This window comes from Brevibacillus panacihumi W25 (genome assembly GCF_000503775.1).
GTDB lineage: Bacteria > Bacillota > Bacilli > Brevibacillales > Brevibacillaceae > Brevibacillus > Brevibacillus panacihumi_A.
On record NZ_KI629786.1, the window covers coordinates 474,591 to 532,261 of the forward strand.

At 45.4% G+C, this 57,671-nt stretch carries 50 protein-coding genes and 6 pseudogenes (2 of these 56 cut by a window edge); 47 read left to right on the forward strand and 9 right to left on the reverse strand.

The features are described from left to right. From T458_RS52070 to T458_RS52155, 20 genes and pseudogenes are all read left to right on the forward strand, one after another. Positions 1-120 carry the 3' portion of a DUF1657 domain-containing protein gene (locus tag T458_RS52070; RefSeq protein ID WP_023556419.1) on the forward strand. It extends 87 nt beyond the left edge of the window, so the window shows 120 of its 207 coding nt (coding positions 88-207); its start codon lies beyond the left edge, outside the window; its stop codon occupies positions 118-120. 86 nt (positions 121-206) lie between these two features. Then, positions 207-1,721, forward strand: coding sequence for a phospholipase D-like domain-containing protein (locus T458_RS52075; protein WP_023559068.1), 1,515 nt, complete (start codon positions 207-209; stop codon positions 1,719-1,721). Positions 1,722-1,880: 159 nt separating this feature from the next. After that, a complete protein-coding gene (locus T458_RS52080; protein ID WP_023559069.1) occupies positions 1,881-2,195 on the forward strand; it encodes a YunC family protein in 315 nt (104 codons plus the stop codon). 37 nt (positions 2,196-2,232) lie between these two features. Continuing rightward, complete coding sequence (gene dpsA / locus T458_RS52085) at positions 2,233-3,159, forward strand: dipicolinate synthase subunit DpsA (RefSeq protein ID WP_023559070.1); 927 nt, start codon at positions 2,233-2,235, stop codon at positions 3,157-3,159. Between the two features lie 325 nt (positions 3,160-3,484). Next, positions 3,485-5,659, forward strand: a complete 2,175-nt coding sequence (locus tag T458_RS52090) for a PAS domain-containing protein (RefSeq protein WP_023559071.1) — start codon at positions 3,485-3,487, stop codon at positions 5,657-5,659. A 137-nt stretch (positions 5,660-5,796) separates the two neighbouring features. Further along, complete coding sequence (locus T458_RS52095; RefSeq protein WP_023559072.1) at positions 5,797-6,840, forward strand: ATP-binding protein; 1,044 nt, start codon at positions 5,797-5,799, stop codon at positions 6,838-6,840. Between the two features lie 196 nt (positions 6,841-7,036). Continuing rightward, a pseudogene (locus T458_RS52100) lies at positions 7,037-7,473 on the forward strand (Hsp20/alpha crystallin family protein). A 105-nt stretch (positions 7,474-7,578) separates the two neighbouring features. Further along, complete coding sequence (locus T458_RS52105) at positions 7,579-7,926, forward strand: hypothetical protein (RefSeq protein WP_023559073.1); 348 nt, start codon at positions 7,579-7,581, stop codon at positions 7,924-7,926. 134 nt (positions 7,927-8,060) lie between these two features. Beyond that, entirely contained in the window at positions 8,061-8,375 is a 315-nt protein-coding gene (locus T458_RS52110; RefSeq protein WP_023559074.1) for a hypothetical protein, read from the forward strand. Between the two features lie 175 nt (positions 8,376-8,550). After that, positions 8,551-8,739 (forward strand): annotated as a pseudogene (locus T458_RS52115) (SpoVA/SpoVAEb family sporulation membrane protein); the annotation flags it as partial. Between the two features lie 26 nt (positions 8,740-8,765). Further along, positions 8,766-8,961, forward strand: a pseudogene (locus T458_RS57695) (phospholipase D-like domain-containing protein); the annotation flags it as partial. A gap of 257 nt (positions 8,962-9,218) precedes the next feature. After that, positions 9,219-9,476 (forward strand): hypothetical protein, encoded by a 258-nt coding sequence (locus T458_RS0129400; protein ID WP_023559076.1) that lies wholly within the window; start codon positions 9,219-9,221, stop codon positions 9,474-9,476. 545 nt (positions 9,477-10,021) lie between these two features. Further along, complete coding sequence (rpsR, locus tag T458_RS52120; protein WP_023559077.1) at positions 10,022-10,252, forward strand: 30S ribosomal protein S18; 231 nt, start codon at positions 10,022-10,024, stop codon at positions 10,250-10,252. A gap of 112 nt (positions 10,253-10,364) precedes the next feature. Next, on the forward strand, positions 10,365-11,273 hold the full coding sequence (locus T458_RS52125; RefSeq protein WP_023559078.1) for a DUF2232 domain-containing protein: 909 nt from the start codon (positions 10,365-10,367) through the stop codon (positions 11,271-11,273). 4 nt (positions 11,274-11,277) lie between these two features. Then, complete coding sequence (locus T458_RS52130; protein WP_023559079.1) at positions 11,278-13,215, forward strand: DHH family phosphoesterase; 1,938 nt, start codon at positions 11,278-11,280, stop codon at positions 13,213-13,215. Between the two features lie 27 nt (positions 13,216-13,242). Further along, positions 13,243-13,686 carry a 50S ribosomal protein L9 gene (rplI, locus tag T458_RS52135; RefSeq protein WP_023559080.1) on the forward strand — a complete coding sequence of 148 codons (444 nt, stop codon included), beginning with the start codon at positions 13,243-13,245 and terminating at the stop codon, positions 13,684-13,686. Between the two features lie 27 nt (positions 13,687-13,713). Then, positions 13,714-15,066, forward strand: a complete 1,353-nt coding sequence (dnaB, locus tag T458_RS52140) for a replicative DNA helicase (protein WP_023559081.1) — start codon at positions 13,714-13,716, stop codon at positions 15,064-15,066. Positions 15,067-15,238: 172 nt separating this feature from the next. After that, positions 15,239-16,525, forward strand: coding sequence for an adenylosuccinate synthase (locus tag T458_RS52145; RefSeq protein WP_023559082.1), 1,287 nt, complete (start codon positions 15,239-15,241; stop codon positions 16,523-16,525). A 253-nt stretch (positions 16,526-16,778) separates the two neighbouring features. Then, positions 16,779-17,717 (forward strand): macrolide 2'-phosphotransferase, encoded by a 939-nt coding sequence (locus T458_RS52150; protein WP_023559083.1) that lies wholly within the window; start codon positions 16,779-16,781, stop codon positions 17,715-17,717. 187 nt (positions 17,718-17,904) lie between these two features. Next, positions 17,905-18,117: a hypothetical protein gene (locus T458_RS52155; RefSeq protein WP_023559085.1), complete on the forward strand. Its 213-nt coding sequence runs from the start codon at positions 17,905-17,907 to the stop codon at positions 18,115-18,117. Between the two features lie 62 nt (positions 18,118-18,179). Here T458_RS52155 and T458_RS52160 read toward each other — a convergent pair whose 3' ends face one another. Continuing rightward, entirely contained in the window at positions 18,180-18,545 is a 366-nt protein-coding gene (locus tag T458_RS52160) for a hypothetical protein (protein ID WP_031306216.1), read from the reverse strand. Positions 18,546-18,808: 263 nt separating this feature from the next. Here T458_RS52160 and T458_RS52165 point away from each other — a divergent pair, with 263 nt between their 5' ends. From T458_RS52165 to T458_RS52190, 6 genes are all read left to right on the forward strand, one after another. Further along, on the forward strand, positions 18,809-20,329 hold the full coding sequence (locus T458_RS52165; protein ID WP_023559087.1) for a M23 family metallopeptidase: 1,521 nt from the start codon (positions 18,809-18,811) through the stop codon (positions 20,327-20,329). Positions 20,330-20,467: 138 nt separating this feature from the next. Then, entirely contained in the window at positions 20,468-21,181 is a 714-nt protein-coding gene (gene yycF, locus T458_RS52170) for a response regulator YycF (RefSeq protein WP_023559088.1), read from the forward strand. Further along, positions 21,178-23,001: a cell wall metabolism sensor histidine kinase WalK gene (walK, locus tag T458_RS52175; protein ID WP_023559089.1), complete on the forward strand. Its 1,824-nt coding sequence runs from the start codon at positions 21,178-21,180 to the stop codon at positions 22,999-23,001. Before yycF ends, walK begins: the two co-directional genes overlap by 4 nt. Then, positions 22,998-24,383: a YycH family regulatory protein gene (locus T458_RS52180; RefSeq protein WP_023559090.1), complete on the forward strand. Its 1,386-nt coding sequence runs from the start codon at positions 22,998-23,000 to the stop codon at positions 24,381-24,383. Before walK ends, T458_RS52180 begins: the two co-directional genes overlap by 4 nt. Beyond that, on the forward strand, positions 24,370-25,140 hold the full coding sequence (locus tag T458_RS52185) for a two-component system regulatory protein YycI (RefSeq protein WP_023559091.1): 771 nt from the start codon (positions 24,370-24,372) through the stop codon (positions 25,138-25,140). Before T458_RS52180 ends, T458_RS52185 begins: the two co-directional genes overlap by 14 nt. A gap of 54 nt (positions 25,141-25,194) precedes the next feature. Continuing rightward, the gene (locus T458_RS52190) at positions 25,195-25,983 is read left to right on the forward strand and encodes an MBL fold metallo-hydrolase (protein WP_023559092.1); all 789 of its coding nucleotides are present in this window, start codon (positions 25,195-25,197) and stop codon (positions 25,981-25,983) included. 6 nt (positions 25,984-25,989) lie between these two features. Here T458_RS52190 and T458_RS52195 read toward each other — a convergent pair whose 3' ends face one another. Next, positions 25,990-26,232, reverse strand: coding sequence for a hypothetical protein (locus tag T458_RS52195; RefSeq protein WP_023559093.1), 243 nt, complete (start codon positions 26,230-26,232; stop codon positions 25,990-25,992). A 255-nt stretch (positions 26,233-26,487) separates the two neighbouring features. Here T458_RS52195 and T458_RS52200 point away from each other — a divergent pair, with 255 nt between their 5' ends. From T458_RS52200 to rlmH, 3 genes are all read left to right on the forward strand, one after another. Continuing rightward, positions 26,488-27,714 carry a S1C family serine protease gene (locus T458_RS52200; protein WP_023559094.1) on the forward strand — a complete coding sequence of 409 codons (1,227 nt, stop codon included), beginning with the start codon at positions 26,488-26,490 and terminating at the stop codon, positions 27,712-27,714. Between the two features lie 302 nt (positions 27,715-28,016). Next, positions 28,017-28,202, forward strand: a complete 186-nt coding sequence (locus tag T458_RS0129405) for a CxxH/CxxC protein (RefSeq protein ID WP_252989879.1) — start codon at positions 28,017-28,019, stop codon at positions 28,200-28,202. 5 nt (positions 28,203-28,207) lie between these two features. Continuing rightward, on the forward strand, positions 28,208-28,687 hold the full coding sequence (gene rlmH, locus T458_RS52205) for a 23S rRNA (pseudouridine(1915)-N(3))-methyltransferase RlmH (protein WP_023559095.1): 480 nt from the start codon (positions 28,208-28,210) through the stop codon (positions 28,685-28,687). A 567-nt stretch (positions 28,688-29,254) separates the two neighbouring features. Here the strand turns inward: rlmH and T458_RS57700 are convergent. Together T458_RS57700 and T458_RS52220 are read right to left on the reverse strand one after the other, a co-directional pair. Continuing rightward, a pseudogene (locus tag T458_RS57700) lies at positions 29,255-30,307 on the reverse strand (recombinase family protein); the annotation flags it as partial. Continuing rightward, entirely contained in the window at positions 30,308-30,766 is a 459-nt protein-coding gene (locus T458_RS52220) for a recombinase family protein (RefSeq protein WP_023559098.1), read from the reverse strand. It lies immediately after the preceding pseudogene. A gap of 495 nt (positions 30,767-31,261) precedes the next feature. Between T458_RS52220 and T458_RS52225 the strand changes: the two genes are divergently transcribed. The 4 genes from T458_RS52225 (at position 31,262) to T458_RS52240 (ending at position 38,639) form a co-directional block, all read left to right on the forward strand. Continuing rightward, positions 31,262-32,257, forward strand: coding sequence for a phage/plasmid replication domain-containing protein (locus T458_RS52225; RefSeq protein ID WP_023559100.1), 996 nt, complete (start codon positions 31,262-31,264; stop codon positions 32,255-32,257). Between the two features lie 87 nt (positions 32,258-32,344). Further along, positions 32,345-34,354 (forward strand): type I restriction-modification system subunit M, encoded by a 2,010-nt coding sequence (locus T458_RS52230; RefSeq protein ID WP_023559101.1) that lies wholly within the window; start codon positions 32,345-32,347, stop codon positions 34,352-34,354. Continuing rightward, positions 34,354-35,622 carry a restriction endonuclease subunit S gene (locus T458_RS56170; protein WP_023559102.1) on the forward strand — a complete coding sequence of 423 codons (1,269 nt, stop codon included), beginning with the start codon at positions 34,354-34,356 and terminating at the stop codon, positions 35,620-35,622. The genes T458_RS52230 and T458_RS56170 overlap by 1 nt, the downstream gene beginning before the upstream one ends. Positions 35,623-35,645: 23 nt before the next feature. After that, positions 35,646-38,639 (forward strand): type I restriction endonuclease subunit R, encoded by a 2,994-nt coding sequence (locus tag T458_RS52240; RefSeq protein ID WP_023559103.1) that lies wholly within the window; start codon positions 35,646-35,648, stop codon positions 38,637-38,639. A 61-nt stretch (positions 38,640-38,700) separates the two neighbouring features. Here the strand turns inward: T458_RS52240 and T458_RS52245 are convergent, their stop codons facing one another. The 4 genes and pseudogenes from T458_RS52245 to istA (T458_RS52260) all read right to left on the reverse strand — a co-directional run bounded on the left by T458_RS52245 (position 38,701) and on the right by istA (T458_RS52260) (position 42,077). Next, positions 38,701-39,318 carry a hypothetical protein gene (locus T458_RS52245; protein ID WP_023555735.1) on the reverse strand — a complete coding sequence of 206 codons (618 nt, stop codon included), beginning with the start codon at positions 39,316-39,318 and terminating at the stop codon, positions 38,701-38,703. Positions 39,319-39,558: 240 nt separating this feature from the next. Next, a complete protein-coding gene (locus T458_RS57955) occupies positions 39,559-39,816 on the reverse strand; it encodes a helix-turn-helix domain-containing protein (protein WP_035316347.1) in 258 nt (85 codons plus the stop codon). Between the two features lie 30 nt (positions 39,817-39,846). Next, positions 39,847-40,569, reverse strand: a complete 723-nt coding sequence (istB, locus tag T458_RS52255) for an IS21-like element helper ATPase IstB (protein ID WP_023555614.1) — start codon at positions 40,567-40,569, stop codon at positions 39,847-39,849. Continuing rightward, a pseudogene (gene istA, locus T458_RS52260) lies at positions 40,569-42,077 on the reverse strand (IS21 family transposase). The gene istB (T458_RS52255) and the pseudogene istA (T458_RS52260) overlap by 1 nt, the downstream one beginning before the upstream one ends. Positions 42,078-42,441: 364 nt before the next feature. Here istA (T458_RS52260) and T458_RS52265 point away from each other — a divergent pair. From T458_RS52265 to T458_RS52315, 10 genes are all read left to right on the forward strand, one after another. Next, positions 42,442-42,687 carry a hypothetical protein gene (locus T458_RS52265; protein ID WP_023559104.1) on the forward strand — a complete coding sequence of 82 codons (246 nt, stop codon included), beginning with the start codon at positions 42,442-42,444 and terminating at the stop codon, positions 42,685-42,687. A 124-nt stretch (positions 42,688-42,811) separates the two neighbouring features. Next, the gene (istA, locus tag T458_RS52270) at positions 42,812-44,362 is read left to right on the forward strand and encodes an IS21 family transposase (RefSeq protein ID WP_144083896.1); all 1,551 of its coding nucleotides are present in this window, start codon (positions 42,812-42,814) and stop codon (positions 44,360-44,362) included. Positions 44,363-44,364: 2 nt separating this feature from the next. Then, complete coding sequence (gene istB / locus T458_RS52275; RefSeq protein WP_023554153.1) at positions 44,365-45,132, forward strand: IS21-like element helper ATPase IstB; 768 nt, start codon at positions 44,365-44,367, stop codon at positions 45,130-45,132. Between the two features lie 445 nt (positions 45,133-45,577). Next, the gene (locus T458_RS52285; protein ID WP_023559106.1) at positions 45,578-46,582 is read left to right on the forward strand and encodes a virulence RhuM family protein; all 1,005 of its coding nucleotides are present in this window, start codon (positions 45,578-45,580) and stop codon (positions 46,580-46,582) included. 246 nt (positions 46,583-46,828) lie between these two features. After that, positions 46,829-48,052 (forward strand): IS21 family transposase, encoded by a 1,224-nt coding sequence (istA, locus tag T458_RS52290; protein ID WP_031306220.1) that lies wholly within the window; start codon positions 46,829-46,831, stop codon positions 48,050-48,052. Then, on the forward strand, positions 48,049-48,816 hold the full coding sequence (gene istB / locus T458_RS52295) for an IS21-like element helper ATPase IstB (protein ID WP_023559108.1): 768 nt from the start codon (positions 48,049-48,051) through the stop codon (positions 48,814-48,816). The genes istA (T458_RS52290) and istB (T458_RS52295) overlap by 4 nt, the downstream gene beginning before the upstream one ends. Positions 48,817-48,998: 182 nt before the next feature. Further along, a complete protein-coding gene (locus T458_RS52300) occupies positions 48,999-49,424 on the forward strand; it encodes a multicopper oxidase domain-containing protein (protein WP_429848286.1) in 426 nt (141 codons plus the stop codon). 73 nt (positions 49,425-49,497) lie between these two features. Then, positions 49,498-50,796, forward strand: a complete 1,299-nt coding sequence (locus tag T458_RS52305) for a phytoene desaturase family protein (protein WP_023559110.1) — start codon at positions 49,498-49,500, stop codon at positions 50,794-50,796. Further along, positions 50,774-51,637, forward strand: coding sequence for an RNA polymerase sigma-70 factor (locus T458_RS52310; RefSeq protein ID WP_023559111.1), 864 nt, complete (start codon positions 50,774-50,776; stop codon positions 51,635-51,637). The genes T458_RS52305 and T458_RS52310 overlap by 23 nt, the downstream gene beginning before the upstream one ends. 171 nt (positions 51,638-51,808) lie before the next feature. After that, complete coding sequence (locus T458_RS52315) at positions 51,809-52,540, forward strand: hypothetical protein (RefSeq protein WP_023559112.1); 732 nt, start codon at positions 51,809-51,811, stop codon at positions 52,538-52,540. A 680-nt stretch (positions 52,541-53,220) separates the two neighbouring features. Here the strand turns inward: T458_RS52315 and T458_RS52325 are convergent. Beyond that, positions 53,221-54,444 (reverse strand): glycoside hydrolase family 3 protein, encoded by a 1,224-nt coding sequence (locus T458_RS52325; RefSeq protein ID WP_023559115.1) that lies wholly within the window; start codon positions 54,442-54,444, stop codon positions 53,221-53,223. Between the two features lie 275 nt (positions 54,445-54,719). On the opposite strand from T458_RS52325, the gene T458_RS52330 reads away from it, so the two are divergent. From T458_RS52330 to T458_RS52345, 4 genes and pseudogenes are all read left to right on the forward strand, one after another. Next, a complete protein-coding gene (locus T458_RS52330; RefSeq protein ID WP_023559116.1) occupies positions 54,720-55,061 on the forward strand; it encodes a LytR/AlgR family response regulator transcription factor in 342 nt (113 codons plus the stop codon). Next, entirely contained in the window at positions 55,016-55,468 is a 453-nt protein-coding gene (locus T458_RS52335) for an adenine deaminase C-terminal domain-containing protein (RefSeq protein WP_023559117.1), read from the forward strand. Before T458_RS52330 ends, T458_RS52335 begins: the two co-directional genes overlap by 46 nt. Positions 55,469-55,632: 164 nt before the next feature. Next, positions 55,633-56,313 (forward strand): annotated as a pseudogene (locus T458_RS57960) (YczE/YyaS/YitT family protein). A gap of 327 nt (positions 56,314-56,640) precedes the next feature. After that, positions 56,641-57,671 carry the 5' portion of a malate:quinone oxidoreductase gene (locus T458_RS52345; protein ID WP_023559118.1) on the forward strand. The gene runs 472 nt beyond the window's last position, so the window shows 1,031 of its 1,503 coding nt (coding positions 1-1,031); the start codon lies at positions 56,641-56,643; its stop codon lies off the right edge, out of view.

Genomic DNA, 57,671 nt, shown 5'->3' on the forward strand with positions numbered 1-57,671 from the left:
AACCAGCAGGCCAAAACCACGTTCACAAATGCAGCGCAACAGACACAAAACATCATTGACCAGGTCACTCCACGGATACAACAAATTGAACAGGAAGAACCGCAGTATAAAGGGTTCTAAAAAAGGCCATGCCGATCTTTTCTCGGCATGGCTGCCACCTTTATCTTTATTCCCTCGTAGACGACAGGATTGGGAGGCTGATTTTCTTGGCATGGATAGCAGGATTATGGCTAGTAAATACGGCACTATTGATCATTATTGCGGTTCGGGAGGTGCGCCGCCCCGCCAAAGCGTTGACTTGGATATCAGTCGGACTTGTATTACCGATTATCGGATTCGTTTGTTACCTGTTCGTAACGAATCCTGTGCAAATGCGGCGGGACAAGCTCGTTTCTTCGCACAATAACCCGATAGCGTTGCCTTCAGCATGTGGTGACTCCGCTTTTGTTATCGCTCGGGCTTTGCAACCTTTGTCTGTCAGTGGCCTTCGAACCGGTTACGTCCAAATCCTCACGAACGGGATGGAAACCTACGGAAAACTCCTTCAATCAATTCAGGCCGCACAAAAGACAATCGATCTGGAATATTACATATACCGGAATGACCATATCGGTAAACGTATCACAGATGTGCTGATTGACCGCGCTTTATCCGGTGTGAACATTCGTTTTATAAGGGATGGCTGGGGAAGCCGGTCGTTTCCCAAACATGCGGTTCGCCGGATGATGGAAGCAGGCATTGAATGCAGGACCATCTTTCCCTTGCGATTCCCCTGGGTACTATCCAACTTGACATACCGGGATCATTGCAAGATCGTCATCGTCGACGGAAAGGAAGCCTTCATGGGAGGAATCAACGTTGGGGACGAGTATACCGGAATGAAGCCGGATGTCGATTTTTGGCGCGACACTCATATGCGGTTAACCGGCGAAACAGCGGATGATGTGAAAGCCGTTTTTGAGGCTCACTGGAAAATGGCGTCACCGGACATGCTCCATTTAACGAGAAAGGCAAAATTTCTCCCTGAATCCGCTCAACTTTCTGACGATAAAGCCATTCATCCATTTCCATCCGGCAAAACAGAACGAGGATACGGATGGGAATGGGGATCGGAGCTGGGAACGATGGAAGGCACCCACATGGGAAAAGCTTCCCCATCCAAGGATTCGCATAACGTCTATATACAGATATTCGAAGGCAATCCCGGGCTGCCTACTCCGGTCATTCGGGAAATGCATTTCATCTGCCTGACGCAGGCGACCCGAACCATCGACGTGACCAACCCTTATTTTATACCCGATGCGGATATCATGATGGCCATCAAAACAGCCGCGGCGCGTGGCGTTCGAGTGCGATTACTGGTGCCGCGCCAAGTGATTCCTAAAGTTGCAGGAGCTGCAAGCCGTACGTATTATGGCGAACTCGTGGAAGCAGGGATCGATGTGTTTCAGTACAACAAAGGGGTATTGCACGCGAAAGTCATGATTATCGATGGCGAGATTGCCGAAGTGGGTTCGTCCAACTACGATCTCCGTAGTTACCGTTTAAACTACGAAGTGTGTGCAGTGATGTATCATTCCGATGTGGCCCGGGAGCTTACGGAACAATTCGAACGGGATCTCGCCGAGGCTACTCCATATCGTTTGGAAGATCATATGCATCGTACTTCTTCCGAGCGCATGCTTGATCAAGCGGCGCGTTTGTTGTCTCCTTTGTTATAAATCTCGAAAGTTACATGGAATTGAATCGAAGTCCAGTTTCCACTGGCGAAAGGGGAGAAGGCTTCCAACGAAGACAAGTAATATCGGATTTGGGCTACCGTCTATGGTGCAAATATCACGCCCGGCATATAGTGTAGAAAAAAAGGAGCTGCATCATAGATGATCATGATGAAACCGATTGAAGTGGAAGGTCATCAGGTTATAAGTATCGAGGTCGCCCTGCCCAAAACAACACTTCTTGCCATCACAACCGATCACGGATATATCATGTGCGGCGCGCTGGATATCCGTTTGTTAAATGAGAAATTAAACGATCGCCGCATTGTCGCAGGACGCGCAACCGGGGTGCGAACCATAGAGCAATTGCTGGATGCCCCACTCGATATGGTTACTACAGAGGCGGAATTACGCGGAATTCGCCCTGGAATGAAAGGAGCAGATGCGCTTTTAAAGATGGTAAGCGGGGGCAGGTAATTGTTGAGTCCATTCTTAAGGAAAGTAGGGGGATTTTTTGTTAACGGGTCTGCATATTGTCTTCCTTGGAGGCGATGCCCGGCATCTTGAAATCATTCGGTCATTCACTGACCTGGATGCAAATGTTGCGGTAATCGGTTTTGAAGATTTGCACGAACAACTTCATGAAGTCCATTATTCCAAGCTTACGAAGGAGGTTCTTCGCAAAGCGGACATATTGATATTACCGGTTGTCGGTACAGACGACCATGGCAGAGTAGAATCTTCATTTTCAGCTGAAACGCTATTGCTGAACAAGGAATATATGTCTTCCTTGCCGAAACACGCAAAAGTCTATACTGGCATAGCCAAGTCCTACTTGAAGAACCTTTGCGCGGAACTGGGGATCGATCTGATTGAATTATTCAGCAGGGACGATGTTGCCATCTTCAATTCCATTCCCACTGCGGAAGGCGCCTTAATGATGGCCATTCAACATACGGACATTACCATACATGGTTCGCGTTGTATGGTGCTGGGCTTGGGGAGAATCGGTCTTACGTTAGCCGGTATGCTTCACCGCCTGGGGGCACGCGTCAAAGCGGGTGTGCAGAAACCGGAGGAGTTTGCACGTGCCTGGGAGATGGGGATTGAGCCGTTTAATACGAAAGATTTGTACGATGAAGGCGTAAATGTGGATATTATTTTTAACACAGTTCCGGCGCATATTCTTAGTTCTCGTGTTTTAACCCGTATTCCGCATCACGCTATCATTATTGATTTGGCTTCCAAACCTGGTGGGACTGATTTTCGTTTTGCCGAAAAACGTGGAATCAAGGCCTTGTTGGCACCAAGTTTACCGGGATTGGTCACTCCAAGAACGGCTGGACGTATATTGGCGAGAACGTTATGTCAATTGATCCAGGACGAACGGAGTCAAAATCGAGAGAAAATGGACATACTTTCCTGTCCTTCCGGGATATGAGATCGTGAACACTGAATAACGAATCAATTGAAGGTGTGATTACTTGTGTATACTTGATCATAGAGGCTGGCAACTTTGCCGGCCTCCGTCTTATTTTCGTAAGAATTCGGATGATGAAGTGCGTGGTGAAGCGGCTCTTTCGCAGATCACAAGTCGGTTCCGTTTCCATGGCTAGCGTTCGGGGACTCCAAGTTAAGTTGGTCTCGGAATCTTGTTCCAACTGTTACAAATGACCTATATAATAGAGTACATACATAGGTTCTTAACAGAAGAACGTTACGTATGCAACTATACGCTTATTGCACAGTCGGAGGTTACTTGCACAATGGATATTTCAGATTTGCTTTCGCATCCTGTCGCCCACCACGCATTTCATTATACACTTGTCGGAAAAGCTATGGTTCGGCTCGGCGGGGAAGTGGAAATGGTCAATCGCTCGCTATGCAACATGCTGGGCTATACAGAACAAGAACTGCTGCGAATGAGAATACATGATATCATTTATACGGAAGACGTTCCATTATATAACGGATCCATCAATGACTTGTTAGGCGGTAATTCCGATTATGTCGAAATGGAAAATCGTTATATTTGTCTTGACGGCAGACACAAATGGGGAACGACAACCCTATCGATCATCGAAGTGGAGGAATATCCGGAAAGGATATTCTTGATCCAGATTCAGGAGATCACGTATCGCAAAAGGCTTGTTGAATTGAACGAGGAATACGCGGATAAATTCAGAATGCTTGCTGACAATCATTCCGATCTTGTTTACGACGTCATGTTGGATGGAAGTATCAGCTATGTGAACCGCGCCTGCACGAAATTATTGGGCTATGACTTATACGAATTGGAAAGAACACTTGGAGACATCATTTGGAAAAGTCTGGAGCACGTGACGGAAACGTATACCAATGCCCCGTTTGAAATGGAAACTTCAATTGAAGCGAAAGACGGCCAAATATTAAAATTCAGCGTATTGCATATCCCGAATTTCATTCAGAATGAACTCGTAGGGCTGCATTGCATCGCAAGGGATATTACCCTGCAATCCAGTATGGAAAAGGCCCTGAAGCACAGCGAGAAAAAGTATCGTTTGTTAGCGGACCACACGGGGGAAATGATTGCTACACTGAATATCAATGGCATTATCTACTACATATCGCCGGCGTGCAAACCATTGCTGGGTTATGATGCGACGGAATTGATAGGAAGACCTGTCTGGGAACTGTTCTATCCTCCCGATATAGAAAAATTGGACAACTCGCAAGAGTGGATGAATGAAGACGGTTATGTCAACATTTTGCGATTACGTCGAAGAGACGGCTCCTTTGTTTGGGTGGAGGTCGTAAGCAACACGCTACGGTACGATTCGGGCAATGTTCGTGAAATAGTTAAGGTTTTTCGAGATATCACGAGCCGAAAGACGCTGGAAGACGTCCTGGCTACTCAAGAACGTGTCATGAGTGGTATTGTCGAAATGATGGATGTCGGCGTTGTGATTTGTGATGAAAATGGGATATTGACAAGCATGAATAGAGCCGCAAGACAATTGCACGAATTCGTACAGATACCTCTTTCGCCCGAACACTGGAGTTCTGTATACGGATTGTATCAAACAGATGGAAAAACGCTGTTGAGCAAGGAACGCGTCCCGCTTTATCGGGCGTATCGAGGCGAAAGTTTCCGGGATTTAGAAATGGTGGTTAAAAAGTCGAATGGCGAGCATCGCCTCATTCTCTGTCATGGGAAGCCGATCATTGTTCAAAATAAAATTGTGGGCGGCATTTGTGTCATGCATGATATTACCGAATTTGATGCAGCCAAGCAATCTGCTCATCAGGCAGACAAATTATCCATAGCGGGTCAAATGGCCGCGGGAATTGCGCATGAAATTCGAAACCCGCTTACCGCGCTGAAAGGATTTCTGCAATTGTTAAGCGCCGGCAAAGAAAAAGGAAGTAAGTATTACGATATTATGAAGGAAGAATTAACTCGTATCGAACTTATTCTAAATGAACTACTGGCTTTAGCCAAACCGCAAGAGATGAACATGACACAGCATGATCTTTCTGAACTGATTCAGGATATCGTCGTGCTACTTCAGACGCAGGCCACATTACATAATGTAGAAATTCACTCTCATCCAACCAAGGAACCCGTGCAGATCCGGTGCGATGGAAATAAAATCAAACAGTTATTTATTAATTTGATTAAGAATGCCATTGAAGCGATGCCTGAAGGGGGAACCGTCTGGATCGAACAAGTGCAATGCGATGAATGGGTTAAAGTAAGCATAAGGGATAATGGTGTTGGAATTCCGCAAGAATTGTTGCAAAAGATCGGACAACCTTTTTTTACACAGAAAGAGACAGGGACAGGTCTCGGGCTATCCATTTGTTATCAGATTGCAGAGTATCACAATGCGAATATTGAGGTTGCAAGCGAGGTTGGCGAAGGTACAACTTTTACCGTATCCTTTCCCATCGCTCTGTAACGGCTTATAGGTATAATCTTAGAAATCGGGTTCCACTTCGTGACGAGAAATTAGCTGGCTTGTTTACTGCAGTTTGCACATGATAAGTGGCCGGGAAGGGAGTTAATGGAGGAAGCAAATGGAGGACGTTAATAGAGATGAAGCAAATCGTAGAGTTCCTTATGAATTCCGATCAAATGGATATTGGACTGGCTGTCGTTGATTCAGAAGCCAGAATTTTATGGTTAAATACAACCATGAACACATGGTACTCAGTAACCCCCGAAGAAGAATTCCCTGCACACTCGGCAATACAAGCGATCGTGGGGCAAGTATTGCAGGATAAAAAGAATTACCCGGGAGTACTCGTACAAGAGAAGTTAGATGGCAAAGTGCGATCCATGATCGCCTATGTATACCCTCAGTTAAAAGGGGAATGTTTTGTTCTAATGGCCGATATCCAAGATTTTCAACAGTACGTGCAAATTCAATGTGAGAAAGAAAGAAGGGAAACGATTGGGCATATGGCGGCGGGCACAGCCAATATCATTTTAAATCCTTTAGCGGTAATCAAAGGGACGCTTCAACTTCTGGAAAAAAGTTCGAAGGATCATGTTTCCGTTTTGCAATTTGCGGCATCTCCGCCTCATCAGAAAATGACAGGATACTTTAAGCTGCTCGATGAGCAAATTCAGACGATCGACAAAGCGTTGCAGCGGTTTTTGCTCTTTGGGAAACCTTTTGAATGGAAATTTGCTCCTGTTTCTGTCCTTTCGTTTATGCAAGAATGGGTCCCCGATATACAGGTTCAAGCGTTGGAGAAAACAGTACGTTTCGCTCTGGAATATCCGGAGCGAAACGGTTTTGTGTTTGGACACCCCAAGTTGCTGCGAGCGGCGCTGCAAGAAATCATTGACAACGCATTAGATGCAAGTCCCCCAGGTTCTGTCTTAACGCTCCGAATAAACATTACGGATAATCATATCCACATCATTGTTCGCGATCAAGGAGCAGGAATTCCAAAAGATCTGCAGTCCCGAATCATCCTACCGTTTATTACAAGTAAACCGGACGCTATCGGATTTGGGCTTAGTTTCAGTCATGCTATGATCGCAAAAATGGGGGGCTCTTTGAATTTCGAAAGCTCGGAGGTCGGCACAAATGTTATCGTTCAATTACCGACATTTACGGGAACAACTTAAAATTGTCGGTAACATTGCTGTAAATGCCAATGGCTACACAACAAACCCTCAAAAAATTTTTTCGGGGGCTATTGCCGGGAGTTTCTGACCAAAGGCATATTCCAATTCAACTATGCAGGGTAGCAAAGAATAATATTTTCCGAAGAGTACAAAATAAAGCTGAAAAAAAAGATAATGTGACAATGGAGGAACTTACATGCCGCTCATTCCTTGGGATTCGTTTCGCAATACCGATCTATGGAGAAGGGATTTGGAAAAAATTTTTAACGAAGGTTTTCCTGAAATAGGCGCGCGTCTGGGATTTGCTACCCCTCGTATTGATGTATTTGAGACTGAACATGAAGTGATTGCTTCTTGTGAAATCCCTGGTTTGGATAAAAAAGAAGACCTTCATATCGATGTGGATGAAAACATGCTTACAATTAGTGGGACCATAAAGCAAGCGAATGAAGTGAAGCAGGAACAAATACATCGCAAAGAACGGTTTGTCGGACGGTTCCAACGGTCGTGTCTTTGCCATCACGCGTTCAAACGGAAGGAACGACAGCCACGTACCGCAACGGTGTCCTTGAAGTTCGCATGCCGAAATTAAAAGCCGATACCCAACGGCAAATTGATGTGCAGTTTCATTAAAATGAATTGTGAGATCACAATATAGGCGTTACATGAAAAATGGGCGCTTGCACATAATAAGCTTTGGGGGATGAAGTCCTACCATATTGAAGGAGGTCAAAAATCGTGTATCAACAAAACCTTTCACAGCAAGCAAGCCAATGCGCGCAGATTATTCAACAGTTGATCCAGCAAACCCAGCAATCGAGCAACATGTATCAACAAATGTTGCAACAGGAGCAGCAAAACGCCGCCCAACTGGATCAGCTGGCCCAGAAAGAACGTCAAGCGGTTCAAACCATTCAATCTGTTCTGCAAGGACATCAAACTGCCATACAGCAGATGCAGCAGGCGATGCAAATTTGTTCTCAGCTTCAACAAACAGCGCAACAACAAGCCGGCGTGCAGAATGCGGGCTGGCCAATGGCTCAGAGCTGGCAGAATCAGAATTTGCAGCCACGGCAGTATCAATAGAACAGCAAGTGAAAAAACGATCGCTTTAAAAAGAAGGCGGTCGTTTTTTCACTTGACGATGCGTATACCCCAAAACCATTCAGCCGATTTTCTTTGCAAATAAGTCCCAAATGCCGCGCAAAAGGTTCAGCAACATGCCGAACGAGACTTGTACCCCTGCCTTGCCTAGCGCCTTCAGCCTCCCGAGCCAACCAGCGCGCCTTGGCTTGGGAGGCGACCTGACAAGCAAGCTGCGCAAGATTTGGGAGGGATACAGGCATGGCAACTGCAAAATTTCGCGAGGAGCAGTAATCGTGATCAGCGTATGCAAGGTTTGCGGGGCTGAAGAGCGGGAGGATACGAAGGCGGCAGCGGAAGGCAGTGTATCCGACACCATTCTTCATTTAGTCTGCCTTGCGGATCGGCAGCAGTACATCGGCGGTACAGCTGCGGATCATTTGCTGCCCTAGCCGGGATCTGCTTCCGGTTTTGTTCATGGATGGACTAGAAGCCCTTGAATTGCGGTTCTTCCCTGGGTGCTTTTCAGCGAAGCCAGGCAAGTTTTGACCTGAGTAGCTACAGTCATTGCCCCAATCCCTCCTTTCCTGATTATCTCTCATATAAGATAAGATGTCTTTTTCAGCTGCGGGCGCCGTCGCGACCGTCCCGATCACCAGTTTTGGAAACTCTCTGGTTCATGGTGCGCTTCAGGAGCTGCAGCAGGATGGATGGATCGGCATCATCATCGGGATTTTTGAGTTAACGAGCGCCGGCGTTTCAGCAGCGATCATTTTCTCTTTTCTTGCGTCGCTCGTAGCAAAGCCTCGTGGATAAAGCATGTGCCCGGCTTCTAAGATAGGAGCCGTACCTACTACGGAAGCCGGGTACAGATTTACATGTACGAAAAAGGGATGCTGCACGCAAAGGTGATGGTCGTCGATGAGGAAACGGCTGTGGTATGTTCGGCGAATTATGATTTTAAGAAGCAATCGCCTCAATTACAAGGTGTGCGAAGTTTTGTACAGCGCCGGCGTAGCGCGGGAACTCACGGAGCAATCTGCTTGCCTCGCTGTTATAGCTCGCGGGTTAACGCACCAGGTATGGTATGAATTTCTTACAAGACATTTCATAGAGGAGCATCCTACAGAACAGATTTATGACGATTTGTGTAAAGAACTAGGAGTAACGCTCACCTGTAATGCCTGGAGACGTTTCGAGAGCTGCATACCGCATTCGAGCTCGCTTACCGTGCGCAGGGCTTGAAGCCGCAGCGCCACGGCCTGCCGCTGCATACAGCTAAGGAGTGGAACGCAATGCTGGCCGCAGCCGGGTTTATGAACCCGCGGCGCCGCCAAAACGTCCGCATCGAACGGTACCCGACGGTGCGCGATTTTCTCCATGCGATAAAAGCGATCGGCGCCAGCGCCTCGGTAGCCTCCCCTTCCGGCCGAATCGGCCTACGCCGCCTTTTTCACGACATGTTCCAGCACTACGAGACGCGATACGGCGACTCTAATGGCATCCTTGCGACATATGAGCTGCTGTTGCTGCATGGTTTCGCTCCGAAATAAAGTATCACCGAGGGAGAGGATGAAGAACAGGAAACCGTCTACGGAACGTTAGCGTATATTATGTTGAAATTGGCAGTAATGACGAAGCGAATAATCATAAACAGCTAAATCCTTAGAGTAAGAAAAATAACAGGGACAACGAGGGCTTAGTACAAAAATTTACATATGCATCTCTCGTCTGGAAAAGTTTAAATTCTGCATGTTTAGTTCTGGAGAGACAAATAGACTACCAGAACAACCAATCGTGGCAGCCTATTTGCTCTAAGTGCAAGGAGGGGACTGTACCCCACCATTAGTATATATACCGAGGAGGTTGTTTAAGTACAATTATCGAGTCGGAACGAGGTCCGATTTAAACATTTGATTTCTAGACGTATTTGTGGTAATTTTAGAAAAGTGAATTCACGGTTTACACAGGGACGGTGTGTAACCAATAAAAACTCAATTAGAACAAGGAGTATTGGGGAATTACACAGTATGCGTTCTTCAATATTGCCATTCTAAGATCGTATAAACTTCACTTTTCCTAAGAAGGAGGAACTCAAATGGCACGCAAAGGACGTCCTAATAAACGTCGTAAAGTTTGCTTTTTCAAAGTGAACAAAATCAAGCACATCGATTATAAAGATGTAGACTTGCTCAAAAAATTCATCAGCGAGCGCGGAAAAATCCTGCCTCGCCGTGTAACTGGTACTTCCGCGAAGTATCAACGTGCTCTGACTGTCGCGATCAAACGCGCTCGTCAAGTAGCTCTTCTGCCTTACACGACTGAATAGTTCACAGGCTATTAAAAGGGGGACACAATTGCGTGGCCCTCTTTTTTCCATATCGTTTTATGCAGGCAAGTACGTGTCGTGAACAATCGAGTTTCATCAAAGAGGTGCTGATATGCCTTCGAAAACCAAGCAATTGGCAGAAAACGCCCTGATGCTGGGGGTTGCACTGGTATTCTTGTTTCTCAGTACATATACCGTACTCGGTGTAGTTACTGTTTTTCTGATTCCGCTGCCATTTTTGCTCCTGGGCCAGCGCAGCAGTATATCCAATATGGTCTGGGTCTCTCTTGCCTTTACAGTAATGGGTATGTTGATTGCGGATATTACTTCTGCAGTCATTGCTTTGATCTCCGCTGCACTGGGCGCTGTCATGGGGATCATGTATTCCAAAAAAGGAAAGGCCCTTCCTGCCATCGTAGCAGGGGCTGCCGTTGTTTTTTTGGGGTACGTGCTAATGCTTGTGATCTTGACATTTGTCATGAAAATTAACTTCCAAGATATCTTAAAACAAGCCGAACAATTTCGTCCTGAAATCATGCCTGTGGAGCAATACAAATCGTACACAGAGCTATTCATGATGATTTTGCCCGGGGTATTTGTGACCTCCAGCTTTGTGCAAAGCATGATTACGCATGGATTGGGACGGTTGATCGGGAAGCGTCTGAAAAGACCGGTTCCGGCCTTGAAGCCCATTCGGCAATGGAGTTTTCCGAGATCCTTGCTGTATTATTATTTTATCGCGATGATCGGCATCCTGGTTTTTAGCGTGAACTTGAAAGGAACATTCTGGGAGAGTGCGTTGTACAACGTCAAAATGATCCTGGATATCGTCTTCTTTTTGCAGGGACTAAGCTTTTGTCTCTTTGCAGCAGACTTGTACGGATGGAAAAGAATGACTCCAGTGCTTATTGTCTCTCTATTTATTTTTCCGTTCTTAAGCACTATACTGAGTCTAATAGGCATCTTTGATTTGGGAATACGTTTGCGAGACAAGCTGGAAACAAGAGTGAAGAGGGGCTGAGGAAATGCCCAAATTCCTGTTAAAGCGTTGGTACGGGATGCATATGGTCCTGGCACTTAGCTTTAGCTTTCTGTTGTTGGGAATCTTGTCCCTGCATCACTGGATGTACGGGGCGATTGGCGTTGTTTGCTTGATTGGCCTGGTGATCTATGCCCTTCAAGCCGAAAAAGGATTTCAAAGAGACCTGCGTCTCTACCTGGCCACGGTCACACATCGGGTCAAAAAGGCGGGAGAAGGGGTCATATCCGAATTGCCGATCGGGATTCTTCTATACAACGAGGAAAAGGCAATCGAGTGGGTAAATCCGTATATGACTGAAATGTCCGGTGATGAATTGCTGATCGGAAAAAGTCTTACGGAGGTATTCCCCCAACTAAACTGGAAACCAGAGCAAAAAAGGATCGAATTCACCTATAACGAGCGGGTCTATGAAGTATTAGTTCGTTCCGAGGAACATCTTCTTTATTTCAAAGAAATTACCGAGCACAAGGAGCTGACCAACCGTTACCATCGGGAGCGGGCAGCTCTTGCCATCATCCATTTGGACAATTTGGATGAGATTGGGCAAGTGATGGATGAACAAAGCCGTACGCTGCTGTCCACTAGCGTGGCTGGTGTGATTACAGATTGGGCCAACAAGCATCGCATCTACTTGCGCCGCATCTCATCAGACAAATTCCTGGCGTTGATGGAACGAGAAACGCTGGATAAGCTGGAAGAGACACGATTTGATATTTTGGACGTTGTACGGGAAATGACAGCCGACAACAAAATTCCGATCACGCTCAGCATCGGGGTCGGGGCAGTTGCCACTACGTATACGGAGCTGGGACAGATGGCCCAGTCCAGTTTGGACATTGCACTTGGACGTGGCGGAGACCAGGCTGCTGTGAAGATCGGCAACAAGCTGACTTTCTACGGCGGCAAGTCAAATGCCGTGGAAAAACGGACGCGTGTTCGCGCGCGCGTCATCGCGCATGCCCTGCGTGATCTGATCCATGAGGCAGAGCATGTGATCGTGATGGGGCATAAGCAGCCGGATATGGACTCTGTGGGGGCTTCTCTGGGGGTCCTCAAGGCCGTACAGGTGCATAACAAGCAAGCCTATATCGTCATGGATGAAGGCAATCACTCAGTCGAGCGATTGATGCGGGAGATCTACGCCAACGAGGAATTGGCGGAATCGTTCATTACGCCGGAGCAGGCGATTCGACTGGTAACGGGACGCACGCTGCTCGTCGTCGTCGATACCCATCGTCCGTCACTGGTGATTGAGCCAAGGCTGTTGGGCGAGACCAGCCGCGTGGTGGTAATCGACCACCATCGCCGTTCCGAAGAATTTATCGAGCCCGTGCTGCTGTATCTGGAGCCGTACGCGTCTTCTACGGCTGAGCTGGTCACTGAGCTGTTGCAGTATCAAAGCGAGCGGCTCAATATCGACAGCCTGATTGCAACTGCCCTGCTGGCCGGGATCGTGGTGGATACGAAAAGCTTTGCTTTCCGCACAGGATCGCGTACATTTGAAGCTGCTTCGTTCTTGCGCCGCAATGGTGCAGACACGGCTGCCGTACAGCGTTTGTTGAAGGAAGATTTGAATCAATACGTGAAGCGGGCGCGAATCATCATGAATACCGAAACCTATCGGGACAGCATGGCGATCGCAATCGGCGATCCATCTGAAGAGTATACACAGGTACAAGTGGCCCAGGCAGCCGAGCAATTGCTGACCTTGTCGGGCATTCAAGCATCTTTTGTCGTAGCTAAACGGGCAGACGGTACGGTCCTGATCAGTGGACGCTCACTGGGAGACATCAATGTCCAATCCATCATGGAGCATCTCGGCGGAGGCGGTCATTTGACAGGAGCCGCTACACAGATCGAAGGGATTTCCCTAAAGGATGCTGTCGTTCGGCTGAAGGAAGCCATTGATACGGTGGTATAGGGCCAAATTGAAAAGGGGGAAACGATGATGAAAGTCATTTTTCTTCAAGATGTAAAAGGCCAAGGAAAAAAAGGAGAGGTCAAGGATCTCTCTGAAGGATATGTACGCAACTTCCTGCTCCCAAAAGGCTTGGTGAAGGAAGCGACAGAAAGCAACGTAAAAACGCTCGATGCCCAAAAGCGCAGCGAGGAGAAACGCAAAGAGCAGGAAAAACTGGATGCCCAGGCACTGGGTGAGAAACTGAATGAACTGACTGTGAAGGTTAAAGGGAAAGCCGGAGAAGGCGGACGCCTGTTCGGAGCTATTTCGAGCAAACAGGTAGCCCAAGCGCTGGAAGAACAGTTCAAAATCAAAGTCGATAAACGCAAGCTGGAAATGGAAGCAATTCGCTCATTGGGCGTAACGCAAATCAAAGTGAAGCTGCACAATGAAGTGACAGCAACGTTGAAAGTACATGTAGTTGAAGAATAATTTGGTGAAAGATGTGGGAGGTATGACGTGAGCGACCTGTTTTTAGATCGTGTGCCGCCGCAGAACAAGGAAGCCGAACAGTCTGTACTGGGTGCCGTCTTCTTATCCAAGGAAGCTCTCATCACCGCCATAGAAATCCTCCGACCGGAGGATTTTTACAAGACTGCGCATCAGCGCATCTTTCAAACGATGGTGGATCTGTATGAAAAGGGAGAGCCGGTCGACCTGGTGACGGTGACCGCTGAGCTGCAGGACCACAAGCTGCTGGAGGAGGTAGGTGGTGTCACCTATCTGACGGAGATCGCCAGCTCGGTTCCGACAGCAGCCAACATCGAGTACTACGCCAAAATCGTAGAAGAAAAATCGCTGCTCAGGCGATTGATTCATACAGCGACAAAGATCGCCAATGATGGCTATTCGCGTGAGGACGAGGTAAGCGAAATCATCGCCGATGCCGAGAAGTACATCATGGAGATCGGCCGCAACCGCAACAGCGGCGGCTTTACACCCATTCGCGACGTGCTTCTGGAAACCTATGAACGCATTGAATTTTTGAGTCAGAGACGCGGTGATGTGACCGGGATCCCTTCCGGTTACACGGACTTGGACAAGATGACATCAGGGTTTCAACGAAGCGACCTGATTATTCTCGCCGCCCGTCCATCTGTCGGGAAGACGGCCTTTGCGTTGAATGTAGCGCAAAACGTCGCCGCCCGCGCCGGAGAGACGGTAGCGATTTTCTCTCTGGAGATGGGTGCTTCCCAGCTCGTACAGCGGATGATATGCGCCGAAGGAAATCTGGACGCCTCGAGAATGCGCTCAGGTTGGCTGGAGGAGGACGACTGGCAAAAGCTGACGATGGCGATCGGTACGTTGGCAAAGGCGCCGATTTACATCGACGATACGCCAGGTGTTACCGTGATGGATATTCGCGCCAAATGCCGCCGATTGCAAGCGGAGAAGGGGCTGGGCATGATCCTGATCGATTACCTGCAGTTGATCCATGGTCGGGGCAAGGGCGACAACCGTCAGCAGGAGGTATCGGAAATCTCCCGTACCTTGAAGGGGATCGCCCGGGAATTGAATGTCCCTGTGATCGCACTCTCCCAGTTGAGCCGTGGTGTAGAACAACGGCAGGACAAGCGTCCCATGATGTCCGATATTCGTGAATCGGGTTCCATCGAGCAGGACGCGGATATTGTCGCCTTCCTCTACAGGGATGACTACTACGATAAAGAGACGGAGAACAAGAATGTCATCGAGGTCATTATCGCCAAACAGCGTAACGGCCCAACGGGTACAGTAGAATTGGCATTTTTGAAGGAGTACAATAAATTCGTCAGCTTAGATAATCGATTCCGCGATGCAGCGGGTCAGTAAAAAGTCGGAGAATATCCGACTTTTTTCTTTTTTTCATTTTACAAAATAGACGAACATATACTGTATTTTCCATCCGAATGTTCGTATTTTAATTGACATACAGGAATTGGTTTAGTACACTTAGATTGTTTCAGGCCCAAAAGGAAATGATGATATCAGGAGGTGTTTTTCGATGTCAACTGTCGTTGTCGTCGGAACCCAGTGGGGCGATGAAGGTAAAGGCAAGATCACGGATTATTTGGCGGAGAGCGCAGAGGTAGTGGCTCGTTACCAGGGTGGTAACAATGCGGGTCACACCATTATTTTTGATGGGAACAAATACAAACTGCACTTGATTCCATCTGGAATTTTTTATACAGACAAAACATGCGTTATCGGCAATGGCATGGTGATTGACCCGAAAGCACTGGTAAAAGAGCTGGAGTACATCCACAGCTTCGGTTTTTCCACGAAAAACTTGCGCATTAGTGACCGCGCTCACCTGATTCTGCCATACCACATCAAACTGGATGGCGTGGAAGAAGACAGCCGCGGAGCCAACAAAATCGGCACGACGCGCAAGGGGATTGGTCCTGCGTACATGGACAAAGCGGCACGGATTGGTATTCGTATCGCCGACCTGATGGATCCCGAAGAATTTGCACGTAAATTGGAGCGCAACCTGGCAGAGAAAAATCTCTTGTTGGAGAAGCTTTATAATACAACCGGCTTTGATTTGAAAGAAGTAATGGACGAGTATCTGGGCTATGCGGAGATCATCCGTCCTTATGTTACCGATACGTCTGTAGTCCTGAACGATTCGATCGATAATGGCAACCGCGTCCTGTTTGAAGGCGCGCAAGGCGTGCTGCTGGATATCGACCAAGGCACCTATCCTTACGTAACCTCCTCCAATCCGATTGCGGGCGGCGTAACGATTGGTTCCGGTGTTGGACCGACGAAAATCAACCAGGTAATTGGCGTAGCGAAAGCGTACACCACACGTGTAGGGGACGGACCGTTCCTCACCGAACTGAGCGATACGACAGGCGATCACATCCGTGAAGTCGGGGCTGAGTACGGTACAACTACAGGTCGTCCGCGCCGTGTGGGCTGGTTCGACAGCGTGGTTGTTCGCCATGCGCGTCGCGTCAGCGGGATCACGGGTCTGGCGATTACCAAGCTGGATACTTTGACTGGCATCGACACACTGCGTATTTGCACCGCGTACAAGTACAATGGCGAGATCATCGAGTCTTTCCCAGCCAACCTGAACCTGCTGGCAAAATGCGAGCCGGTTTACGAAGAACTGCCAGGCTGGTCCGAGGATATTACGGGAATCCGCAATCTGAATGATTTGCCGGAAAATGCGCGTCACTACATCGAGCGCATCACCCAATTGACCGGTATTCCGATGTCGATTTTCTCCGTTGGTCCGGATCGTGAACAAACCGTCGTTGTTCGCGGCATCTGGGGCTAACGAATGTGATATAACTGAGGTAGCGACCCCGTCATGCAAGTGGCGGGGTCGCTCTATGTTGAGGCATGTGATATACTGAATGGGATTTTCAGCATTGGAGGTTTTTGTGATGAGAGGCATCGCATTCATGCGGCTTCGTTAATTTCGATTTTACCCCGCGAAAGCTCAGCCATTTTTAAATCAAGTAATGGCTTGGGTTTCTTTGTGTTGTGGTTGAATCATGAACGAAACGAATGAATGAGGTGTATTTTTTATGTCCAAAAACATGAACACGAAAATAAAAGAGATTGTTTCGCTTGCAAAAAAACACGGAATTGAAGTGGAACCGCTTAGCGTGAAGAGCAACGAATCAGGCTTGGATTTCCTTGCCGTATTTGCACGCTCGACTGATGGCGCATCCTGGGTCATGAGGGCTCCTCGTCGACCCGATGTCGTGGAATCGGCTGCTTATGAGAAAAAGGTGTTAGATCTGGTAATCAACCGATTGCCTGTGGAGGTACCGAATTGGCAGGTGCACACGCCTGAATTGATCGCCTACCGTCTCTTGGATGGAGTTCCGATCGGGACCATCAATCATGAAGCCACAGGCTATGATTGGTACTTGGAGCCGCAATCGATTCCTGAGCGATTCATTCAATCTCTGGCAGAGGCAATGGTAGCACTCCACGCAATTGATCATGAAGCAGCACGCAATGCAGGTATTCGCGTCCACCAACCAGCGGAAGTCCGCAGAGCACTAGCGGTGAAAATGGACGAGATCAAACGGATTTTTGGCGTGTCACAAGCGCTTTGGGAACGCTGGCAATCCTGGCTAGCAGATGATACATGCTGGCCCCATCACTCTGTTCTCGTACATGGCGATCTTCACCCCGGTCATATTCTGGTTCATCCTGATGGGAGGGTAACCGGACTTTTGGATTGGACGGAAGCAGAGGTAGCCGATCCTGCTACTGATTTTACTGCTTATTGCCTGATATTTGGGGAATCGGGCCTGGCAGAACTGCTCAAACGATATGAGAATGCAGGGGGCCGTGTATGGCCGCGGATGCAAGACCATATCATCGAGCGGATGTCCGCCTCTCCCGTACTGCTCGCGGACTTTGCATTGAAGTCCGGTTTGGAGGAGTATATGACGATGGCTCGCAACGCCTTAGGTGTCGATGAAAAAGGGGAAGAGATCTCTACGGAATGATCACAAAACAAGCTTAACAAATGACAACATTCTAACGGGCAGGGAGACGAAAGCGGCTCCTGCCCGTTTTTTATATTTTTGCGGGAAAACAGGCTTCTTCACAATTTTTTTAGGCAGGACAGACACGATTCCGTACCTTCTGGGCATATGGTAAAAACAAAGGCAGGAAATGGAGAGGTGATCACAGATGATGAAGATGGGATTCGACCAGAAGGCCATGAAGCTGTTGGGCAAAAATGTGCAGGTAAAAATGGTGAATGGCTGCGTTATCAAAGGGACCATGACTCATTATAACAACGGATACCTCTGCTTCATTACCACATACAAGCAACGGGATGATGAAAAGACCACGATCCGCCGGCTGGCGCTAAAAGACGTGACGTCTATGTCTGAGGTGTGACAGCTCCATGGCCAAGAAAAGTTCAGCCACCTCTCCCTTTAGTGGAGCAGGTGGCTGTCATTTTACACCATTCCACCAAAGGAACGAATAATCTGGGTCGCTTCCGCATTGCGATCAGCGGGTACGACAGCAGTCAGCAAAAACGGCGTGTTGAAGTCATCGCCGCGATCCGACATGCCGCTCGCATCCGGGTCTGCAGCAGCCAATACACTGGCGTCACGGCTTGTGAAATCACCAGCCAAAGTCAAATTTCCCAAGGAGGGGATCTGCCCCGTGATGGGATTGATGACATGATCGACGCCACTACCTGGGAATTGCCCGATATGATCGATCTGGACGATTGTAAACCCTGCCGTATTCAGTGCTTTTTTGGCCTGAGCTGCCGCATATTCGCTGGAGAAACCAGCCAAAATATTTTGTTCTTTCACAAAAGTCAACTCCATTTCACACATAAAATTTCCCAATTTCATGAACATATCATGACTCATTCTTGTCTTTTTTATTCGACGGCATTTTACACTTGCTGATCGCAATATTTTTGTGGTAAAGTCGACATAGTTGGTTTCATTAGGCATTTTGGCAGATAAATGGAAACCAACATTTGGTATGGTAGACCTATTTGGTCAATTTCAAATTTTCAGGAAATAGACGGTGAGAATGCTGCTGTATCTGTTTTCAGGAGGGACAAGTTATGCAATGGGCCAATTGGAAGGCCGAACTGCAGGAACGGTCGAAGCAGGTCGTTCGCAAATGTAGTGAAATGGCGAAACGCACGATGAAACATACAAGCACTTACATGACCACGCATAAGAAGCAAGTGATTACCGTAGCATCCGTATTTGTACTGACAGTAGCCACGGGTGCATCTGCACAATATTATTACAAAAGCAATATCAACTCGATTTACCATGTGATTGTGAACGGCAAAGAGATTGGCGTCGTCAGCAGCCCTGATGTCATCAACAAATGGACAGCTAGCAAGCTGGAAGAGGAGAAGGCCAAGAGCGGCTACACATTCATGCTCTCCGACTCGATCAGCTTCCGGGAAGAACGTTTGTTCAAGGGCGAATACGACGATGAGTCTGCATTGAAAGAATTATCTGCCATCGCAGATTTCAAGGTAGATGCAGTCAAACTCGTGATCGACGGAAAAGTGGTCGGTTATGCACCCGATCTGGATGCGGCCAATGAAGTGCTGGATAAAGTCAAAGAAAAGTACTCTGGCATTCCGGCACAAAAAATCTCTACTCTGACAGCCGCAGCAGATAAAAAGAGCACGGTAGCAGCTGCCTCGCTAGCCGCGCCGGATGCGAGTCCAGTCAAGGAAGTAGCATTCAAGGAAAAGGTGGAGCTGCAGTCGGAAGCAGTGCCGTCCGCTCAGGTTTTGACGGAGGACAAGCTGGAGGATCTGCTTGTAAAGGGCACATACAAAGAATTGATACATACTGTCGTTGAAGGTGATTGCGTCGGTTGTATCGCAAAGCAGTATGACATTACCTCAAAGGATATTTACGATAACAACCCTGGCCTGACGGAAAATACGGTACTCAAGCTGGGTCAGCAAATCAATGTGACGGCGATCCGTCCATTGGTGACCGTACAGGTGAAGGAAAATGTGACGCAAAAGGAAGAAATTCCTTTCAATACGCAATATAACAACAATGAAACGTTGCCGAAGGGCGAGACTAAGGTCGTCCAGGAAGGCAAAAACGGTACAAAACAAGTCGAATACGAAATCATCAAGGAAAATGGACAAGTCGTCGAGCGCAAGATCTTGAAGCAGGAAGTACTGGATGAACCTGTGATCAAGGTAGTCGAGCGTGGCACGAAGGTAATTCCTTCGCGTGGGACAGGCCGTCTGGCTTGGCCAGCACAAGGGTATATCAGCAGCGGCTTCGGCACGCGCTGGGGAAAACTGCATAAAGGGATCGACATCGCTGGTGCGGGCTCCGTAATGGCAGCCGACAATGGCCGCGTCAAGTTTGCTGGTTGGGATGGCGGTTATGGTAAAGCGATCATCATTGACCACGGAAACGGCATGCAGACCCTGTACGGCCACCTCAGCACGATTAATGTAAAGGTTGGAGATGTCGTACAGAAAGGCAAGAAAATTGGTGTGAAGGGCTCCACTGGGAACTCCACCGGGGTTCACCTGCATTTTGAGGTTATACAAAATGGACGAGTCCAGAACCCAATGCGTTTCCTCAATTAAGATAAATTCAAACTGGAAAATCAAGGAGTGCTCCAAGGAGTGCTCCTTTTTGCGTTCGGGGAAAGGATTGGCATAGTATAATGGAGAGGAATACAGGGACGAAAAATAGAATTTGTTTGGAGAGAGGAGGCAGCAGTCATGGCAAAACTCCTGGTAGTAGACGATGAAAAACCGATTGCAGACATTTTGAAATTTACGTTTGAACGGGAAGGGTATCAGGTGGTCTGCGCATACGACGGGGAAGAAGCGTTGACCGCCGTCCAGCAGGAACGACCTGATTTGATTTTGCTCGATGTCATGCTTCCTGGCCGTGATGGAATGGAAGTGTGCAGGGCTGTCCGCAAAGCGCACGATGTCCCCATCATCATGCTGACGGCAAGAGACTCCGAGTTGGACAAGGTGCTGGGTCTGGAGCTGGGTGCGGATGATTATGTCACGAAGCCGTTTAGCTCGCGCGAATTGGTAGCACGGGTAAAAGCGCATTTGCGCCGCAACAAACCAAAAACGGAGGCGCAGGAAAGTCATCTTCTGCGTATTCATGATCTCGATATTGATTTGCATTCCTATACGGTCGAAAAGACGGGGGAGCCGCTTGAACAGGAGCTGACTCATCGTGAGTTCGAGCTGTTGGTCTATTTGGCCCGTCATCAGGGACAGGTTCTGACGCGTGAGCATTTGCTCCAGTCGGTCTGGGGGTTTGACTATTTTGGCGATGTGCGCACGGTGGACGTGACCATCCGCCGACTGCGAGAGAAAATAGAGGACGACCCAAGCCAGCCGAAATATATCATTACACGACGTGGTTTGGGCTATAGCATGCGCAATCCGGGCACAGGAGGAACGCCTGGATGAGGCGGCTCTTCAAGACGATCCAGTGGAAAATCGTCGTGATCTACATGTTGTTGATCCTTTTGGCCATGCAATTTATTGGCGCTTACTTTGCCAGGGAAGTAGAGAGCTACTACATCAACAACTTTTCCGAGGCATTGAATGCGCAGGCAAGTCTTTTGGCAAGCCTTCTGGAAGGGGATCTGCGCACGCGGGAGTCCAAGGAAGAAAGCGTGGAGCAGATGAGGGTGGATATCGACAACCTGATCAACAATCTGGTCAAGATCAACGGAGCCAATGTACAAGTGATCGACCAGACAGGCACCGTGCTCAGCACCACAGAAGATCGCAGCATTATCGGGCAGCGGACCTCACAGCCGGAGGTGACTGTGGCCTTGCTCGGGACGCGGAGTGAGTCCATGCGGATCGACCCGCGAACAGGAGCCCGCGTGAAGGTTCTGGTTCTCCCGATCAAAGGGGACCAGATCGTCTACGGAGCCGTGTATATGGTCGCTTCGATGGAAGGCACATACAATACGATCCGCAAAATGAACGGGATCCTCGCATCTGGGACGATGATCGCTTTGCTGATCACGGCCGGGCTGGGATTTGTGCTGGCAAAAACGATTACCAAACCGGTCAAGGAAATGACCCGCCAGGCTAGATCGGTAGCAGACGGTGACTTCAACAGCCATGTGCGCATCTACGGTACGGACGAGATCGGGCAGTTGGGGATGGCGTTCAATCATATGACAAGGCGCCTGCAGGAAGCCATCTCGCTGCAGGAAGAGGAGCGGGAGAAGCTGGCGGGCATCCTGAGCAACATGTCCGACGGCGTGATCGCGACCAGCCGGGATGGGCAGATTATTCTCATGAATCGAGCAGCCGAAGAGATGCTGCAAGTCAAGATGGAGAACCTGATCAGCAAAAGACGGACGTTGCCCGAGCTGCTTGGTTTGCCTCCCGAGGACGAGATGCCTCTGCATCGGCAAACGGAGCCGCTCTTCATCGAAATGCTGCTGCCCAACCGTGAAGAAGTGATTTTGCGTGTCACCTTTACTCCGCTGCAGCATGATAGCGGCAAGCGGGGCGGCATCATTGCGGTCGTCGCAGACGTGACGGAGCAGCAGCAAATGGAGCATCAGCGCAGGGAGTTCGTCGCCAATGTCTCGCATGAGCTGCGCACACCCCTGACCACGATCAAAAGCTACGTGGAAGCGTTGCTGGATGGAGCCGTAGAGGAAAAGGAGCTGTCCAACCGCTTTTTGCGCGTCACGATGTCAGAGACGGAGCGGATGATACGCCTGGTCAACGACTTGCTGCAGCTGTCCCGCTTTGATTCGCAAGGAGTGCGCCTCCACTGCAAGGAAGTGGACATGAATCAGATGCTGCGCTACGCGGTCGATCGGTTCTCCATGTTCGGCGAGCAGCAGGAGGTCGCGCTCGATCTGGAGATTCCGGAGGCTTTGCCATCCGTCTATATCGATCCTGACGCGATCAATCAGGTTTTGGACAACCTGCTGTCCAATGCTATCAAGTATACGCCTCAAAGCGGCCGTGTCGTCGTGCATGCGCAGCATCTGCGACAGCAGGAGCGGGTCCAAATCTCGATCACGGATACCGGAATCGGGATTCCGAGCCGCGATCTCAAGCGAATTTTTGAAAGATTTTACCGTGTAGACAAAGCGCGCTCGCGCGGTCAGGGTGGGACAGGCCTGGGGCTTGCCATCGCCCGGGAACTGGTGCAGGCGCATGGCGCTGACATCGAGATCGCCAGCGAGTGGAATGTAGGAACGACCGTTACGTTCTGGGTTCCGTCATTTCGAGGGGGGAGTGCAGGATGAAGCGGTGGTTGGAACCAGCAAAAACCGTCATTCTCTGCCTGCTTGTGGTCGCCAGCTTTTGTCTGACGGCGGCAATTTGGATCAATCAACCCAATTTCCAGATGATCGAGCCGGCGAAGTATACAGAATCCAAGCCTGTATTTGAAAAACAACTGGAGAAAATCATCACACCGTTTGCTGTTGTTTTTCACTACGGGCAGGATCGGCACACCAAGGCAGTGGCAACAGACGGGCAATTCAGCATGATCATGCGCGAAATGCCAAGATGGATTTTCCTCGATTTTTCTCCATTTACCATGACAGAGGATAAATGGCGGGAAATTGCCCGGGAAAAGTTGGGGCTTGAGGTTCGTTTCAGAAGCAGCATTCCGCTCGCCGCAGTCGGGCGGCTGGTGACATTTCGGGAGGACTACAACATTCCTTTGAAGGGAATCGATCGCATCTGGCTTTACCATGAACCGGAAGAGGACTTGGTCTATGCCCTTTTTTTCTCGGGTGAAGAGGAGAAGATCGTACGCTCCCGCACATCGATCAGCCCGAAGGATCTGCGTGATTCATATCTGGCGAACGGCAATCAGATGCCGGAACAGATCATGAAGGTCGTCATCCCGAAAAGGTATACCTATGCGTCGCCTGCGGAGAAAGGGCAGACTTACTGGCACATGTACTACTTGCCGAAGCATCAGATTCGGATGCATCAATTCAGCTACAGCTATGAGCCTGTCTCCGTGGAGAGGGTCATCGAGGCTTACTTTCTCGACCCTTCCTTGGTCAGGCAGATCATGGAACGGGACAAGACCATGATCTACACAGACGGAAGCCGTTCGATTCAGGTGAGGTCTGAGCAAATGGCAATGACCTTTACCGATCCAGCCTATCAGCAGCGGGCCGTGCAGCTCTCCGATACGGAAAAGCTGCAGGGGGCGGTCAACTTCGTAAACAAGCATCTCGGCTGGCTGGACGACTACTATTTCGAGAGGTTCAGGAAGAGCTACAACGACAAGGACGTCATGACGTTTCGCCAGTATATCGGCGCCTACCCGCTGGTAAGCAAGGGAGACAAGCCTGTCGATACGATTGAGATTACTTCAGAAGCGGGGCAGGTCGTCACGATGAACCGTTCCCTGCTGGACTTGGATTCGTATGTCGCTCACAAGGATTGGAAGGTCATGTCGGGACCGGAGCTGTACAATCTCATTCGGGAGCGAAATCTGGCCAATACGGACGAAATCACCAACGCGTATCTGGCCTATCAGACGCTCGTAGCAGAGGACACCATCGATCTGATTCCGACATGGGTAGTGGAAGTGCCGAATCAGCCTACCCTGTACATCCCTGCGCGATCCACAGAAGGAGGAGGCGGGTCTATTGGATTGGAGTAAAACCAAAACAATCCTGATCTGGGCATTTTTGCTATTGGACCTCTTTCTCGGCTATCAAGTCTATGTGACGCGGATCAGCGGATGGAGCGACCAGGAGCTGACCCGTACGGACAAGGGTGAGATGGAGATGTACCTGAACCAGCAGAACATCACCTTGGCGACGGAGGTCCCGCAGGAAACGCCGGAAATGAGCAAATTGCAGGCCGAGTATCTGGGAATCAATCCGTTTCATATGAAGGAGCTGCCAGGGGTCAAGGCGACGATGGAAAAGATGGCATTGTCCGCAGAGCTGATCCCGCCGATCCAAATTCACGGACAAATTGTCCCGAATGAGCTTTTGCGCCAGCTCGGACCGCTGTTGATGTACGCTGAGCAGTATACGGCGGATCTGTACCAGTCGAATCAAAGCAGGCTGTTGTACTGGCAGACGTATGAGAAAATGCCTGTCTTCGTCGCTCCGCTGGAAGTCAGCCTCGATACGGGTGGGATCAGCGGGTACAGACAGACGTATTTCCAGCTTCGCGAAGAGGACGGAGCCAGACAGGTGATTTCGGGGTACAAGGCGATTCGTTCGCTGGTGGAAAAGCAGATCATCGGTCCGGGAGAACGGATCGAGAGTGTGAGCTTGGGCTATTACGGCTCTTATGATGCGGATATTCAGTCGCTCGCACCGGTATGGCGTGTGATTCACGACGGAAGGCTGCATTTCGTCAATGCTTTTACAGGTGCTGTAGAGCGGCAGTTGGTGACAGAATGAGGGTTTTTCGATCTTACAGACAGCGAGGGAATGCTTCGGGAAGAGGGATGATGGGTGAAATTTAGTGTGTTAGCCAGTGGAAGTACTGGCAACGCGATCTACGTAGCGACGGATCGCGTCTCCGTATTGATTGATGTAGGGATAACAGGAAAGCAGGCAGAAGCTGCTTTGCAGACGATCGGGGTCAAGCCGGAAGAGCTGACTGCGATCCTGGTCACGCATGAGCATGTGGATCATATCAAGGGTGTCGGGGTGATGGCTCGCCGCTACGGTCTGCCGATCTACGCCAACGCCAAGACGTGGAATGAACTGGATGGACAAATCGGCACGATCAAGGAGGAGCAGCGAAAGCTTTTTGCCGTTGGTGAAAAGCGGGAGCTGGAGGATCTGGGGATCGAGTCGTTCGGCATCTCCCACGATGCGGCGGAGCCGATGGGATTTTGTTTTTACCAGGGAAACAAAAAGCTGAGCGTTGCCACGGATCTAGGGTATGTGAGCGAGAAGATCAAGGAGACGATTCGCGGTGCGGACGCCTATATTTTTGAGTCCAACCACGATGTGGAACTGCTGCGGATGTCGCAGTACCCATGGAGCATCAAACGGCGGATTTTAAGCGATGTCGGCCATCTGTCCAACGAATCGGCAGGCGAAGCGCTGACCGAGTGTCTACGTGGCGGAGCGGAGCGGGTCTACCTCGCCCATTTGAGCAAAGAGAACAATATGATCGACCTGGCGCGTCTGACAGTCAAAAACATTCTGGAAGAACAAGGCCTAACTGTAGGCGACGACGTACATCTGCGCGATACCTACCCGGATCGCCCGACCAAGCTGGAAGTGTTGTAATGGCGGCTAGTCCAGCGAAAGAGACTTCTCCTGATTGACGCCGTTGAGCAGTCTGTCGGAGATGCGGGTATACGTCTCGATTTGAAAGGTCAACTGGGAGTCTAGCTCCACCATTTTGCGGGACAGCTCGTCCTTCGTGAAAAAGCCTTTTTCGATCAGCACTTCCGTCAAGGCGTGCAGCACCAGTGTATTGTGGTAATCGACTTCTTGCAGGTCGGCAAGTTTTGCGTGCAGGTGAACTTCTTTCACGTCTATCAACCCTTTCTATTAGCCGTTTGGCAGGCGGCGAACAAGCCTTTTAATCTATCATATCCGGGCTCTCGGCGATTTATGCCGGGAGCTTTTGATATTCCACAACCTTTCCATATTTCTCACGCGATTTTGCCAAAAAATCGGCGTATACTTTGGGTATCAAAGGGAGGCAAGGAGGTTGAAGGCACCCCTGACAAGTATAGAGCACATCAAAACCAGTTACCCTAATCATAGAGGAAGGAGAATGGATTCATGGGCTTTTACGATGATCTGAGACATGTAGAAAAACGAAAGCAGCGTGTTCCAGGTGTTGGACGCTTGATCATGACGTCCATCACATCGGCAGTGATTGGGGGAATGGTTGTCCTGCTGATGCTGCCAACACTGTCAAACTCGGGATACATCAAGATGGTCGAGCCCAGTTCGACCAATGTGATGAGTAATCCGGCCGCCAATTTATTTGCCCAGCCTGTATCGGTATCGGTAGAGACGGGTACAGTCAAAGCAGTAGAGAAAGCTGAAAATGCAGTCGTCGGTATTATCAATATCGGTCGCGCCCGTACGAATTGGTTCAATTCGACAGAAGATGTCGAGCAAGGGCAAGGCTCGGGTGTTATTTTTCAGAAGAAAGACGGCAAAGCTAGAATTATTACCAACTACCACGTGATCGACCAGGCGCAAAAACTGGAAGTGGCACTGCCAAGCGGTGACAAAGTGGAGGCCAAGGTGCTGGGTTACGATATATTCAATGACCTGGCTGTGTTGGAAATCGACGGCTCCAAAGTACTTACGGTAGCAGAGCTGGGCGACTCGTCCACCTTGCGGGTAGGAGAGCCAGCTATCGCGATTGGGAATCCGCTCGGGATGAAATTCTCCCGTACGGTAACGCAAGGAATCATCAGTTCACTGGAACGCTCCATGCCGATGGACCTGGATGGAGATGGACAGGATGACTGGGAGCTGGACGTTCTGCAGACAGACGCAGCGATCAACCCTGGCAACAGCGGTGGAGCCCTGATCAATATCCAAGGTCAAGTCATCGGAATCAATACATTGAAAATCTCCAAATCCGGTATTGAGGGTCTTGGTTTTGCCCTGCCGATCAACGACGTGAAAAAAATCGTCAACGAGCTGGTGGAGAAAGGCAAGCTGGAGCGTGCTTATCTGGGCGTCACACCATACGACCTGACCAATGTACCTCGTTATAATTGGAAGGAAACCTTGAATCTGCCTGATGATGTCGCGGCTGGTGTCGTGATCCGCAATGAGGTCGGCAAATTCTCGCCGGCTGGTGAAGCGGGACTGAGACAATACGACGTCATCGTCAAAATGGACAACAAGGATATTGCCAACGGCGCTCAATTGCGCAAGTTCCTGACCTTGAACAAAAAGCCGGGCGATACGGTCGAGATTACGTACTACCGCGATGGCTTCAAGAAGACAGCCACCGTCAAGCTGACCAAAAATCCGCAGCAGTAAGTACGTTGCATTCCGGGACATCTGTCCCGTTTGCATATACCGCAGTTCCCCTTTATCTATGAACCATAGATGCATCCTTGGAGCACCGTCATTTTTCGGTGCTCATTTTTTTTGCTGTGAAAGACTTCGCGCGGAGCGGGCATTTGTTTTCTCGCTGTTCTGGGGTAGAATATAGAGCGATGCTGGAGAGAACGGATGATCTAGGAAAGGGAGTTAAGGAGATGGCAGAAAACATGCAAACACTCAAGATCGATGGGAAAGAAGTGGAGCTTCTTGCGGAGTTTCCTGTACGCTTCGCATGCATGGAGCATGTGGAAGATGAATTGGACGACTATGTGAATGAGTTCGAAGCGGCACCAAATACATATCGTGCGGAATCGGTAGAAACGGCGGCAGGCACGGATGCGGCTGGGAAGGAACTGGACAAGCGTTGCCGGGTATGCGGCAAGCCGGGGCAGATTGCGCTATTGCGAGAGAAGGGAATGTAGGCGACGTGCAGATTACGATCATCACCGTGGGGAAGTTGAAGGAGAAATACTTGCGCGAAGGCATCGACGAATACAGCAAGCGGTTGTCCGCGTATTGCAAGCTGCAGATCGTGGAGGTTCATGATGAAAAAGCGCCGGAAGAGATGAGCCAGGCAGAGATGGAGCAGGTGAAGCGCAAGGAGGGAGAGCGGATCCTGGCGCAGATCAAGCAGGATCAGTATGTGATTGCGTTGGCGATCGAGGGGCAGATGTGGTCGTCGGAGAAGCTGTCTGCGGAGTTGGATAAATTGGCGCTGCATGGGCGCAGCCAGGTGGCGTTTGTGATCGGCGGGTCGCTTGGGTTGTCGGATCAGGTGTTGAAGCGGGCGGATGTGCAGCTGTCGTTTTCGAAGATGACGTTTCCGCATCAGTTGATGAGGCTGGTGTTGGTGGAGCAGGTTTATCGGGCGTTTCGGATTGGGCGGGGGGAACCTTATCACAAATAGGTAATGGTTTTTGTTAAAATAAAAAGCCCGTAGTAGAGAAGAGAAGGGCTTGCAGTGGATATGTAGTGGATCCAAAGGATCCATTTCGTCGTATGGCATGTGAACAATGAACGAAAAGTGGACATGCTTCAGATGATTTTTGGTTGCATCGATTCTTTCAATTGTCGCCTGAAGCAATTCCCTCAACTTTAAAGGATCTAATTTACTGGAAAGCTCAAGGAAATCGGAAATTTGTGAGCTTATTAGCTCAGGTGTAACAAGTCTAATTTCATTTGCATGAGTGGATTTTGAATCTTGTGAAGAGATGAGGGCAAGTTTGATTTCCCGAATTTTTTCCCTCAATTTTGTAATTTCTTCTTCCGCTTCTTCTTCTTCATACACTTTTGAGCCTTTTGCGACTAAGTTTTGAATCGTTTTTACCTCAGCTTCCAATTCCCGAAGTTGGTTATTCAAAACTGTCTCTTCATTTGTCTTACTTGGGTTTGAACTTTTGATCAATTCATTAATACGACAAGTAAGTTCTTTTATTATTTCATCAGAGTTTAATGCGTTTGAGAGTCGTTCAAAAACGGCATTTTCAAGCCAGTCAGCAGGAATTGTGTTTGGATTGCAAATAGATTTGCCGTTATTATGATATACTCCACAAACGTAATATCGTTTTTTTGTACCGTCTTTTCGTCTGGAGCCGTATAAGCTTGTCATATAAGAACCACATTCAGGACACTTTGCTAAACCAGTCAAAGGAAATGTTCCTGAATACTGCCTTGGGACTCCAGTAGCCTTATTTCTTTGGCGAGCGTATGCGGCATCCCAAATTTCCTCTTCAATAATAGGTTCATGTTTACCCTTAGTAATAATATAATCGGGGTTTTTTCCTTTTCTTCGATCCTGTTCCCAGTTAGTAACTTGGTTGTACCGAACATAGCCCTTATAAACAGGATTGCCAAGGATCAAAGAAACCGAGTCAACTTTGAATGGTTTCCCTGTTTTTGTACGGAATCCACATGAGTTAAGGAAGTTCGATATACGTTTTGTTCCCCACCCATCATTAACATACTTATTAAAGATTAGTTTTACAATTTCGGCTTCTTCGGGAATGATAACCAATTGTTTATTTTCACTCTTGTAACCTAAAACCCGTCCGCCATTCCAGAGTCCTTCTTTTGCACGTTGAGTCATCCCCAATTGAACATTCTCTGCGAGCTCTTCGCGTTGATATTGAGCTACAGAGGCTAAGATATTAAATTGCAAATTCCCATGAGGTGTACCATACTCGCCTTCTTTAACACTGATAAATCTAACTTTGGATTTATGGATTTCTTCTACCAGTTTAAGAGAATCTGACAGCGATCTGCTTAATCTGGATACCTTATACGTAATTACACCTTTTGCTTTACCAGCTTTAATTTCACGCATCATACGATTCAAATCTGCACGTTTTTCTGTACTCTTTCCACTCTTTCCCTCGTCAACGAATACCTTACACTTAACATCTTGACCAAAAATTCTTCTTGCAAGCTCACGATTGACACTTTCTTGTGCTTCCAAAGAGTACCCTTCCTGGGCTTGTTTATCGGTTGATACACGAATGTATAGGAAAACGAATTTATCATCTACCATTTACTCCCCTCCATTTCCAAGTTTTTGTTTTACTATTCTATCTGCTAAGCGGGACATTTTAGCTCGTTTGATCATGATTTTTTGTCCTACATTTTTATAAATTGAGGAATCATTTTCTGAACTATACTCCTCGTGTTTTAAACTAATGAACTGAATGTTCATTTCTTTTATTCTGTGCATAAAGTCCAGCAAAGTCGATATAGATCGACTGATTCTGCTTATTTCGGTTGTGATAACGGCAGTAACCTTTTTATCTTTGATGTCCTGAAGCATAAGTTGGAATTCTTTATGATCATCAGATAAACCGCTAACATCATTATCAAGGTAAATTTGGGTTACTATATTTTCACCAAAGTATTTTTCCGCAACCATTTGCAATTCGTTTAGTATTTTTTCCAAGAGGTTGACCTTAACTTTTTGATTAGTTCGATAATATAAAGCGATTTTACTATGCGACATGGTGTTGATCCTCCTTAATTAATTCGATTGATTGTATTCCATTTTGATAAAGCAGTTGGAAAATGATTGAAGCAATAACGTCTAATTTTTCTTTATCAATTTCTGGTTTTGTAAAATTGTCGTGTATCATATTTTTTCCTCTCTGATGTAATATTTCGTTCTGCAGAACTTATGTTCTTTAGTATAAACGGGATGAAAATTTTGTCTACGGCTTTGATGTCTGAGGTTTCGTAAGTTAAAGCGATAAAGTAAAACAGCCTGTTGTCATAAAGGCTGTTTTTTTGATTTTTAGGGTATTCGACCTGCTAAGACTGATTCCAGCGATTAAAACGATTTTTACTCAGTATGATACCGATACAGTCTCAATTTAGACTGATGAAGAACCAATAAATATGTTCTGGTCGGGAAAAAATCCATGCAGAAAAATTAGCTTGAACCATTGATATATCAAGGAAATTGATTTTCCCGTTACACTAACCCGAAAGGAAGGATGATATGATTCACACAGCACAGTTTTACATTTTGTTGGAAGACGCTGAGGTCAGCACACTATGCAGGAGGTTCAATCAGGATATATCCTTGCTCCCGCATGCTATTGACACATACTTCGAAGGATTCAAGACAGTATTTAGAAGGTACGGCTCTTGCTGGTGGATGTTCGTCTATATTGACTTTATCAAGATGTTAGGAAAACCAGACATATGGGAAGATGATGTACCAGCCATTTGTGAGAAAATGAATGCATATCTGAACAAACTGTTCGATTCCTATGGTAAAGAGTTTACATTGATCCGTCTCGATTACCGTATTGACGCAGTTATTCCCGATCCCGAACATCGCAAACTATTGCTCAAGTTGTATAAGAAAACGACCGAACAGTACGGATTCAAGTTGAAGAATGCCCACTATCCGACAACGATTTACTTTAATTCCAACTCTGTCAAGGTGATTTGCTATGACAAAGAAAGCGAACGGAATGCCAAGGGAGAGGAGATACTTCCATATGAACGGAATGTACTACGTTTTGAAGTAAGCATCCTTAATCGGCATTTGAACTATATGAAGCACGCATATGGTTTGGAAAAACGCTTGGAGTCCTATGTGACGGCAGAGTTTTGGATGAAGTATATGAAAGGGAGTCTTTGTCCGATTTTTTACAAGGGAAATTATTACAAAGTAACAATAGCTTCTCAAATCATTCAAGAAAGTAACTTGAAGGAAAGGGACAAGCATAACTTACGGCAATTTCTCTGTGATGTCTCAAAACATGGAGTCAGCGGCATTAGAAATTTGGAGTCAACAAGGGAAAATGGAGTAAAAAAGCCAGTCTACAGCGATTATCTTATTCGAAAATATATCAACATGCTTGCTTCGCTTGAAATTAATCCATTGTTGATTCCAAAGAATCAATCTATCAAGCTGGGAAAGGAAAAATGTATTCGGAATCCGATCCAATTCTATTTGCAACAGGAAAAGCCTATTCATTTTTGATAAAATGGGAATGGTGAAAAAGAATTATTCAATCTCCTACCTCTGATTTGGAGTAGGGGTTACATAAGGATAAAAGGAGAAGTACGTATGCAAAACTTCCAAGAGAAAGTTAATTTTATCTGGACGATTGCCGAGATTTTGCGGGGACCGTACAAAAAAGAGGAATATGGCAAGGTTGTCCTTCCGATGGCAGTATTGAGAAGATTCGATTGTGTTTTGAACGAGACAAAGGAAGAGGTTTTATCCCAATACGAGAAGTTTAAGCACCTTCCACAAGAGTCAAGGGATGAAATCCTTAACCGAGTTGCAAAACAGAACTTCAGCAATGTCAGTAAATATGATTTCACAAAGCTCCTGAATGACTCAGACAATATTGCGGACAACCTTCGTGATTATATAAATGGTTTTTCCAAGACAGCAAGGGACATTATTGAATACTTTGATTTTGAAAAGCAAATCGAGAAGATGGATCGCAATAATTTGCTCTATCTTGTTGTAAAACGCTTTAGTGAAATTGATTTGCATCCTGAAGCCGTCAGCAACGTGGAAATGGGCTATATCTTCGAAGAATTGATCCGCAGATTTTCCGAACATGGAGAGGCTGGCGACCATTATACACCAAGGGAAGTGATTCGCCTGATGGTGAGCTTGCTCTTCATTGAGGACGCTGAGGTTCTAACGAAGCCAGGAATTACCCAGACTCTCTACGACTGCTGTGCGGGTACAGGCGGTATGGGTTCCGTTGCCCAGGAATATTTAAAAGAACTAAACCCGTCTGCACATTTTGAGTTTTTCGGACAAGAGTTCAATGAAGAGTCCTATGCAATCTGTAAAGCGGATATTTTGATCAAAGGGGAGGAAGCGAAAAATATCGCCTTTGGCAATACGCTATCTCAGGATGCTTTTCCTCAAATGAAGTTTGACTACATGATTACCAACCCCCCCTATGGGGTAGAGTGGAAACCTGCGGAACAAGCAGTCAAGGAAGAGCATGAGAATAAAGGATTCAGTGGACGATTTGGAGCTGGATTGCCACGAATCAGCGATGGTCAATTATTGTTCTTACAACACTTGGTATCCAAGATGAAACCCGTCACACCTGAGAATCCAAAAGGAAGCCGAATCGCCATTATCATGAACGGTAGCCCATTGTTTACAGGAGATGCGGGGAGTGGGGAAAGTGAAATCCGCCGCTATCTGATTGAAAATGATTTGGTCGAAGCCATTGTTGCCATGCCCGACCAGTTGTTCTACAACACAGGTATTTCAACGTACATTTGGATTTTGACCAACAATAAAGATTCACTCAGAAAGGGAAAAATCCAGCTTGTAAACGGGGCTTCATTCTATCAGAAGATGAAAAAGAGCCTTGGAAATAAACGCAACGAACTATCCCCTGAACATATTGATGAGATTGTCCGAATTTACGGTAGCTTCAAAGAAGGGGAGCATTGCAAACTCTTCGATAATGAAGATTTTGGGTATAGGAAGATCACAATTGAGCGTCCACTACGATTGAATTTCCAGATCAGCGAAGAACGGGTCAAGGAGTTATATAATCAAACCGCATTCAGTAATCTGGCAACAACCAGGAAAAAGGGTCAAGCTGGTTTAGATGAGATAGAGGCTGGAAAGAAGCTGCAACAGCAAATCATTGATGCTCTGTACTCCTTGAAGGACAATAAACTATACAAGAACAGAGAAACCTTTACGAAATTGATCAAGAAAGCATTTAAGGATCATGGCCTTACTATTCCTGCACCGCTCATGAAAGCCATCCTTTCTGCTCTTTCTGAAAAGGACGAGACTGCTGACATTTGCATAGATAGCAAGGGAAACCCAGAACCAGATACCGATTTGAGAGATACGGAGAACGTTCCGCTCAAAGAAGATATTCACGAATACTTCGAGCGGGAAGTGAAGCCGCATGTACCTGATGCGTGGATTGATGAAAGCAAGACCAAGATCGGATATGAGATTCCATTTACGAGACATTTTTATAAATATACACCGCTTCGTAGCTCGGATGAAATCTTGAGTGAAATCAAGGAATTGGAAGCAAACATACTGGACAAGTTGAAGAAGGTGTTGGGTTGATGGTGCAGTACAAGAGATATGAGGAATATAAGGATAGTGGTGTTGAATGGATCGGGGAAGTACCAGCATACTGGAATCTATCAAATCTACGATATCTGTGTCGTATAGAAACTGGCAGTAAAGATACTCAAGACAATACTGAGGAAGGTCAGTACCCTTTCTTCGTTAGATCACAGGTTGTAGAACGAATAGATGAATACACACATGATGATGAAGCTGTTATGACCGCAGGTGATGGAGCAGGGGTTGGAAAGGTATTCCACTATTATAAGGGGAAGTTTGCAAGTCACCAGAGGGTGTATATTTTCACCAAATTCAGGCGTTGTACTGCAAAATTTTTATTTTATTATCTAAAGTCGAATTTAGCATTCGAAGTATTGAAATGGAATGCAAAGTCAACAGTTGATTCATTAAGACGACCCATGTTAACTGGTTTTGTTGTATCTCTTCCCTCTTTAAGTGAACAAAATGCAATAACTAACTTTCTTGACCAGAGAACAGCAGAAATCGATTCTCTTATCACAGACAAGGAAAAGCTAATTTCCTTATTGGATGAACAGCGGCAGGCAATTATCACAGAAGCAATTACAAAGGGATTAAACCCTAATGTGAAGATGAAGGATTCTGGAGTGGAATGGATTGGCACGATTCCAGAACATTGGGAAATTAAAAAAATTAAACATAAGTTTACTATACAAAAACGCATCGTTCCACAAGATGATCCAACAGTCTTATCTTTGACTCAAAGAGGACTAAAAATTAAAGATTTAGAAGATTTTTCTGGACAGCATGCTGAGAGCTACTCGAATTATCAACTTGTGAATAAAAATGATTTTGTTATGAACTCAATGGATCTACTTACAGGATTTGTAGATTGCTCTCCCTTCATTGGGGTCACAAGTCCTGACTATAGAGTATTTACACAAAATAATCCTGATGAATGTCATCAGTATTTTTTGTACTACTTTCAAAAGTGTTATTTTGAAAAAATTTTTTATGGGCATGGACAGGGAGTATCGAAGTTTGGACGTTGGAGATTACAAACAGATGTATTTAAGGAATTTCCAGTTATGATTCCACCTGTTGAAGAGCAATTTGAAATTGCACGTACAGTATCATCTAAAATAAATGATATTGATGAAGTGATTCAAAGAAATATAGAGCTAATCGATAAACTCAAGGAATATCGTCAATCCCTCATCTTTGAAGCTGTAACAGGAAAAATCGATGTTAGGGATGTAGCGGTGGAAACAACTGAAACAGCCTAAATCAATCGTAAAGGGGTGATACGATGGCAATCGACTATACTGAAAAAGGGCTGGAAACCAATATAGAAGAATGGCTCTTGCATACAGGCTACCGAAGCAGACGCATCGAGGGAACTGCTTTGGAGGATTTCAAGAAGCATGCCCTCGATGTTGAAATACTGTTCGAATTCCTGGAAAGCACTCAGCCTAAAGAAATAGAACGCCTCCGTAAGGTGTACAAGGAGCAAACGAAAGAAAAGGTTTTGGAGCGGCTTGGTAAAGAATTGAACAGCCGTGGAATGATCGATTGTATACGGCACGGGATTAAGGATTACGGTGTGACACTCAAACTCGCCTACAATCAGCCTGTCAGCTATATGAACCAGACTCTTTTGGAAATGTATACGAAGAACATTTTCACCATTAGCCGACAGGTGTATTACAGTAGTCAGAATAACAGTAGCATAGATATGCTGGTATCGCTCAATGGGCTTCCTATTGCCGTACTTGAGCTGAAAAATCCACTGACAAACCAAACGGTGGATGATGCGAAGCGGCAGTATATGAATGATCGTGATCCAAAGGAATTGTTATTTCAGTTTAAGAAACGTGCCATTGTATTCTTTGCTGTTGATCCTGATGAGGTTTACATGACAACACGATTGGAGAAAGAAAAGACATTCTTTCTCCCCTTTAACAAGGGTAATAACGGCGGCAAAGGCAATCCGCCTGTAGCCAATGACTACAAAACCTCGTATTTGTGGAAAGAAATATTGCAAATAAACAGCCTGATTGACATCCTTTTCCGCTTCGTGTTTGTCAAACAGGAAGACATCTTGGATAGCACGGGGGAAATCATCGATAAGAAAGAAACGGTCATCTTTCCCCGCTATCATCAATTGGATGTCGTGAGGAAAATCGAATACGATGTAAAGCAATTTGGTGTCGGTACGAACTACCTGGTTCAACATTCTGCGGGTAGCGGTAAAACCAATAGCATCTCATGGCTCGCCCATCGATTAGCAAAGATTCATGACAGTGAGGATAATGCCATCTTCAACAGTGTCATTGTCATTACGGATCGCAGGGTACTGGACAAACAATTGCAAGATGCGGTGTATCAATTGGAGCATAAAGCAGGTATGGTCGCCAAGATCGACAAAGATTCGAGTCAGCTTGCACAGGAGCTTGTAAATAACACTCGAATTATCATTACGACGCTTCAAAAGTTCCCGTTTATTATGGAAAAGGTTGGGGAGTTCGCAAGAGGAAAGTATGCCATCATCATTGACGAGGCACACAGCTCACAAGGTGGTAAATCGGCTACAGCAATGACGAATATCTTGTCGGACAAAACACTGGAAGAAGCCCTGGAAGCAGACCGTGCGGCAGAAGAAAATTTAGAAGACATTGATGAGAAAATCGTTGAAACAATAGCTAAAAGCGGTAAGCAGGACAATATCTCTTTCTTCGCCTTTACTGCAACACCGAAAGCCAAAACCTTGGAGAAATTCGGTCGGATGGGGGAAGACGGCAAACCACATGCATTTCATGTCTATTCCATGCGGCAAGCCATCGAGGAAGGGTTTATCCTTGATGTGCTGAAAAACTATACGACCTATAAGACCTATTATAAAGTGGCAAAAATGATCGAGGATGATCCTGAAGTTTCCAGTAAAAAGGCATCCAAGGAAATCGCTAAGTATGTTTCGCTTCATCCGCATAATATTGCTCAGAAAACGGAAATCATGATTGAGCATTTCAGACGGGTGACAAGACATAAAATCGGCGGTAGAGCGAAAGCGATGGTTGTAACAGGTAGCCGATTGCATGCGGTCAAATACAAACAAGCGTTTGACAAATACATAAGCGACAAAGGCTATGATGACATGAAAGCAGTTGTTGCTTTTTCGGGAACGGTCGAGGACAAGGGAGTATCCTACACCGAACCGCTCATGAACGGATTCGGCGAGAAAGAATTACCTGATAAGTTCCATACGGATGAATATAAGGTTTTGTTGGTTGCAGAGAAGTATCAGACGGGTTTCGATGAGCCGCTTCTTCATACGATGTATGTGGATAAGAAACTGGATGGCATTAAGGCGGTACAAACTCTCTCCAGGCTGAACCGAACATGCAAAGGTAAAAACGATACCTTTGTCCTTGATTTCGTTAATGAAGCCGAAGATATTAAAGAGGCATTCCAACCGTACTATGAAGTTACAGGGCTTGAGGAAGTAACCAATCCGAATCTGCTATATGATTTACAGCGGGAATTGGATGTTTGTCAGGTATATACAGAAGAAGAGATCATGGAAGTATGTAAGCTGGAGTTTAGCGGAAAGAAGAAAACGCCGAAAACTCAAGAAAAGCTAAACGCAATTCTTGATAAGGCAGTGGAACGCTATAAGCATGAATTGCCTAAAGAACGGCAAGAAGATTTTAAGAGTACAGCAGGAAAATTTATCCGCACGTATTCATTTATTCTACAGATTGGTCCATTTGTCGATGTTGATCTACATAAATTATATGTTTATCTGAATTATCTTTTGAAGAAGTTGCCCAAGCATGGTTCTGAATCGGTTTATTTGGCAGACGAGGTAGCTTTGGAATATTACCGAAATACGATGGTTTTCGAAGGCAGTATTTCACTTGTAGTACAGGGCGGTGCTGACTTGAAACCAACCTCCCATGGTGGCGGAGGTGGAAAAGAGGAACCAAAGGATAAACTCTCTTCGATTATCAACCGACTCAATGAACGCTTTGGAACCGATTTTACCGAGACGGATCGCTTGTCGTATGAACAGATTATGGAAGACATTATTAATAACGAAGATCTGGCTCAGAAAGCGAAGAACAACACCAAAGAAAACTTCAAATTCAGCTATGAGAAAGCGTTTCTGGACATCGTGATTGGCAGAATGGGTCAAAATGAGAAGTTCTTCATGAAAATATTGGAAGATAGCGATTTTAAGGCAACAGTTATGGAATACATGTTTGAGGAAATATACAAAGGGTTACAGGATCGGATATCGTAAGAGGGAAAAGTAAGGTGTTGGAAAAATAACCTCCAACACCTTACTGTATATTTGTAATTACTCAGGCATTGAAAAATAGTCGTTCTAATTCTTTTCTTCGGCACACCTCGTCTTTAATTTCATTCACCTGATTAACTGATGTTAGAATTTTCTGTATATAATCTTTGAGCAAAGTTTCAGATTTGAAGTGAACTCTGTAGTCTAATTCAATCAAAGGCACTTGTAGTATATCACGACAGAATGCAACTTTTTGTTTATAGTATGTTTTCAAATTGCCTTGATTGCTCCAAGTAAAATGATGATAGTCATTAATTTCAAAGACGCAATATGGCACTATATCCATTTCATTTTCAAATAGTGCTGCATCAAATCGTAAAGGTCTATTAAGGTGACTTCGCAATCTCTGATCTGTGTACTGTGGCATAACATATTTAAGGTCAAGAGTGTTCAGAGTTTCAAAGAATATGCTTTCATAAGCTCTCCACCAAGAATTGCAACCTGGACAAGCATTGAACGGTGCATTTTTTAATTTTGACTTGAAAACGGATGGTATTCTGTCAAAAATCATTCTACATTTATAACAATAAAATCGAACCTTGTTTGGATCTTTTGAGGAGACCCCGATTGCTTCAAATTTCCCAGACAGTAATTTTTCAAAGTCATTATTGAGCACTATCATGGCTTCCACCTCTCAGTAGTTGTTGATCATAGTTGTACTGGATGACATGATCGATCATGGTTAGGCTGTTCTGTCGACAAAAGTTATTATATAAAACAAGCAGCTGTTGATAAATGTTGAAAATATGGAAGATAAATACAGTCAACAAATGATAAATGGTTGTTTATTGTCAACGTTATATATACAAAGAAACCTATAACATCATACCAATACAATGTTATAGGTTTCCAGGTTTATCAATTAGTTCGAGTGCTTCTTTGATTCAAGCCTTTGTAAAAGAATCGACGTTTTGATGCCTAACCCTTGTAATAAGCATTCAATAACTGAAAATGAAGGTTTTTTGATTTGCCCATTCTCAATTCGTACAATATAAGATGAACTTATACCTGTTTTCTCAGAGAGGTCATGCAAGCTCATTCCACTCTTTATTCTCAACGCTCGAATGGATTCACCAAAACCATTATGTTTTTGGCAAGTAAGAAATGTATCAAATGGCAATTAAAAATGTACCACTTGCCAACCCCTAAATTATTTACCGTGTAATAACGATTCTTTGTACCGATGGCTTTCGCCATTAAAGACGATCAGGTGAGAGTGATGAATCAAGCGATCAATCACTGCCTCTGTCAAAATTGGATCACCAAATATATGATTCCATTGGCCAAATTGTAGATTGGTCGTTATGATAATACTTTTTCTTTCGTAGCACATGGAAATAATCTGAAATAGCAGTTCTGCTCCTTGTTTATGCAGGGGAATATACCCTAGCTCATCGAGTATTAATAGATCTAACTTCTCAATATGGTTAAAGAATCGGCTCAACGAGCCGGTCTCGTGAGCATCTAGCAGCCGATTGACTAATCCAGCGACAGTAAAGAACTTTATCTTTTTTCCTTGCTGTTGAATGGCATTTAATCCAATCAGCGTTGATAAGTACGTTTTCCCCGTCCCCACTCCACCATAAAAGATTAGATTTTCTTTCTCCTCTATAAATCCACCATGAAGGATATGGTCCTGTGTGAGACCTTGTCCCATCTGAATATGGCCCCACTCAAATGGCTTTCCTGTTATTCTTGGCAAGGAAGATTGCTTAAAGAGCAGATTGATTTTTCGTGCTTCTCGTTGTTGTATCTCACTTTCTAATATTTTGAGTAAGTATTCTTCATTTGTAGTAGCTTCAACTTCATGGAAATGTTGCCGAACCCAACTCAATTTGAGGCGCTTTGAATACTCCTTTATCAATGCTTCCACTAGCGATGACCTCCCGTTCCCTTAAAGAATTCATTGTAATGGGCTAATCCTCTAGTGGCTGTTGGAACGGCAGGAACAAAACCTTTCGGTTGGATGGTATCCCTTTGACCACGACCATTGATGAGTTGGTAATAGATCTGTTTAATAGAATCAACGGATGGGTGGCCATTCTCAGAGGCAAGCTGCAAAGCTTGCGTGGGTATTTTCATATCATCGTCTTTTAGAATGACGGATAGTAGCTGGAGAGCTTCTTGTTTTTCTGGGACCGTGCAATTCGAGAGATAGACTTGCCATTCGATTGGCAATTGTTCATAAAAACTTGTGTATTTAAGGGCAGTTGGCCGTTTTGCCATCAATGTCAAATAGGGCTGCCAAATCACTGATTTTGGCTCTTTGCCATATAATCTGGCATGCTGCACAATCACCTCATACTCTTCTGTTAAAATATCCACTCGATCAAATGAGATCTTTGCCAAAACCGTACATTTGGCAAAACGGGGAGACGTTGAGTAGAGTTTATTTTCGACTCGGATATATCCGTATTTATCAGCTTTTACTCGTTCGTATCGGATACAATCAAATTCTTTGGCAGGTAATTGAAGAAGATGTTCCTTGTCTGCCAAATATAATTCGGAGAGCATCGTTTCTTTTACATAATGAGGTCGCTCCCGATCTCTCTCGGCTTTTTTTCACAGGGTTTCGTTTAGCTGATCAAGACTGTGTATCTGTAGCTCTGGCAGAAGAAAGTTGTTGCGAATGTACTTTACCATCGCCTCCACATGACCTTTTTCATTACCACTACCGGGATTACAAAACTCGTATTCAAAATCATAGTGAAAAACGAAGTTTTGGAATTCCTCTGTTAGTTCTCGCTGACCGTTCGGCATGATCCTTTTCACCGCTGGTGATAAGTTATCAAATCGAATCACCTTAGGCACGCCACCTATGTAGTGAAAGATACGCTTCAATCCCTCCAGAAAACATTCTCGGTTCTGAGACTGAAAAACTTGGAAGTAAAACGTATTGCTATGAGGAAATGAGAGAACGAGAAATGGCAAGGTAACACTTTCTCCCAGATATTTAAATGGTGCTTCTCCGAAATCAACCTGTGCCGATCCAGGTTTCGTCTCCAATGGCAATGCCGCAGCATCACTTGTCTCTGCTAACTGGTGTTTTCGTTGAGAAACATACTGTCTGACAGAGCGAGATGATCCTGTAAATTGGTGTTCTTCCACTAATTGTGTAAACAAGCGTTGTGCGGTTCTTCGGAACTTCTTTTTCTTGTTCAAATCCTCTTTGATCCATTGATCAAGAATGGGTTTTACAGGCTCCATGACTCTAGCTTTTCGAATTTGCTTGGGCTTTTCTTGTAGATTGAAGTCATCCATTTCTGCATACTTCTGAACTGTTCTCGAATCACGATTCATTTGTTTGGCAATCTTGCTATAAGCTCGCCCTTTCTTGTTTGCCTCGTGCCTGATATAATGAATTTCTGCCACTGCTAACATCTCCTAACTTTATACCTCCCGTCGTTCTGTAGTGCCCAACAGGGAGTGTATTTTGATAAGGGGATGTTGGCAAGTGGTTTTTTAATTTATGCAGCCCCTACGGGTCTGCATAAATTAACTGCCATAACCTACATTTTTAGTCTGCCATAAACAACCATTATGAATTGTTCCAAACTCATTAATATCCATAATCTTCACCCTTTACTTTATCCTTTTGGAATCCAACATTTTTCTAACATTATATGGTAGTAAAAAATCCAGAGTATCATAACTTTCCTTTTGTACTTTTTCTTTTGGATAGAATAAATAAATTATCTCAAACCTATAATCCAAGAAAATTACAATTGGGAAGGAGCAGTGTGAATTGAACAAAGAAATATTTTTCGCAATGCCATCTGAAAAACGGGTTGAGGTAGTGAATAAAATGTTACAAAATGCATCCCTAAAGGAAGTTGCAGACAAAATAGGTATTGCCTACAGCACATTTTTGAAAGAAATGACGGTAGGTGACCATGTGTACATCCAAAGGGATAACCGCTACTATAAGTTCATTCGGGAGGATATTGTGAACCCACAATTTGATTCGAGTGAAAGTTATTGTAACTGCTAAACTAAATTCAACAGTATCCGCCAAATAGAAATGAACACTTTTTTCTTTCACTTGGTAACCCAGTTAAGCTATGATTACTTGTTCAACATAGCTTGGCTGGGGGATGGGAAAGGTGGAAAAATTACTGTTGTATCTTCAGGTTCATCAATTAAAAGAGCAAGGATTTAAGGTGGCAGCCATCGCAAGGAAATTGGATCTGTCGAGGAACACGGTCTATAAATATCTAGATATGACTTTTGAGGAGGCATCAGATTGGGTCAATTCCCTTGGTAACAGAAGCAAAAAGTTGAATCCCTACCGGGATAGGATTCTCAGTTGGTTACATGAACATCCAGATCTGTCTTCTTCTCAGGTCGAGGACTGGTTAAAGGAGAAATATCCTTCCATTAAGATTGGAGGAAGCACAGTTCGATCCTATGTTAGTGAGCTAAGGGAAATATACCATATTCCGAAAATTGTACATATTCGTGATCACGAAGCAGTGGAGGAGTTGCCAATGGGCCAACAGGCTCAAGTGGATTGGGGAGAAGTCACGGTTAAAAATATGGAAAAAAAGGACGTGAGATTATACTTCATCACTTTTGTTCTCTCCCACTCCCGTTTCAAGTATGTAGAGTGGCAAAGCAGACCCTTTACCACAAGGGATGCAATCAGATGCCATGAAAACGCATTCGTATTTTTCGGAGGAATGCCAGAGGAATTGGTTTATGACCAAGATCACCTGATCACCGTAAGTGAAAATGCAGGAGACATTATCCTGACGAGTGAATTTCAGTCTTATAAGCAAGAACGTGGATTTCGCCTTTATTTATGCCGCAAGGCAGATCCGCAAAGTAAGGGCAAGATAGAAAACGTAGTGAAATTCGTGAAAAGAAACTTTGCCAAACACAGGGTTTTCTCCAATATCGATGCATGGAACGAACGGTCTCTGGCCTGGCTATCACGGACAGGCAATTACAATGTGCACCATACAACAAAAAAGAGACCGGTTGAAGTGCACGCCCTCGAAAAGCAACACTTGAAGCCAGTCTCTCCCCTGCTCTCTTTCGAGAGCAACCGTGGATCCAGTATAACAAGAACTGTCCATAAGGACAATGTGATTAAATATAAATCCAATCGGTACTCCCTTCCTTTAGGGACATACCGTCCAAGGGGAGAGAATCAAGTATTTATCGAGATTCATGAAGAGGAACTGATTGTCAGAGCAACTCCGCAAGGAGAAGTTCTTGCACGACATCGGCTTTGCCACGGAAAAGGAGAGCTTATAAAAAGTAGACAGCACTCACGTGATCGATCTAAAGGGATTCATGCTTATAAGGAGACCATTATCCGCCAATTTCACGATCAAGAAAAAGCAATGCTGTTTATTCATGAGATAAGCGTTCGGTATCCGAGGTATGTACGTGATCATTTGCAAATCGTTCAATATGCCATCACCCATTTCCAACCTGATATTGAGGAAGCCTTGGATGTATGTGTAAAAGACCATTTATGGAGTGCAAATGACCTCCGGGATGTTGCACAGCACCTTTCCCGACTAAAAGATACCAAGCCCTCCTCAGAACCTCGTTTCGATCAAGCAATACCAAGCAACTTCCGCAACCTCTCCGCATTACAAGCCACTTCACCAACGAGGGAAATGGATAAATATTTAAAAATACTAGGGGGCATTTGACGTTGAACAGCACCGTACAGACCATGCAAAATTACTTCCGCCATCTTCGGATGGCGGAGACAGCCAATGAACTGCCTGAATTCCTTCGTAAAGCTGAAAAATTCTCTTGGACCTATCAGGAATTTCTAGAAGAACTCTTAACCTATGAATTGAAACGGAGAGAAGCAAAAAATGCGGAGAGGAGATTGAAATGGGCCAAGTTTCCCTATCAAAAGACCTTGGATGAATTTCAGATCGATGAGCAAAAGTCAATCAGTTCCCGCCAAATCAAACAGTTGAAGGAACTGAATTGGCTAGAACAACAGTACAATCTGATCCTTCTTGGTCCTCCAGGAGTGGGCAAAACCCACATTGCAATTGGACTTGGGTTAGAAGCGATACAAAAGGGTTTTCAAGTTACCTTTTCAACCATGGGAGAGTTGATCCATCTATTGAAAACCCAAGAGTACCTCACAAAATCACAAACGCAGCTTAAAAGAATAAACGAATCCGATTTGGTCATTATTGATGATCTCATGTATATGGCAATGGATCAAAGGGAGGCAAACCTATTTTTCCACCTCATAAACAACCTGTATGAACGAAGTTCAATCATATTAACATCCAACAAAGGACCCGAACAGTGGGGAGAATTAATAGGTGATCAAGGAATTACGACGGCTATATTAGATCGATTGCTTCACAGAGTGGAAGTGATCCAACTAAACGAAGACAGCTACAGAATCAAATACAGGAGCTCTATTTTCGGAGAAAAAAGTGTTCAATCTTAATGAGCAAAAAGTGTTCAAAACTACTTGACGGTTACAGTTATCGAGAAGAGTTACGTTTTTTGTGTGAAAATATAGATGTATTGAAACGATTAATAAATAGTGAACACCGACCGCCACTCACATTGGATAAGCAAATATACAGCAATGATGCATCTTTTTCAAACAAATCCATCAAAATGAATGAAGAAGTGTATAAAAAGTTTACAAAGCACTGTAATGAGCAATATCCTCAGTTTCGATTGCAGGATTTGATTGCTCAGTCACTACTTGATTTTATCGAAAAATACTGAAAAACAGGACACGCATACTATAGTATTTTCCTTGAGGAAAAAACGTTTAATGTTGAGTATGGGAAAATGATTATCAAGTCTGGTATTTTTCTCTTATTAGATGAGAAGGTGGTATACTAAACATAGTATAAGGATTCGGACGAGGAGGAATTTAGGTGAATAATGAAACAAATATCCTAATTTATCAAACAGAAGAAGGAAACACAAAAATAGATGTCCGTCTGGAAAATGGGACAGTTTGGATGACACAAAAGGCGATAGCGGAGTTATACCAAAAGAGCGTGAATACAATTAATGAGCATATAAAAAACATCTATGCTGAGGAAGAACTTGAAGAGTCAGCAACTATTCGGAGAAACCGAATAGTTCAATTAGAGGGGAATAGGGAAATTGAACGTGAAATTTCGTTCTACAACCTTGAAATGATTATTGCCATCGGTTACCGTGTCCGATCGCATAGAGGTACACAATTTAGAAAATGGGCAACGGAACGATTAAATGAGTACCTTGTAAAAGGTTTTACAATGGATGATGAACGTCTGAAAGAAATGCGAAATTTTGGACAAGATTACTTTGATGAATTGCTTGAGCGAATTCGTGACATTCGGGCATCTGAAAAAAGATTCTACCAGAAAATCACAGCTATCTATGCTACCGCTGTTGATTATGACCCGAAAGCGGAAATGACCAAGGAGTTTTTTGCTACGGTGCAAAACAAACTTCATTATGCAATACATGGTCAAACTGCGGGAGAACTAATCATAAGTAGAGCGAATGCAGAAAAAGAAAACATGGGATTGACTTCATGGAAAGGTGATAAAGTTCGTAAGCAAGACGTAACTGTAGCCAAAAACTACCTAACCGAAAGCGAAATGAAGGCACTTAATCGTATCGTTACAATGTATTTGGATTACGCAGAAGATCAAGCAGAGCGTCATCAGCCGATGTACATGAAGGACTGGATTGAAAAGCTCAATGCATTTCTCAAATTTAATGGTCGTGATATTCTTGAAAATGCAGGAAAAGTATCAAAAGAGGTTGCTGACAAATTAGCATTACAAGAATATGAAAAATATAATCAAAATCGTATATCTCAAAACATAAATGACGATTTTGACCAGTTCGTAAAGAAAAATCAGTTAAAAATCTCAAAAGGGTAACTCTAAATGACTGAATCCCCAAAATGAATGAAAAAGCATCCCGTATCACTACCATAAGTGGGACGGGGTGCTTGTTTTTAGTGCTATATCATTCTAAAAGGGATTGGAAAAATTGGAAAATGATTGGAATAGCCTGTCACCGCCGGGATATAATTGACCCAGGTTCGCCGGAAAGAAAATGACCCACCCTTAGCGAATATATCCCCTTCGGTATTAACGGCCAAGTTAATTTTCGGAGGGAGACACATGCTAAGGAGTGGGATAGTGATATCGTTACATACCATGAGGGCAGAAGGCAAGAGTATTCGTGAAATTGCCCGTCTAACGGGGCATTCTCGAAATACAGTTCGCCGATATCTCCGGGGTGAATTCATTCCCGAAAAGGGAACCCGTAAATCTGGTGGTTCCAAGCTTGATCCATTCAAACCGTTCCTGCAGGAACGGCTTCAAGAAGGTATCTACAACTGCGAGGTTTTATTCGATCTTCTACGAGAAAAGGGCTATACCGGGGGACGTACCATCTTGAAAGACTATGTGAAGGATTTCCGTCCTCCCAAACAGCTTCCCGCTGTTCTTCGTTACGAGACAAAACCCGGTGAATACGCACAGGTCGACTGGGGACTGTGTGATTACGTAGATTTGGACGGTACCGTCCGAAAAGTGCCGGTATTTGTCATGGTACTGGGGTACTCTCGTTCCACCTATATCGAGTTCACGAAGCGTTGTGACATTCACAGCTTTCTTCGTTGCTTGATTCATGCCTTTGAATATTTTGGAGGTATCCCAAAAGTCATGCTGACCGACCAGATGAAAACCGTCGTACTGGGCATGGGAGATGATCGAAAACCTCGCTGGCATCCGCTTTTTGCCGACTTTGCCGCAGCGATTGGACTGGTTCCAAAAGTATGCAAAGTTCGCCGCCCCGAAACAAAGGGAAAAGTGGAACGAGGCGTTCAATACGTAAAAAACAATTTTCTTCCTGGCAAACGCTTCGTTGATTTACAGGATCTCAATCAACAAGCCCTACACTGGTGCGAGCGGATTAACCGCCGTATTCATGGAACAACTGGCGACCGCCCCTTTGACCGACTCCGTGAGGAAAATCTGTCGCCCATCCCTTCAACTGAACGGTGGGAAAAATACTTACATGAACCAAGAAAGGTCAGCCGAGACGGATTTGTTAGCTACGATGGTGTACGATATGGCGTTCCATGGAGGTACAGTGGACGTGAGAGTACCGTTCGCGAAGTGAATGGGTGGGTGGAAATCTGGGCCGACGGCACATGTATTGCTCGACATCAAAAGGTCTATCGATCCCGCACCACTGTTTTTTGCGAAAACCAGTACGCAGGTCTTTCGACCGCTCAAGGATATGCCTATCCACGTCCACAAGCCCGACAGATTTCACCGCAACAAGTGGAAGTACGTTCGCTGGACGTCTATGAGCAGCTGACGGAGGTGGGAGCATGATTGAACTGGAACAGGCGCGACTACGCCTCGAGGAACTTGGGCTTCAACAAGCGGCTCTCCTTTTGGATGCTCACTTGGAAGCGGCAAGTCATGGACAGCCCACTTATCTGTCCTTTCTCAACACGCTCCTTGATGCCGAGATAGCGGAACGTCAAAAGCGGAATATGGAGGTACGCACCAAACTTGCCCATTTGCCTTACCGCAAAACACTAGAGGAGTTCGATTTTGCTTTCCAACCTAGTATTGACGAACGATTGATTCGAGAGCTGGCCACGATGACTTTTGTAACCCGACACGAGAATGTCTTGTTCTTAGGACCTCCCGGAGTAGGAAAAAGTCATTTGGCGGTGGCATTGGCTGTAGAAGCCATCTCGCAAGGGATATCCGTTTACTTTGTCAGTCTGTCGCATCTCATCGAGGATCTGCGAAAAGCTTACATGGAGAACAGACTGGATAAACGCATCCGTATCTATATTCGCCCAAAGCTCCTCGTGATTGACGAGATTGGCTACTTGCCGTTTGACAGTTTGGCAGCTAACCTCTTTTTCCAGGTAGTAAGTGCAAGATACGAGAGAGGGAGTATTCTGTTGACCAGCAACAAGAGCTTCGGTGAATGGGGGGAATTGATGGGCGATCCGATACTTGCTACAGCTATTCTGGATCGACTCTTACACCATTCCCACATCGTTAACATTAGAGGGAATAGTTACCGACTTCGTGAAAAAATGAGGACTGGAGCCTACGGCTCTCCCTCTACCACCTAACCAACAAAATCGCCGGGTGGGTCAGTTCTAAACCGGCGAGGGTGGGTCAAAATAAAGTCGGCGTTGACATAGCCCTTACTTTTTCTTTAAAAGTATACATGTGTCTGAATCCAACCCCAGAAATTGAGACATGTTGAACTAAACCCATTACCTTTATATTGGTACGCTGAGCCTTATCATAAGTGACGGTAAACAACATTAGATACGAGATTGTACGTGACAGCTCCATAAGCAAGCTAACAGGAAATGGTTTCGGTTTTTCAGTGGAAAATACTGAATACACCTTCGTAGTTCAGGAGGGCGATAGGGTCAAAACGACGTTCGTGAATAAAAGTTTGGGCGAGCATCCCATGCACCTGCACGGGCATCATATGACGGTTTTGAAGAAAAACGGCGAGACAGTGAAAACCCCTTGGCTTACCGATACGTTAAACGTCATGCCGGGTGAGTCGTATGAGGTCGCATTTCTCGCGGATAATCCCGGGATGTGGATGGACCACTGCCATAACCTGGATCATGCAGCCACTGGGATGATTTTGCATCTCATGTACGATAACGTGCTTCCTTCTTATGAAGTAGGGACACGCTCTGGAAACTTGCCTGATTAGAAATAATTTTTCTTGTCACATTCTGCTGCCCCTCCCCGTCATACCGGTACAAAAAACGAAAGGGATGATTCAAATGGAAACATACGATGTGGCCATTGTCGGCGGGGGAGTCGCGGGATTAACAGCTGCGATCTATGCAGCGAGGGCGGGCAAGCAAGCGATCATCATTGAAAAACAGGATCGCTTAGGCGGTCGAGCGATTACGAATAAGAAAAATGGAGCGTACTTCAACCTGGGAGGGCATGCCTTGTATCGTGGAGATGCTCTGGCTACGTTCCGTGAATTAGAATTGAACCTGCCAGGAGATCAACCTTCCATCGATGCCTATGGGATATGGAAGGGAAAATTAAGCGTTCTGCCTATGGGAGTTACATCCTTATTCACCACCCCTCTCTTAACCTGGAAAGGGAAAATGGAGGTAGCTGCTTGGCTTGCGAAATTAGCAAAGCTAGATACACATCAATATGATCAAATCAGTCTCCGCGAATGGATTGAAACAAATTTGCAAGATCCCATGGTTCGAAATGTATTTTACGCTCTGCTGCGAACAGCAAGTTATGCGATGGCGCCTGATTTGCAAGCTGCCGGGCAAGTTTTAAAACAACTTCAAAACTCCATGCACGGCGTCTTGTATCTAGATCGTGGCTGGGGCGTACTGGTCGATGAACTGAGGAAAAAAGCATCTAAATGCGGGGTGCACTTTTTAATCAAGAACAAGGTCAATCGTATCGAACATCAGAACGGAATGGTGCAACATGTCCTTTGTGAAGACGGAACGAGGGTAAGTGCCAGAAATATCATCCTCACAACTTCGCCAGCGATCGCTCACGAGTTGGTGCCCGATGCAGAAGCAACCGCTCTCCATACTTGGAAAGAACAGGCAATTGAGGTCACAGCAGCTTGTTTAGATGTAGCTTTGCGCCGACTTCCAAAACCGAAACAACAATTTGTATATGGAATCGATCAACCTGTTTTTCTCTCCAATCAATCGCGTGCAGCTTACCTAAGCGAAGATGGTGCACAAGTCATATCCTTGATCAAGTATCAAGGAATGGAGACAAATTCAGAAAAGGATTTACAGGACCTGGAACAAACCTTGGATTTGGTGCAACCAGGTTGGCGGGACGAATTAGTTGCCAAACAATACCTTCCCAAGATCACGGTTTGCCATGATTTTATGCATGTAAAACGTCAAGAGAACCCAGGGCCCGCTGTCCCGGAGATTAATGGGTTATATGTAGCAGGAGAGTGGGCTTCACACGGTGAACTACTGGTCGATGCTGCGACAGCAAGCGCCAAAAGAGCTGTACAGCATATACTCTCGCATGAGGAAATGGAGAGGACCCCCTATGAGCATCGAAACATTGTATAACTTGTACAAAACGCCTCTTTTTTCATTAGCTTATCGGATGCTCGGGAGTGTGATGGATGCAGAAGACATTGTACAAGAAGCCTTTCTTGCCTATGATCAGTTGCCCGATTCCTCTGCGATTCAAAATGAGAGAGCATTTTTATACAAAATCGTTACGAACCGGTGTCTAGACCTTCTCCGATCGTCGGCAAAGAAACGAGAACTGTACGTTGGACCATGGCTGCCAGAGCCTCTGATCGAGAAGAATGCTCTGGGAGCAGATCCATCAGATGCGTATTTACAGCACGAATCCATTTCCACGGCGTACCTTTTGCTTTTGCAGCAACTGAACGCTGTAGAAAGAGCGGTATTCCTGCTCCGCGAGATTTTTCATTATTCGTATGATGAAGTAGCGGAAATGATCGGAAAAAGCAGTACAAATTGCCGTCAAATCTATCATCGAGCCCAAAAAAGCATTCATTTCGATCCTGATCAGCCCCCTTCGATCTCGATGGCAGAGGAGCAAATAAAGGAGTTTGTGAACTCGCTCATACAAGGAAATACGAGCAAACTCCTTGAGCTAGTCAGTGAAAATGTGGTTTTCTATTCAGACGGCGGAGGCAAAGTAAGAGCTGCGCAAATTCCGATCTTTGGCTTTGATAAAGTTATCCATTTGCATCAAAATCTGCTCAGAATGTATGAAGGGAAGTATACTTTTTCGTTCCTTACAGTAAACGGGTTGCCGGGGATTGCAATCAAAATGGGTGAAAAAATTCAGTATATCTACTCATTTGCTTTTAACAATAATCAAATCCAAACGATCTATGCCGTATCCAATCCGGATAAACTACGACATGTCTAATAATGAATTGCCCACATTCAAAGCTCCTCGTGAAGTCCATGGGCAGTGAAAGCGGTTCGATCCCGCCTGAATATCCCACACGCTTTATTTTCCAATAATTTACTAAATAGGTAATTGACTAACATATTGGAAATTGATAGAATATACAAAATGTAAATGGTGGTGTCCAAATTGAAAAAAAGTATCTTTTTGCTTCTATCTCTATCACTATTTTCCGTTTCAGCCTTAATCCCAACAAATTATGCACATGCTAATGTTCAAGTTGATCCAACTTTTGACGAAAAGTCTTTTTATGAAGAGCTACAAATAGACCCAGAGGCTAAAAAAGCTTACCAACAACTAAATGATATTTTTGAATCTAAGGAATTTAAAACGATACAAGAAGCACTTAAACAATATGGTGATCTCATTTATTCAGATGAAACTGGTTATCATTTCAAAGAAGGGGCAGAAAAGGAAATTCCAGAAGAAACCTATGTTTTGTTAGAAGAAGTCTTTAATTCTGCTAACGAAGAGTTTACAAATGAAGAAAGAAGGACTCTAGAAAACCGAGTAAGTCCCCTGGGTGTAACTGAGGATTATTATTATGGACACGACGATGATACATATGTATATTCAAACGGTGATTGGGATGTTGGCGAATGGTGGTACTTTAGTGATGACGATACCAGATGGCTAGTTGAAAAATTAGCGATTGCTGCTACAATTTCATGGTTTGCAGGAAAAATACTTTCTCTATTCCCAGCAACCAAGGGTTTAGGCTTGTCTCTCGAAGTTGCATCGGTTCTGTTTGGGCTTGGAGCGACCTATATAGCCAATAAAAATAAAGGTTATGGTATTACGTCCGAATTTACAGCGGAGGAGTTTACATGCGTGCAAGAACGTATTGAGAAGTATAATTAAAAAACAAAAAACACATGTTGCTAAATTAGATAGCATGTGTTTTTTTAATCCAAAAGAAAATGGCATAATAAAGGGGGAATTCATATTGAATAGCTTGTTTCCATATTTGGTTTTGAGTCTTATGCTTTTAACATATATATATAGCTTTTTAAAAAAAGTAAGCATATTAAGAGACATGAATGGGGCCGTTTTAGCATTTCTCATTTATACAATTACAGACCAGCTCTGGTGGCTTAGTCTTATTGTTTTAATAGCTGCCTATATCTTTGCAATTATACAAACATCCAAAAACGTCCGATGATAGCTCGAGACCAAACTACCAACCAATAGGAGGCCCGATAATACACATTATGTAAAGTAACGTCCGAGTCCTCATTTTCGGGCGTTTTTCGTCGTTTTCAGCGATTACCGATTTTCGATCCATCCCATTTGTCCACGTAGAGAAGACAAACTGTCCTTTTCCTCCAAAAAACACGATCTCGCTCTTCCTCTGGTTTTCTCTTTGTTCGGATTCCACGAAAAAATGCACGATGCAGCTCGTTGGCCAACCAGAAATGCAGCCATTAAATCCGAATGATTTTTTGAGCATCGGGCTTACTTGTATGCACCACTACGAAAATCCCGCACTAGCGAAAGTGCGGGATTTTAATCGTTGATTATTTTTTGAGACGTTTAGCTTTCTATTTTTTTCGATAGGTGTCTATCGCCTTGCTGATCCGTTCATTAAGTAACGTCAAATCAGGGGGATCGACCGGCTTGTCCTCCAGATTGAACTTGGTTTTCAGCTGCAGAATTCTCCGGACGCTTTCGTCAATCCTCTCTTCGGAAAGCGTGCCATCCGCTACGCTTTGCTTCAGGGCGGCAATCACTTCATCCACATTAGAGTATTCATGGGCAATGAGAACAATATCGGTCCCCGCTTGCACTGACAGAACAGATGCCTCCCCGATTCCATACTGGTTCGCAATCGCTCCCATGGTCAGGTCGTCCGTCAAGATGACGCCCTCGAAACCCAGCTTATCTCGTAATTGGCCCGTCACTACCGCCGGCGATAAGGAAGAGGGATACTGCTCATCGATTTGCGGAAACAAAATATGGGCCACCATAACAGCGTCGGCGCCTTCCTCAATGGCACGGACGAAAGGCTGCCACTCCAGTTGGGTTAAATCCTTCTCGCTCTTATGAATAACCGGCAGATCCAGATGGGAATCCGTCTCGGTATCTCCGTGTCCCGGAAAATGCTTCACGACCGGGATGACACCGGTCTGCTTCATTTGCTTCATAACTGCTATGCCCAAGGAGGATACGATGTCGGCAGTCGATCCAAATGAGCGGTCTCCGATAACCGGGTTCTTCGGGTTGCTGTGAATATCGAGCACCGGAGCAAAGTTCATGTTCAAGCCCATTCCCTTTACCTCTTCTCCAAGGATAGCGCCGATCTCTCCGGCCGCTTCCTGGCTGTTCCATTGCCCGCCTTCCTGATCTACAGAAAGCAGCAGTGGGACAGAATGGATCTCGTTCCATTGCTTGAGCTGGTTTGTAAAACGAACGACCGATGCCGGATCGGCCAGGTTGTTTTTATAAAAGATAATCCCTCCGACATGCTGTTCCTTAATCAATCTTTCGTCCTCGGCTGAGGCAGAAGTACCTTGTACACCGGCAATGATCATCTGCCCGATTTTCTCCTCCAGCGTCATCTTGTCTATTTTTTCACGAATCGCATCCTTCTCCACGATAGGTGCGGATGGACTCGGAGATGGCTCGGAACTCGCTTCAGGCGCAGGAACAGCCGAAACGGGAGGGGATGGATTGGTTGGAGAGGTCGGTTGGTTTCCAGAACACCCGGATAGAACCCCGATGATTAACATCGACCATAAACCTGCCAGCATAGACAGCTTCTTCATGTTGTATATCACCTGCTTGCCTACATGTATTTGTTTATCATACCATTTTTCGTACTTACAGGGGGTTGCCTATCAAATGCGGGATTTATCCACCGCAACAGGAATAACATCCTCCTTATCGTATAATCCGTGTTTGACGAAGCGCTGAAGTAAAAGCACGAAACCCCAGAAGGAAAAGCAGGAAGATTTGGATTCTTTTACAGTTATATCGTATTGTAGTATTATGGAAGTAAAATTTACCAAATCGATAAGGCTTGGCTTATAAGGGGAACAGCATGAAAGCGATCTTAATTGACGATGAACAGTTGGCGTTAAACTATTTGGAGCATCAGTTAGTTCATATCGCAGATGTCGAAATTATTGGCAAATTTACGGATCCCATGGTCGGCAAGCGAGCCATTGAAAAAAATGAGATTGATATTGTTTTTTTGGATATTCAAATCCCAAAGCTGAACGGCATTGAGTTGGCGGAACAGCTTTTGGAAATGAAGCCTCAATTACAGATAGTATTCGTAACCGCGATGTATATGGTCGCGGGCATGCGAAGTTTTACCAGGAAGTCTGGGTGCCGATGCAAGATGGAAAGATCGTTCCGGAATATGAAGGAGAAAAAGTAAGTCGCCTGTCTGTGATTCGCCGTTATGCGGAAGGCAAAAGACATGTGGTGAATGGCTTATTCAAGGGCGTATATGTGGAGAACGGTGCCGTAGCAACCTCCTGGCCTGCTCCAATCCCATACTTTGTAGTAGTTGGACAGGAAAGCGAGGAAATGTGCTACTGCGCAAAAGAGGTTGATCAATACTCAGGCGCCTGCATTGTCACGGATGGCAAAACGAATAAGAATGTTATGCCTATTGAAATCTACGGCATGATGACCAATATGACAGTGAAAGAATTAACCTCTAGTGCCAGGGCAATTGATGCTGCTTTGGAGGAATTGGGCAACCACAACGAAGGTGAACCGGTAGTAAACAAGCTTTTAAGCCTGTTTATTTCTCTGCACCGTTTCCGTTTCATGGAGTAATCCCCCCGAATATAGGAAAGGTGCTCCAAGTCTTTGCTGGAGCACACTTCCTGAAGTCTATTGCATACAAGTCTCAGCATGATCTACAGATCGGTGGTTTTCTCGGTTGGCCCATACATTTTATTGAGAAAGAGGGACGGTATATGCAACATAGCGGCGAGGCAATGGAACTGCAAAGCAATAGCAGTTTAACCAAGAGGTGGATCATTTATATTATCGGCATTTATATACTTACTCTTGGTATTAGCTTGGCAATCAGGGCTGGAATTGGAATATCGCCCCAGAGCAGTCTTACTCGGACGATGACTGTGATCTATCCCGAATTAACGCAAGGAACCTACTCCTTCTTGTTGGAACTCATCATGTTATTTTTAGCATACCTGGTCCTGCCAAAAGATTTTAAATGGAAGTAGTTCGCCGGATTAATCCCGGCCTTAGTGTTAAGCGTGTTTTTGGACCTGAATCTACTGCTTACCAGTTTCATTAAACTGGAATTGTATTATACAAAAGTCATGCTTCTCGTTGTCGCGGATGCCGCTCTAGCCTACGGTTTATTTCTCATGATTCGAGCCAACCTCGTTCTGATCCCGGTTGATTTGTTTGTGAATACGGTGTTTAAAAGAACAAAAAGAAAATGGGGGAATATTAAAACGGTTTTCGATTGTTCCTTGCTTGTGATAGCAGCGTCCATCGGTCTGATTTTCTTGAGTGAGATCATGTTTATTCGTGAAGGCACCATTATTAATGCGATATTGGTTGGACAATATATTAAATTGTATTCCTATCTATATAAGAAAGCACAGACTCGAATAATTGGGGGAGATCCGACCATCATCAATCGGTAATGTTAACCTTTAGCGGTCGAAATTGGTTACAATAAATGGTATTTTGTTCTATCTTCAGCACCAAGTTGTTCCTATGGAACGGCTTGGTGTGCCGTTTTTTCACCCCTTAATTCAATCCCCCTATCATTCCTCTCATTTACCGTCTCTTAATCGCAAATTACTATCAGTAATCGTTTTAATTAGCAAATAATAGTGATACACTATAGTTGTAATAGTGATACACTATAGTCAAGTTACAATTTATCAAGAAAAGGTGTGTACTACAGGTCGCACCAAGCAGGAGCGCCTACATCTTTTCTTCAAATATGAGCGAGGTAGGACGGTAAAATGAGTGACAGACAAACCGAAACAGACGTTATTTTGATTGGTGCCGGAATCATGAGTGCGACTTTGGGTACGCTGCTGAAGGAGTTAGTACCGGACTGGAACATTACAGTCTTTGAGAAACTCGCAACCGCAGGGGAAGAAAGTTCCAACGAATGGAATAATGCGGGTACGGGACATTCAGCACTGTGCGAGCTAAACTACACCGTCGAAAAACCGGACGGAACCGTAGATATTAGCAAAGCTATTAAAATCAATGAAGAGTTTCAGGTTTCAAAGCAGTTCTGGTCTTATCTTGTAAACAGCAATCTCATTCGCAATCCGCAGGACTTTATCAGGCCATTGCCTCATTTGAGTCTCGTGCAAGGCGAAAAGAATGTAACGTTTTTGAAAAATCGTTATGAAGCGCTGTCCAACAATCCTCTGTTTCAAGGGATGGAATTCTCCGATGACCCGAAAAAACTGATGGAATGGATTCCGCTCATCATGAATGGCCGCAATTCGAACGAAGCGATCGCGGCAACAAGAATCGAATCCGGAACAGATGTCAACTTTGGTGCTTTGACACGCATGCTGTTTGACCACCTGAAGGACAAGAACGTCGATGTAAAATACAAGCACAGCGTGGAAGATATCAAACGCACCAGCGACGGCTTGTGGGAATTGAAAGTGTGGAACATGGATACGGGCAACATCGAACGCCATACGGCGAAATTCGTCTTTATCGGCGGCGGTGGAGGAAGCTTGCCTTTGCTGCAAAAGTCCGGTATTCCAGAAGGAAAGCATATCGGAGGATTCCCGGTAAGCGGACTGTTCATGGTATGTACGAATCCGGAAGTGATCGAGCAGCATCATGCAAAAGTATACGGCAAAGCCAAGGTTGGCGCTCCGCCGATGTCTGTTCCGCATCTTGACACCAGATTTATCGACAATAAAAAAACATTGCTCTTTGGACCGTTTGCGGGCTTCTCTCCGAAGTTCTTAAAAACCGGTTCTATGTTTGATTTGCTCGGTTCCGTAAAGCCGGATAATGT

Bases quoted from the DNA above. Each gene is read 5' to 3' on its own strand.
- T458_RS52145 (WP_023559082.1), top strand. From the start codon at position 15,239: ATGTCAACTGTCGTTGTCGTCGGAACCCAGTGGGGCGATGAAGGTAAA.
- T458_RS0129405 (WP_252989879.1), top strand. From the start codon at position 28,017: ATGGAGCATGTGGAAGATGAATTGGACGACTATGTGAATGAGTTCGAA.
- T458_RS52220 (WP_023559098.1), bottom strand. From the start codon at position 30,766: ATGTCGCATAGTAAAATCGCTTTATATTATCGAACTAATCAAAAAGTT.
- T458_RS52245 (WP_023555735.1), bottom strand. From the start codon at position 39,318: ATGATAGTGCTCAATAATGACTTTGAAAAATTACTGTCTGGGAAATTT.
- yycF (WP_023559088.1), top strand. From the start codon at position 20,468: ATGGCAAAACTCCTGGTAGTAGACGATGAAAAACCGATTGCAGACATT.
- T458_RS52325 (WP_023559115.1), bottom strand. From the start codon at position 54,444: ATGAAGAAGCTGTCTATGCTGGCAGGTTTATGGTCGATGTTAATCATC.
- T458_RS52110 (WP_023559074.1), top strand. From the start codon at position 8,061: ATGCCGAACGAGACTTGTACCCCTGCCTTGCCTAGCGCCTTCAGCCTC.
- T458_RS52335 (WP_023559117.1), top strand. From the start codon at position 55,016: ATGCAAGATGGAAAGATCGTTCCGGAATATGAAGGAGAAAAAGTAAGT.
- T458_RS52090 (WP_023559071.1), top strand. From the start codon at position 3,485: ATGGATATTTCAGATTTGCTTTCGCATCCTGTCGCCCACCACGCATTT.
- rplI (WP_023559080.1), top strand. From the start codon at position 13,243: ATGAAAGTCATTTTTCTTCAAGATGTAAAAGGCCAAGGAAAAAAAGGA.
- walK (WP_023559089.1), top strand. From the start codon at position 21,178: ATGAGGCGGCTCTTCAAGACGATCCAGTGGAAAATCGTCGTGATCTAC.
- T458_RS56170 (WP_023559102.1), top strand. From the start codon at position 34,354: ATGGTGCAGTACAAGAGATATGAGGAATATAAGGATAGTGGTGTTGAA.
- rpsR (WP_023559077.1), top strand. From the start codon at position 10,022: ATGGCACGCAAAGGACGTCCTAATAAACGTCGTAAAGTTTGCTTTTTC.
- T458_RS52180 (WP_023559090.1), top strand. From the start codon at position 22,998: ATGAAGCGGTGGTTGGAACCAGCAAAAACCGTCATTCTCTGCCTGCTT.
- T458_RS52125 (WP_023559078.1), top strand. From the start codon at position 10,365: ATGCCTTCGAAAACCAAGCAATTGGCAGAAAACGCCCTGATGCTGGGG.
- istA (WP_031306220.1), top strand. From the start codon at position 46,829: ATGCTAAGGAGTGGGATAGTGATATCGTTACATACCATGAGGGCAGAA.
- T458_RS52225 (WP_023559100.1), top strand. From the start codon at position 31,262: ATGATTCACACAGCACAGTTTTACATTTTGTTGGAAGACGCTGAGGTC.
- T458_RS52080 (WP_023559069.1), top strand. From the start codon at position 1,881: ATGATCATGATGAAACCGATTGAAGTGGAAGGTCATCAGGTTATAAGT.
- T458_RS52310 (WP_023559111.1), top strand. From the start codon at position 50,774: ATGAGCATCGAAACATTGTATAACTTGTACAAAACGCCTCTTTTTTCA.
- T458_RS52305 (WP_023559110.1), top strand. From the start codon at position 49,498: ATGGAAACATACGATGTGGCCATTGTCGGCGGGGGAGTCGCGGGATTA.
- T458_RS52150 (WP_023559083.1), top strand. From the start codon at position 16,779: ATGTCCAAAAACATGAACACGAAAATAAAAGAGATTGTTTCGCTTGCA.
- T458_RS52230 (WP_023559101.1), top strand. From the start codon at position 32,345: ATGCAAAACTTCCAAGAGAAAGTTAATTTTATCTGGACGATTGCCGAG.
- T458_RS52330 (WP_023559116.1), top strand. From the start codon at position 54,720: ATGAAAGCGATCTTAATTGACGATGAACAGTTGGCGTTAAACTATTTG.
- T458_RS52155 (WP_023559085.1), top strand. From the start codon at position 17,905: ATGATGAAGATGGGATTCGACCAGAAGGCCATGAAGCTGTTGGGCAAA.
- T458_RS52165 (WP_023559087.1), top strand. From the start codon at position 18,809: ATGCAATGGGCCAATTGGAAGGCCGAACTGCAGGAACGGTCGAAGCAG.
- T458_RS52240 (WP_023559103.1), top strand. From the start codon at position 35,646: ATGGCAATCGACTATACTGAAAAAGGGCTGGAAACCAATATAGAAGAA.
- T458_RS52130 (WP_023559079.1), top strand. From the start codon at position 11,278: ATGCCCAAATTCCTGTTAAAGCGTTGGTACGGGATGCATATGGTCCTG.
- T458_RS0129400 (WP_023559076.1), top strand. From the start codon at position 9,219: ATGCTGGCCGCAGCCGGGTTTATGAACCCGCGGCGCCGCCAAAACGTC.
- T458_RS52200 (WP_023559094.1), top strand. From the start codon at position 26,488: ATGGGCTTTTACGATGATCTGAGACATGTAGAAAAACGAAAGCAGCGT.
- istB (WP_023559108.1), top strand. From the start codon at position 48,049: ATGATTGAACTGGAACAGGCGCGACTACGCCTCGAGGAACTTGGGCTT.
- T458_RS52095 (WP_023559072.1), top strand. From the start codon at position 5,797: ATGAAGCAAATCGTAGAGTTCCTTATGAATTCCGATCAAATGGATATT.